We start from the raw sequence: 46,423 nt of genomic DNA, 5'->3' as shown, positions 1-46,423 counted from the left end.
AATGGCCGTAGCCTTTCCCGCCCGCTTCGACAAATACCTATAAACCTAGCCCCACACACAAACAACTTGACACGCTCATATTCAACCCAGCCGAGTTGGGAAGAAAGGTAATTTACCACCATGTCCAGGTACTGAGAACAGTTCAAACGCGATGCCGTGGCCCTCTATGAAAACAATGAGGACCTCTCTGAACTCAGCATCAGCAGAGCTCGGCATCAACCGTGCTGCGCTACATTCTTGGGCCCCCAAGTACGGCACCGGCAAACGTGCCCGCATAAAAGCAGTGCAGGATAAATCCCAGGCGGCGAATGGTTCTGAGACGAATAGTTGGGTGGGCGCTTTCGGACTCGATGCGCACTTCAAGCATTACCGCTGCACGCTCGCAATCAAGCGACCCAAGTGTGCGAAAGAAACAACAGGCCTTATTCACCATTCGGATCACGGCTTAGAGTACGTCAGCGTTGCCAACAGCGAGCGTCTCGCCCAGCACGGGATTGTCGCTTCCACTGGGACTGTCGGCGACTGATATGACAATGCTCTAGCTAAAAATGTTAGCGGCTCTTACAAGAACGAATTCATCCATACTCGCAGGTTGAATGATGTTGTCGAGGTAGAAATTGCGACATTCGAATGGGTGTCATGGTGGCACGAGACTAGGCTCCACCAAAGCCTGGGATGCCGAATCCCAGCCGAGGTGGAAAACGAATTGTGGAAGAAGAACCCGTAACAGGGAATAATAGAAATCAAGGCAAATGCCTAGGAACAAAACTCGGGGCACTTCATCTTCCCAACTCGACTGGGTTGAATATCAGGTGGACACCAAATGGAGGTCAGGTCGTTCCAGATTTTCCCCTCTATTCAAACGGAACAAAACCTGGGACGCTGCAGGCTTAAAGCAATTTGTGCGTAGCCAATGGAAGGCCTGAGACGAAACGGCGCGGCTTTCCGCTGAGTGGATCCGTGAATTCTAAGTCCGTCGCTGTTAAGTGCATGGGTACGGACATGTCTTCAGCTTCCTCAGGGAAAATCGTGGGGTAGACAGGATCGCCGAGGATCGGTATGCCTGCCTGCCACATGAGCAGCCGCAATTGATGGGTCTTCCCAGTCTGTGGTTTTAGGGTGTAGATGCCGAGGTCAGCTAGTGAACCGTGAACTTTTTCATAAGGGGCCTTATCAATGGGTTCTACCGATTCTAGTGTGGTGAAAGCATTTGGTTCACCATCTGCTATTCGTCCCTGGATTTCACCGGGCGTTTTAGTTAGGTGGGAGGACCATTGGAGGGGCGTCGGCAAGCGGCGGAATTCCGCGACCGCCTGATAGGTCTTGTGGACTTTCTTTTCTGCAAAGAGGGACTGGTAGGCGCCGCGGACTTCTTTGTGCTTGGTAAATAGAAGAAGGCCCGAGGTGAGGCGGTCGAGGCGGTGTGCCGGCACTAATTCGTTAATTCCGGTGGAACGGCGAAGGCGTACGGTGGCAGTTTCGACGATGTGCCGGGCGCGCGGCATGGTGGCCATAAATGGGGGCTTATCGGCTACCAGGATGTTGTCATCTTCATAGATGATGGGGATGTCATAGGGTACGGGAGTTTCTGGTGCGGGGATGCGGTAGAAGAAGACATCGACATCTTTGCCGAGCACGGTACCTGGCTTTAGGGGAGTTTGATCGCGCAGGACTACCTCGCCCGCGGTGAATCGGTCACGCAGTGCTTGTGCATCATCATTGGGGTGGCGGTGGCGCTGCGAGGAGATGACTTCGCTGAGAAAATCCCAGGTGCTGAGACCTTCCTCCGGCGTACGTACGCGCGTGGGGTTCAGCCCATTTTTAATGGGCAAAGGGCTGAATCCTTTTTTGTGGTGTATTAGTGTGTTTGACATGGATATTAATTCTCTCGCGGACCAGGTGCTGGCTTTTTTCAATGACGGAATTGGCGCGGTGATATGGGACGTATTCCGAACGCTCCTCGAAATTTTCTCTCCGTCCAATTCTGATCCTGCAACTGTCAACCATTAAGCCTAATCCGTACTATAATTAAGTTATAACCACTGAAAGGAAAGATCATGGCTAAGGAAGACATTGTAGTCGTCGCCGTCGACGGCTCTGACGCCTCAAAGAACGCCGTCCGTTGGGCGGCAAATACGGCGATGAAGAGGGAAATCCCGCTGCGCATCGCATCGAGCTACACCATACCGCAATTCCTGTATGCAGAAGGTATGGTTCCGCCGAAGGATCTCTACGATGACTTGCAGGACGACACCCTGGAAAAGATTGAGGAAGCTCGTGCAATCGCTCACGAGGTAGCCCCAGAGCTCAAGATTGGGCACACCATCGCAGAGGGCTCCCCCATCGATATGCTCTTGGAAATGTCTCAAGACGTCACCATGGTCGTGATGGGTTCGCGCGGCATGGGCGGCCTGTCCGGCATGGTCATGGGGTCTGTCTCCGCAGCAGTTGTTTCCCACGCCGCTTGCCCGGTAGTTGTGGTTCGTGAAGATAATAACGTCACCGACTCCACCAAATACGGCCCAGTTGTCGTTGGCGTGGACGGTTCCGAGGTTTCTCAGAAGGCAACCTCCTATGCTTTCCGCGAAGCCCAGGCTCGCGGCGCGGCCCTCGTTGCCGTGCACACCTGGATGGATATGCAAATCCAGGCATCCCTCGCCGGCCTCTCTGCAGCTCAGTCTGAGTGGTCAGAGATTGAAAAGGAACAGGCTGAGGTGCTTGAAGAAAACCTGAAGGAACCGCGCGAAGAGTTCCCAGATGTTGAGGTGAAGAAGCAGATCACCCGTGACCGGCCCGTCCGTGCGTTGACGGAGGCCGCCGAAGGTGCGCAGCTTCTCGTCGTTGGTTCCCACGGCCGTGGTGGATTCAAGGGCATGGTCCTTGGCTCTACCTCCCGCGCATTGCTGCAGTCTGCACCGTGCCCGATGATGGTGGTACGCCCAGACGACGAAGGCTAAATCATTCATAGCCTGACTTCCCAGCGCTCTTCTCCCGGCTTTTAGAGCTAGGAGTGGAGCGCTTCTGGTGTTTTAAAGCCACTTTGCTATACAAATGTGTCGCATTTGTTATCGCCACTTGAGTCACAGGGGTTTAAACTGGGAAGTATTCGATACGTTTATATTAGGAGGAAATCATGGGACTAGGTTTGGGTCTATTTACTTCAATCATTGTTGGTATCATTGCCGGTTGGCTGGCAGAGAAGATTATGAAGCGTGACCACGGGTTGTTTACCAACTTGGTGGTGGGTGTTATCGGCGGCCTCATCGGTGGCATCATTATCCAGCTACTGAATATTGAGGCTAGCGGTGGTTGGATCTTCTCTATCGTCGCGGCCACCGCTGGTGCTTGCATCTTGCTGTGGATTGTGGACAAAGTGAAACAATAGTCCGCATATAACTAGCGTACATACCGGTTTGTCTATAAAGTGTAGATGAACCGGTTTTGTCGTTGTAGAGAGGAATCCATGGCAGAGAAGAAGTCGCGCCGCAATCGCCCCAGCCCGCGGAGCCGATTGCTGGAATCTGCAACAAAGCTCTTTAAAACTGAGGGCATTCGCGTCATCGGTATTGACCGCATCTTGCGCGAAGCGGATGTGGCCAAGGCATCCCTATATTCCTTGTTTGGTTCCAAGGATGCCTTGGTTATTGCCTACGTAGAGTCCTTGGATGAACAATTCCGCCAGGACTGGGAGCAGCGGACGGCTGCCATGCAGGATCCGGACCAAAAGATCTTGGCCTTTTTTGACAAGGTCATTGAGGAAGAGCCGGAGGAAGGATTCCGCGGTTCGCACTTCTTGAATGCAGCGGGCGAGTACCCGCGGCCTGAAACGGATTCGGAGCGCGGCATCGTCGCGGCCTGCATGCAGCATCGCAATTGGGTGCACTCTACCTTGACGGCTCTGTTGACGGAGCGCAACGGTTATCCCTCAGCCTCCCAAGCAAGCCAGCTCTTGATTTTCCTCGATGGCGGTCTCGCCGGATCCCGCCTGACCAAAGAAGCAGGGCCACTCTATACCGCCCGCGAGCTAGCTACTCAGATGCTTTCGGCTCCTCCTGCTGATTATTCGATTTAAGGTGCTTGCGCGCCTCAATGCGCAGCCGGTTGACCCGCTTTTTCTCCTCCTTGGAAAGAGCGGGTTGTTTTTCTTTATTCCGCCAATTTTGAAGGCTCTCACGGCGCATCGCATTTACTTCATCTGTAAGCGGGTAGAACTCGCGCAGCATGATTTCGAAGATGATGGTCTGAATGAGGGTGATCCAATATGCACAGGCCCAATAAATAATGATGGCGACGGGAATGGGACCATTATGAGCCAGGTGCCAGAGGAAGAAGGGCACGATGATGAGCAAAATGCCCATGAAAATGAATATGCGGCGGTTTAGTTTTAGATCGAATTGCGTGGTGAGGAAGCTGCGGATTAGGGCGATGATGGAATTCGCCATGGTAAAGACGATGGCAGCAATGAGGACGGGATTAAGAAGATCGCCGTGATCGCGGGCGAAGTCAGTGATTGGGGCACCGTAGAATGTGGTTTCACGAAAGGCGGCGACGTCGTCAGCATTGAGCATGCCGACGGTCTTTGAGTCCTGATCGATTTTCGACATCCGAAGGATTACTTGGTACAAACCAATGAAAACCGGAATCATGATGAGCGGCGGGATGCAGCCAGCAGCAGGTTTGTAGTTATAGCTCTTCATGAGGTCCTGCTGATTCTTGATGAGCGCAGCCATTTCCTCTTTGGTGCTGGCCTGGTTCATTTCCTTAGAGATATCGTTATTCTCCGGGCGCATGAGGACACCGATGCGTGCGGAGCGCAGCGACATCCAGTTGAGGGGGATAACGATGCCTCTCACGGTGAGTACCAAAAGGAAAATGGAGACAAGCCATGCAGCGGATTCATCAACGAAGCCGCTGATCAGCCAATGCCAGAATTTCATGATTCCGGAAACCGGGTACATGAAGAACTCGAACATGGTTTTCCTTTCGGAGAGGAAGTATGGTTTAGGACATGACAAAAGTTCTGGGCGAACTCATGCTAACCATTGGTTTGGTTTTAGTTCTATTTGCATTCTATGAAGCCTATTGGACGAATGTGGAATCAGGGCGTTTACAAGATGAAGCTAATGCAAAATTAGAAGAGCAGTGGCGCAACCCCCGGGAGAAAGTGGACCCAGATTTGGGAGAGGCTTTCGCACAGATGTACATCCCAGCCTTTGGCTCGGATTATCATTTTGCCATCATTCAAGGCACGGATGATGATGATCTTCTACGCGGCCCTGGTCACTATGAGGACACACAAATGCCAGGTGAGACGGGGAATTTTGCGGTGGCTGGGCACCGCGTGGGCAAGGGTGCCCCATTTAATGATTTGGGTTCTTTGCACACCTGCGATGACGTCATCATCGAAACCCAAACGGAAAAGATTACTTACAAGGTGCTGCCCATCGATGGCGAGCATGCGGATTGCTTCGATGAAGTACCAGAAGAATATAGCCATGTTGCCGGCAGGCACATCACCACGCCAGGCGATGTCTCAGTGATCGACCCCGTCCCAGGAACTGAAGCGGACCCCACGCGGGGAATGCTGACTCTGACTACCTGTCACCCGCAATTTTCCAACGCCGAGCGCATGATCGTGCACGCGATGGAAGTTGGAAAGGAAGCTAAGTAATGTATCGCGCTTTGTGGAATCTATTGCCAGGACCGAAGGCAGTGAAGGCGCTGCTCGCCATCGCCATTGCGGTAGGAATCTTCTTCCTCCTCATGGAGGTTGTCTTCCCCTGGGTTTCGCCGATGATGCCCTATAACGACGTCGCGGTTTAAAGCCCTAAATTGGCAATGGCTTCCTGGGCAATCTGCTCGGACTTGAAGGTCTGTTGCTGATTGCTCCACACCAGCACCGCGTGGGTATCCTTTTGCACGGCATAGACGGCCTGCTCATTGACGATGCCCCGTCCGCCTTCCCAGCCTGCAAAGGAGGCGGGCTCGGTGGCATCGATTGGCGCGGCCCAATCCACCGCGGCGCGGGCGTCTTCTACAGTGGGCATCTCGCGCACGATGACGGTAGCTTGCGGGTGGTCTTGATAAGACCAGAAGACGCACGCGGGGGTGGGAAAGCGCGTGTCGATGCCCTGCTTGGTAAGACGCTCGCCATTGGTATTTTCCAACCAGCCGGGATCGATATAGGGGCAATCGCTCCACTCGTTGACCTCTGCGGTCTGTGCGACGTTGATGGCGGCGCTTTCCGGTGTCACCTCGTGTTCCGGTTCGGTCTGGTCTGCTTGTTCGGTCTGGCATCCCGCGATCCCTATTCCGGTCAGGGCGAGAAGGACAAGTAGGCTTTTGCGCATGAGCTCCACATTAGATCGGGATTCTGATGCACTGCGCACCGGCATTCATTTCTTGACTGCGGTCCTGTTAGTGGTGGGTATTTTTACTTCGGTGAAAATGCCGCTATCGCAGTCCCTTATTAACCTATTGCTATTGGTGGGGTTCGCGGCCGTCTACTTTGCGGGATCGATCTATGCGGAGCAGTGGCCGCGGCCCATGCGCTACTTGTGGATAAGCATTCTCACGGTGTTATGGGGTGCGGATCTTTTCGTGGCTCCCGCCGCCATTTATCTGGTATTCGTCATGTACTTTTTGTACCTGACGGTGCTGGATGTGACCGCAGGTATCCTGTGTGTCATCGGTGCGACCGTGCTCACTGTCGTGGTGCAGATACCGGGAGGTCTGACCTTTGGTGGAGTGATGGGACCGGCGGTCTCGGCACTAGTAACCGTGGCGATTACCTATGCGTTTCGCACCTTATCGCGCATGAACCGGGAGCTAGTAGAAACCCGGACGCAATTGGCGGCCACGGAACGAGACGCCGGCATGGTGGCCGAACGCCAGCGCATCGCCCATGAGATTCATGACACCTTGGCCCAGGGGTTGTCATCAATTCAGATGCTCCTGCACTCCGCCGACCGGGATCTGGATAAACACGACATTGCCGCCGCCCGGCGGCGCATTGAGCTCGCCCGGCGGGCCGCGGCGGATAACCTGCATGAGGCGCGGGCCATGATTGCGGCGCTGCAGCCTCCTACACTGACGGAGACCTCCCTTGAGGCGGCGCTGACGCGCATGGCGGAAAACTTCGCCGCTACTGCGGGGTTCCAGGTGGAGGTCGAAAGCGAGGGTGCGGAGCAACAGCTGCCGATGAAAATAGAGGCGGCGCTATTGCGGATTGCACAGGGGGCGGTGGGGAACATCGTCAAGCATGCCCACGCCAGCCGCGCCCGGATCACCGTCACCTATGAAACCGACGAGGTGCGCGTGGATGTGGTTGATAATGGGCAGGGTTTTGAGCCCGCGACGGTGGAAAGCGCGCCGGCGGGTCTGGGGCATATTGGCCTTTCTGCCATGCAGCGCCGTGCGCAGGAGCTGGGCGGCGAGGTGATCATAGAATCCGCGCCGGGGGAGGGAACGGCTGTGTCAGTTAGTGTGCCCTTTGATAAGGCGGTAGATTAAACTTTTGGTTGAGAAAAACATCGATAGGAGGGATGTCGTGATTCGGGTCCTTTTGGCAGATGACCACGAGATTGTGCGGCTGGGGCTGCGTTCGGTGCTTGAAGGTGCCGAAGATATCGACGTCGTGGGCGAGGTAGCGACGGCGGAGGCCGCTGTGTCTGCGGCACAAGCAGGCGGTATCGATGTCATCCTCATGGACCTGCGCTTCGGGGCGGGCCTGGAGGGAACGCGCGTTATGGGTGGCGTCGAAGCCACCGCGCAGATTCGTTCCTCCATGAGCACGCCGCCCAAGGTGTTGGTCATCACCAATTACGACACCGATGCGGATATCCTCGGCGCTATCGAAGCAGGCGCGGTGGGCTACCTCCTAAAAGACGCTCCACCGCAGGAGCTTTTGGATGCCGTCCATTCGACGGCGGAGGGGGACTCGGCGCTCTCGCCCATCGTGGCCGATCGCCTCATGACCCGAGTCCGCACGCCCCGCACCTCGCTGACCCCGCGCGAGCTAGAGGTTTTGCAACTGGTGGCGGCGGGGGCCTCGAACCGGCAAATTGGCCACGACCTCATGCTTTCTGAGGCCACGGTGAAGTCCCACCTGGTGCACATTTATGACAAATTGGGCGTGCGCTCGCGCACCTCTGCGGTGGCGGCCGCCAGGGAACAGGGCGTGCTTTAAGTCTCTAGTGGGCCGCGTTGTAGGCGTCGATGATGTTCTGGGGGATCTTGCCGCGGCGCGCTACGTCATGGCCCTGCTTTTGCGCCCATTCGCGGACCTTGCGCGGATCGACCTGTGGGGATTCCGCATCGGGGGCGGCATGTGCGGCTTCGACAAAGGGGGCGATTGCCTCGTGGAAGCGGCGGGCATTGTCACGGGATAGATCCATCAAGTAGCTGCGTCCATTGACGCTGAAGCGGACTACCTCTAATTCATCCTCACCAATGAGTTGATTATCAAGGTCATCATAAAATTGTGTGATTTCGCGGCGTGCCATAGTACCTCCATGGTTTATTGCATCGATATGTTTACCTAATACCGGTATTTGGATTCTGAATTAACTCTAATTCAATTCTACCAGTGTGGAAATTAGTAGACAATAAAGTTTCAGTTAATGGTGCCCGCGCATAAAAATATCGCCGCCACCAAAAAAGTGAACGGCGATGGGAGGCGGAGGAGAAATTATTCGCCCAGGCGCTGTTGAATCTCCGCGGTAACGGAATCGATCTCTCCGCTAATGGTCTTATGCGCGCGGCGGCGCTGCTGCTCCGTCATGAATTCGGCGTTATCGATCGCGGCATCAACCTCTTCGAGGCGCTCGCGCACGTCCCGCTTGAAGCCGGCGGGCAGATCTACGTCCTTGAGGGAATTACGGATGCCGGCGGTGCGGGCCTTGAGCGGGGCGCCATAGCCAGAAAAAGAGGCCATTTCCGCGGAACTCACGCCCGCCTTGTGAGCCTTGCGCTTTTCTTTTTCGGACTTAAGGCCCACAAATGCGCGATAAACGAGGGGAAGCAACAGCGGGGCGGCGGTGCGCAATGCGCCTGCATAGCGCTTGACCTTGCCAGAATTAAAGTGGCCCTCGCGCAACTTTTCCAGTTCTTTTTCCGCCATTTTTTGTTCGTGCTTCCGGCGCTTTTTGAGGCCCTTTTCTTCGGCCTTAACAAGGTGCTTTTCTTGCTTGGCAAGGAGCTTTTGTTGGCGGCGACGATCCTTCGACTGGGCCTTTACCTCAGCCTTGGCGCGCGCCTTTGCCGCCTTGGCCTGCGCACGCGCTTCTTGGCGAGCCTTTTTCAATTTCTTGAGGATACTCATTATTTTCCCTTACGTTTGATCGAGTCTGGATTCAACATTACCTTGCTGTTCTATTAAGCTCACCCGGTGTGGAGGATGTCGTTGTAGCTTCGGATCTCGTTGGGTGCCGCTATCGCTTGGTGCAGCGGCGCGCCCACCCGGAGATTCCACGCACCCGATCCTCGATCGCTAGGGCCGAACGCCACAGCGCCGCCGTAGACGCGGTCATGGAATTATTCCCGCGCAAAGCCCCTGGCCGTTTCCGGCGCATCGATCTAGAAGGCGATGATTGGGAACGCGCCATGGCCACGCTGGAGGCCATTGCCTCCGGCTATACCCACATCACCAATGCGGTCTTTGCCACCGAAAAGTGGAAAGTACACGTGGAATTGCTACTCCGAGAGGGCAGCTCCTATACCCCCATTATTGTGAGCAACCACCGCGTCGCGCGCAAGAACCCAAAGAAAACCACGCTTGCCGTGCCCACCCATCGCCTTGGGCTGAGCGAGCCTATGGAGGTTCCGTATAAGTCCCGCCACCATGCCGTCGATGGGTATCGTTTGGCGCTCGCCGCCCAGGCCTTGGAAGACATGGGCCTGAACTCTGGGCGCGGCGGTGCCATCGGGCAGGACCGCCAGCAGGCCTTTTTCACGGAGACGGCGAAGTTTGACGTGCAGCGCGCCTGGGATAAGCCGCTTCCCACGGCACCAGTGCGGGTCAAGGAGTGCGCGAGTTGTAGGTTCTGGCCCCTGTGTGAGCAAGAGCTGGTGGCGGCGGACGATATTTCCCTTTTCTTACCGGGCGATCGCGCCCGCCCCTTTCGCGAGCGCGGCATTACCACGGTGCAGGCGCTTATCGATGCCAAAGTGGGCGAGCCCTCCCGCCTCGCGGCCGCGTGGCGCTCCGGTCAGACGCTGTTGCGCCGCGGGGATACATCGGTGCCGCGCGCGGATGTCGAGGTGGATGTGGACATGGAAGCCTACATGGACCAGGGAGCTTACCTATGGGGCGCGTGGTTCGAGGGCGAGTACCACCCCTTCGTGACCTGGGAGCCGCTAGGCGGGCGCGCTGAGGCGGAGAACTTCGCCGAATTTTGGCAGTGGTTGATGCGGTTGCGCGATACAGCGCATGCAGAGGGCAAGACCTTTGCCGCTTATTGCTATTCCGCCCACGGCGAGAACCACTGGATGCGCCGTTCCGCGCAGCGCTTCCGGGAGGTAGATGAACGGGACGTAGAAGACTTTATTTCTTCCCCGGAGTGGGTGGATATGTTTGCCTACGTGAAGAGATCCTTCGCGGGGCCCTTTGGGCTGGGGCTCAAAGTGGTGGCCCCAGTGGCGGGATTCCGGTGGCCGGACGAGGACTTTGATGGCGAGGAATCCGTGAACGCGCGCCGGGAGGCCCTAGCAGGTGATATGAGCGTCCGGCAGCGCCTCTTGGACTATAACGCCGGCGATGTGCACGCCACCCGGATAGTGCGTGAGTGGATGAGCGACGGCGCGCCGGGAATCCCGGAGCTCTAGAGCGCGGCAATAAAGACGTATATGAACAGCAGGATGCCAAGGCCGATATAGATTTGGTTCCAGTCCGCGGTGGTTTTTGGCTCGGGACCTTCCGCTTTTTTCATCAATACCTGCTTTTGGGCCTTGACCGCGCGGGCGATGAATATGGGGTAGACCGCCAAAGAGCCGATGCATAACAGCGAGGCCACTACCTTGAGCACGGAGATATCCGTGGCGATCCAGATAAGCAGGCCGCCATTGACTAATGTGGCGCGCAATAGGCCCCACCGATCCAGCTCTTGCAGTCCTGCGCGGACCGCGCCGGGGCCGCCGCCCATGGTAGTGGGAAGAAGATAACTCATGACTCCGATGAGCAGCTGCGCCGCAAAGCCCACCACGAGGCCGAGCGTGGGAAGCCCTGGTTCTGCCACGAGGAAGTGCTGCGTGGTGTAGTACGTCAGGGAAAGCACCAGCCAGAGCGCGGCCATCAGCACCGAGACGGAGGCAAAGTTAACGCGGTCGCGCGGTGCGCGGGCGACGTCGATGACATTGCCGAGCCACTGCTGCAGGCTCAAGATCCAGCCGATGCAATAGATAATCAGCCCGAGCTGCGGGAAGTTCAGGAACGCGCCGATCGTCGTTGCCACCACGCCCAGGGTAAGCAGCAGAAACGAGGAGGACATGCGCTCATTGGTGCCCTGCGTGCGCCAGATGGTGGGAAAGAGGATGGTCAACGAACCTGCCGCGGCAAGGCCGATGAAACCGCCGATATTGGCGGCGATATGGGCCAAGAGCAACTGCGGATCGCCCGGGTGAATGGCCAGGATTGCGCCGAAGACTGCACCTACCGGCAAGCACAGCGCGGATAGTACATAGGCGCCGACAACTGGGCGGAAGCGCTTATCCTTAGCGGAGCGCCACTGGGTGAACAAGGCCACCGCGTGCCATAAAACGGTAAACGCGATAAGCGTGGCACCGATCTGGGTCAGTATCCAGTGGTGAGCCCAGAATTGCACGAGGATTTGGCCCGCGACGGCGATGATGATGCCGATATTGAGGATATAGATACGCGCGAGCTGTTTGGGGCGGGCGGAATCCGGCAGTTTTTGTTGCACGAATTTCTCCGTCAGGTGCTGCGACCACACCACGATGCTGTTGGTGACCAGGCCCAACGTGAAGAGGTGGATCAGTACCCAGCGATAATTGGGCACGAATATGTGCGCTGCGCCCACCACGATGAATACCATCATCCAGATGGACACGGGGCGTGAGGCTTTGCGGTGCCAGGTGCGGCTCGACCACTTATCTTGAGGCATAAAACCGAGTTTAGTCGGATTTAATCTTGGTCCAAGTCAACCCCGTGAGAGCGAGCGCGAAGGCGGCGAAGCAGGCGATGAATTGGTGCCAGGTGAGGGCATCGAAAAGCGTGCCTGCCAATGCGCCCACGATGGAAGAACCCAGGTAGTAGCAGAAAACGTACATTGAGGATGCCTCGGCGCGGTCATGGGTGGCCAGTTGCCCCACCCAGCCGGACGCGGTGGAGTGCACCGCGAAGAAACCGACGGTCAGGCACACCATGCCGATAAGCGTCATGGCTAGGTTGCCGGCGCAGAGGATAATGCCCACGGTAAAGAGCGCGGCGGAACCGACCATCGTTTTTCCGTGCCCAATGCGCGCGACCAGCGTGCCCGCCCGAGCCGAGGACCACGTGCCAGAGAGATAAAACAGGAAGGTAAAACCAGCCAGCGCCGGCGACAGGCCAAAATCCCCAGTCAGGCGGAAGGTGAGGAAGTTATACATGGACACGAACGTGCCCATGGATAAAAAGGCAACGATAAATAGTGTGGCAAGATCCTTATTTGCCCAGTGCCCAAAGACCGCGCTCAGCTCGGAGCGGAAGTGGATTGGCTTGGGGTGAAAATTCCGCTGGGCGGGCAGGAGGAGCCAGCAGGTAATGGCAAAGGCCAGGGAGACCACGGCGGAGCCGAGCATCGCCCAGCGCCATGAGGAAAACTCCACCAAGCCAGCGGGAATGATGCGGCCGGTGAGCCCGCCCACGGAATTGCCGGCGATATAAAGGCCCATCGCCTTAGGCAAGGCATTGTCCTCGAGCTCTTCTGATAGCCAGGCCATCGCCGTCGCAGGAGCGCCGGATAACATCGCGCCCTGCAGCCCGCGCAGGGCAATGAGCTGCCAGCCTTCTTGGGCTAGGGGCACCACGAGGCCCAAGATGGTGGCGGCGATGGCGGAAATGAGGAGGATACGCCCGCGCCCATAGCGCTCAGAAAGGATCGACGCCGGAACCACGCAGATGGCTAACGCGCCGGTGGCGGCCGACACGGTCATGGCCGCCTCAGTGTGTGAGATGCCCATATCCGTTACCAGCGTGGGCAAAATTGCTTGGGTGGTATAGAGACTAGAAAACACCGCCAAGCCCAAAAGGAGCATGGCGATGGTGGCGCGCCGGTTTCTGGTCATGCATACCAGCATTCTCCTCACAGGCGGCGGTGTAAATTGCGCCACACCCTTGATGGGGTTAGCGCAAACATAAAAATGCCGCCCTTCCAGTAAGGAAAGGCGGCAGAAAGTAACTAAGTTAAAAGTTACTTCTTAGCTGCAGCGAAACGCTCTGCAACGTCGTCCCAGTTGAAGACGTTCCATGCGGCCTTGACGTAGTCAGCCTTCACGTTCTTGTACTGCAGGTAGTAAGCGTGCTCCCACATATCGAGCATGAGCAGCGGGGTGAAGTCAACGGAAACGTTGCCCTGCTGGTCGGTGAGCTGCTCGATGATCAGGCGGTCAGCGATGTGGTCGTAACCCAGCACTGCCCAGCCGGAACCCTGGAGGGAGGTAGCGGCACCAGCGAAGTGTGCCTGGAACTTCTCGAAGGAACCGAAGTCGCGGTCGATGGCCTCTGCCAGCTCGCCGGTGGGCTGGCCGCCACCGTTCGGGGACAGGTTCTTCCAGAAGATGGAGTGGTTGGTGTGGCCACCCAGGTTGAATGCCAAGTTCTTGGACAGGGCGCGGATACGGTCTGGGTTAGCCTCGCCGTTGCGCTCTTCTTCCAGTGCCTCGAGGGCAGCGTTAGCACCCTTCACGTAGGTTGCGTGGTGCTTGTCGTGGTGGAGCTCCATAATCTCTGCGGAGATGTGTGGCTCCAGTGCATCGTATGCGTATGGGAGGTCAGGAAGTTCGTAAACAGCCATTTGTGTAATCCTTTCTTCGGGTACGTGTCCCGATGATAGGCACGATCGAAAGATTTCGCCATGATTAATTTGAAATCTGCAATTACAGCGAATATTTAGTGGCCCGGGAATCTATTTGCCCAGTACAACGTTATTAGGGAAATGGAGAAAGGAGCTTTAACTGATGTGGATGTTTAAACCAGAACCGAAGATGGTGGCTGCGGAAGATGCATTGCCGGGCCGCAGCGAGCCGGTCTTGGACCCCGCCCCGCACGCGGTGCTGAATACCCCAATTACCGGCCCGTGGAAGGACGGCCAGAAATCGATTTTGATTGCCCTGGGCTGTTTCTGGGGTGCGGAAAAGATGTTTTGGGAGACCGATGGCGTCGAGTCCACATCCGTGGGCTACGCCGGCGGCACCACCCCGAACCCCACGTATTACGAGGTCTGCCGCGGGCAAACCAACCATGCAGAAACCGTGGAAGTTACCTACGACCCAGAGAAGATCTCCTTGCGCGAGCTCGTGGTGAAGGCATTGGAAGCCCACGATCCGACGCAGGGCTTCCGCCAAGGAAATGACGTGGGCACGCAGTACCGTTCCGCGTTTTATCCCCGCACCGAAGAAGAGCGGGACGAGATCCAAAAAATCGTGGATAGCTACGCGGATAAGCTCAAAGAATTTGGCTTTGGGGAAACCACGACCGAAGTAAAGCGCTTAGCTGATACGGACTCTGGCGAGTACTACCTGGCCGAAGACGAGCACCAGCAGTACCTGCACAAGGTGCCGAACGGGTACTGCCCGCACCACAGCACCGGTGTGAAGTGCGATTAAGCGTCGAGGCGGATAAATCCGGCGATTTTTCCGGCTAATTTTGGAGTGAGGTTCAGGCGCGATTGGGAGCCTAGGACCTCGTTCCAGTACCAGAGCATCTCCTGAAAATAGTTATGCCCGTGGCCACCAGGGACGTTTAGGGAGTTGATCTGGTCTAGGCCAATCTGCCACCAAGTAATAAACGGCGCCCAGCGCAGGTGGCGGAGCGTATCCGCCCGGAGTGTTTCCGGTTGGGGTTCATGCATCCAGGTGGGGCGGCGGAACATTAGGTTTAGGCCCCACCACACGATGGCATCGGAGGCATGCTGGGCAATGAGCACGCGGGGCCGGCGCCAGCTCGAGGAAAAATCGTTGCCAAAGGCATCGCGGCGCGAGTGCTCCGGTTGGGCAACAAAGCGGACGTGTTGCCCGCCATCGATGACGGGAAGTCGCTCGAGCGAGCCGATATCGCGGCGCAGGCGCTGGGTAAAGCGCGTCATCCGCGGCGGGCCAGAAAAGACCGCGCCGCTGCAGGCGGCGAGAAGTTCTTCCTTGTTCTGGAAGTTTTCCATAATGGCGTAGGCGCCCAGGGATTCTCCCGCAAGGTAGAGACGCGGGCGGTCTTCTTCTGGGAGCTTGTCAATTTCTTCTTGCACCACGGAAATGAGCTCGGCGGCGGCGCGCTTGGGCGCGTTTTTATCCACGAGGTAGGCAAAAACCGAGGGCAGATAGGAATACTGCATGGTGACGGTGACGCAATCACCGGCAGTTAAAAACTCATAGGAGCTCGCGCCCCAGTTATTAATCCACCCGGATCCCGCGGGCATCTGAATGACGATGGTATCCCGGCGCAGCGCACCGGTGCGCTGCAATTCTGAGCGCACCTTCTTCGCCGCTTGGGCAAAGGAGCGCCCTGGGATATAGCCGGCATAAATGCGGATGGGTTCTTTGGCGGGAGCGCCGGTGATGCTGCGAATATCGCGGGCGCGCGGACCGTTAGAGACAAAACGCCGCCCTTGTTGCCCCAGCGCGGACCAAGGTTCAAGTGACCATGGGCTGCCGGAGCGCTCCGGCTCCCAGGGCATCGACGTGCCGGGAAAGATTTGCTTATTTAAGCGCTGTGCCTTGTGGGAGAGCGAACGGATCCAGCGACGGAATACCACGCGGTCCGATAGCCCCACCGCGGCCAAGGTTAGACCTGCGGTGACGACCGGCCAGGCCACGAGTGCTGGAACCCAGCGACCCAATTGACGCGATAACTTGGTCACGGTTAGTTGTGCGGCCTCGCCTACCAAGAGCAGGGCGCCGTATCCGGCGGTGCCGGCGGCTAGGCCGATGGCCGCGGTAGCCGGACCGCGAACCAGTTGCTTATTGACCAGACCTGCCTGCTTTTCCTGGTTGCGCAGCGAGAGCGCCGCGTTGAAGGCGGTGCCGGCGCCAATAGCTAAGTGCAAGATTTGGCGGTGCTGCGGGCCCAAACGGTCTTGCGGGCGTTTGCCCAGCCGGTTGAGCACAAAGCTCGTCGAGGCCGCCCCGAGGTGCCCGATGGCCTGCCCGATAGATACATTTGCCGCCGTTACCCACCACGGGCGGGGCAGCAAGGACGGGGATACCGCGGCCCACGTGGCCAGCTCTGCGCCTAAAATTCCGGCCGACATATGAGGCGGCAACGTTTGTCGGCTGGTCATGCGGACGACGGGCGTGAGATCCGCGACTACGCCAAGAGAAATTAGTGCAGCGCGGCTGAAGGCGCGTTTCATGGTTGCCCATTATCCCAGAACATGTTCCGTTGCGCAGTGTGAAACAATCCGCATGCAAAACCCCGCTAAGCGTTGCACAATGGGGTTATGGCAAAGCATGTAGGAAATAAAGTCGTTCTCATTGGCGCGGGTGACGTGGGAGTCGCTTACGCCTACGCACTGGTCAACCAGAGCATCGTCGACCACCTGGCCATCATCGACATCGATGAGCGGAAGCTGGAAGGCAATGTCATGGACCTCAACCACGGCGTAGTCTGGTCGCCACAGCGCACCCGCGTCACCAAGGGCACCTACGCGGATTGCGCGGACGCTGACATGGTCGTCATCTGTGCCGGCGCTGCCCAAAAGCCCGGTGAAACCCGCCTTGACCTGGTGGATAAGAACGTCAAGATCATGAACAGCATCGTCGCGGATGTCATTGCTAATGACTTCGACGGCATCTTCCTAGTCGCCTCCAACCCGGTCGATATCCTGACCTACGCGGTATGGAAGGCCTCCGGCTTTGACCACAAGCGGGTCATCGGCTCCGGTACGATTCTGGACTCCGCGCGCTTCCGCTACATGCTGGGTGAATTGGAAGGCGTGGCACCGAAGTCCGTACACGCTTACATCATTGGTGAGCACGGCGATTCTGAGCTACCGGCCGTCTCCACCGCGAATGTTGCCGGTGTGCCGCTTTCGCAGAAGCTGGAAAAGGATCCGGAATACGCCGAGCGCATTGAAAAGATCTTTGAAGAAACCCGCGACGCCGCCTACTCCATTATCGATGCAAAGGGCTCGACCTCCTACGGCATCGGCATGGGGCTTGCACGCATTACCGCCGCGATCATCCAGAACCAGGACGTGGCGCTTCCCGTCTCTGCTTACCTGCAGGGCGAGTACGGCGTGGAGGACCTCTACATCGGCACCGCGGCCATCGTGAACCGCACCGGCATCGTGCGCCCAGTAGAACTGCAGCTCAACGAGCACGAAAAGGAGCGTTTCGACGCTTCTGCCAAGACGCTCAATGACATCAAAGAAAAGTTCTTTGGCTAGTGCACATCGTCGCGCATAGGGGATATTCCGGAAAATACCCGGAGCTATCCCCCTTAGCTTTTGAAAAGGCCATGGAGCTTCCTATCCATGGCGTGGAGTGCGATGTGCGGTTAAGCCGCGATGGCAAGGTGGTAGTCCAGCACGATCCCACCTTGGAGCGAACGACGGGGCGCGCCGGGCGAGTTTCGGCGATGGACTGGCGGGAGCTGAGCGAGGTCGACATTGGCAAGGGACAGCGCATGATGCTTCTCGATGACCTCCTGGCCATGCTGGGGGACAAGCCCCACCACCTTTATATTGAAACCAAGCACCCCTCCGGGCAAGGTAGTGCCTTGGAAAAGCGGGTCATGGAACGGCTGCGCGCCGCCGGGCTCGATGAGGATCCGCGCATGCACGTTATTTCCTTTTCCCATAAGGCCATCCGGCGCATGAAAATTTTGGCACCGCATATTGACCGCATTTACCTGCGCCGAGACTGGGAACGCCATTTTAATCGCTCGGATTTCATGTGGTCGCGCCCGAGCGCCCTGGGGGTTTCCCTGCTGCGCGCCAAGATGCAGGCGGCGATTATCGGTGCGCAGGGTTTGCCCACGTATATGTGGACCGTTGATAAGCCGGAGGACATGAAGTGGGCTTGGTCCAATGGCGTGGACATGCTTGCCACCAATCAGCCGGAGGTGGCCCTGCGCGCTATTGAGCTGTAGAAAGCAGGTATCTTGGAGGCATGGCCAAGAAGAAAAAGAAACAAGAAGACCTGCCTGAGGGCATGTCCCGCCGTCAGGCGAAGCTTGCTGCCCGCGCCAAAGAGCGCGCCGCCCTAGAAAAGGACCCGCGCCCCTATAGCGGCCTTGCGGCGGAGGCTTCCCTCGTTGCCATGCAAGAGTTCGTGCCCTCCGCTTTTGCGAAGCTCGACGTGAAGGGCTGCGATAGGAACGTCTACGTCTCTACCGTCCTCCCGGGCGCCACCGCGGCGCTGATCCGCGATGAGGAATTCGGCGGCGATGCTTTTGTGGCACTGCAGGTGCAGTCCCATACTCATAACCCCGGCCGGGATCTGGCCTTCGCCCTGAACTGGGTAAAGAACAACGAGCCAGGCTCGACCCTGGAATCGACCGCGGCCGATGGCTCGCAGCCGGAGCTTAGTGAGCTTATCGATGCCGCAACCACCCTCGACATCGAAGTCCACCAGGACTTCAGCTGGTGGATCCCGGAAGGCTCGCAGGTCACCCCTGAGGTATCGCAGTCCATGCGCGCCGCCAATGACTCGGTCATCGAATCCCACCAGGTGGGCAATGACATTACCGGCACCGCCTTTTGGGCCAATGCCGGCGGCGGCAAAGCGCACGTGCGCTGGGTGCGCCCGAACGACGATGAGGCCGCGTTCCTCAACGCCTTGGCGCGAGTCGCCGCGCGCGGCGAGCTGAACCTGGGCGAGGACACCAAGTTTGCCGGAGTATTCCGCACCCACGGCCTCATCGCTCCCGTCTTTGACGTGCAGCCTGAGGTTGATTACTCCTCTTATGAGGACAAGCTCGCGGGCGTGGACAAGGCCTTGGAAGAAGAAATCTCCAATGATGCGCAATTGAACGCAGAAGAGCGCAAGCAGCTAGAAAACATCAAGTCCCGCCAGGTGACGTTGCGCTAAATGCACCACACCAAAGCGGCCCTTTACCTCGAAAAGACGAGGAGGAAAGGGCCGCTTTCTTCGCAATCTAGCTAGGACGGGTCAAGGTATGAACAAGAAAAACTCAGGGCCTCGGCGCATAGCCTGGGCTCTCGCAGCCGCCAGCGCAATAGTCTTCATGCTTGGCATAATTAGGATGTTCTCTATGGATCCTGTGGAATGGAGAATTCACCCTGAATTCTTCATCGCAACCACACTTGCTAGTTTCTCAATAACGTTTTTCCGATACGAAGATTGAGTTCAGTCCTATTTCATGGAGTCCCAGAGCTGTTGGGCGCCTTCATCGTCCCAGAGCACGACATTGCCCACGACGGTGTCCTGGAACCCGCCGATGGGGACGGTTTCCGTATCCACGCCGGAGCCCATCGCGAGCGCCACGCGGGCCAGGTGCCATACGTGGTCGCCATCGCCCACGATGAAAGAGGAGGCGGTGTGGTTAATCAGGGAAATAGACCGGAAGGGGTTAATTAGCGTGGCCGGGGACGTGATCTTATCTAGGAGCGCCGCGAAGAACTCGCGCTGGCGCTGCACGCGGTCGAGATCGCCCATCGCGGTGGCGCGGGTGCGCACATAACCCAGCGCATCGCTGCCCTCTAGCTTCTGGCAGCCTTCCTGCAGATCGATGCCCGCCAGCGGGTCATTAATGGGCTCTGGCACGCAGATATCGACGCCACCGACGGAATCGACCACATTGGCCAAACCACCCATACCGATTTCGGCATAGTGGTCAATGTGCAGGCCAGTATTACCCTCCACGGTTTGTGCTAAGAGCTTTGGCCCGCCGTAGGCAAAAGCGGCGTTGATCTTATCCATGCCGAAGCCGGGTACTTCCACGTAGCTATCGCGTGGAATGGAGACCAGTTGGGCTTGGCCGGAGCGCGGGATATGCAGGAGCATGATGGTATCGGTGCGTCCCTCGCCCACATCGCCACCGGTGCCGAGCGCTTGTTGCTCCTCTTCGGACAGGCCCTGGCGGGAATCGGATCCCACCAACAGCCAATTGGTGCCGGAGGTATTGGCCACCTGCTCATCCGGGAGGGCATCCACGCGGGTCAGGCGCGTATCGGCCCACAGTGCGAAGATGAGGCTGCACACCACGACGAAGAGGACAAAGATGCCGGCGCAGCCAAAGAATCGTTTGACTGGATTGGTCTTTTTCCGGCGACTGTGTGGCTTGGAATGGTGGCGGGGCGGTTGCTGCGCTTGCTGTGGCTGGTAGCGCTGTTGCAACTGCTGCGGCGATTGCGGCTGCGATCGTTGTGGTCGCCGTGGCGGCCGTTGCTGTGGCTGTTGTGACCGCTGCGGTGGTTGCTGCGCGGAACGCTGCTTGGCCCGGTACTGGCTGGGGTAGCGGGTAGGGGTTTCCTGGCGCGGGATGTGTTGCTGCGGTTCGGCACGATTCGTGCGCGGCCGGTGGCGAATGGGCCGACCGTAGCGGTCCTTGAGGGGACGGCCATCGGCCCCAAGGACGAACTCACTGGATGAGCTATCGCCAGCGCGGCGCACCTCCCGATGCGGATCTCGTCCTGATTCAGTCATGCGCTATACCTTACAAGGCGCCGGCCAATTCCCCCGCTTTCTCCGCGAGCAAGCCACACTTAAAGTACAGAAAGGCCGAAGGAATAACCGAGGAAAGCGATGGCATCGATAAGAAAGTGCGCGATGACAAGCGGCCACACGCGGCCGGTGCGGTGATAGTAGTAGCCGTAGATTATGCCCATGATGATATTGCCAAAGCCGGCCGATACCCCCTGGTACAGGTGATATGAACCGCGCAGGATGGAACTTGCCGCCAAGGCGGCCGGCAGCGACCAGCGCGCCTGGCGCAGCCTGGTCATCAGCCACATGACCACCACGGTCTCTTCTGCAAAGGCATTGGCGGCGGCCTTGATGAGGGATACCGGGATTTCTAACCACGCATTGTCGAAGTCACCGGGGATGACCTCTTTGCTCCAGCCAAACTGCACCGCGACGAAATATAAAACTAGGCCCGGGATGCCGATGAGCGCGGCGAGTCCCGCGCCGTGCAACCAATCAGAGGCGCGGTAGGCGGCCGGTTTAATGTGGTCTTGTGCCAGCAGGAAAAGTGCTAGCGCACCATAGGCAAAAAGGACCGCCGCCGAGCACAATTGCAGGCCCAAATCCACCCACGCCAGGCTGGATTGGCTGGAGTTGAGTGTGACGGATTGCTCATTGAGCGACTGCGGGGCGGCCAGTGAATTGATAAGCCGCAGTACCGCCCGGACCCCGGAAATACCAAAGGTCAGGGTCAGGACGATGAGTAGCTCGGCGCGGAGGTTCTTGGTCATGGGTGCAGGATGTGGGCGAGGCCTAAAAGTTGGGCATCGGAAAGCGTAATGCCTCCCACATGCACGCCGACGGGCGGGTGCGCGGGGATGGCCCAAGGAACGGAAATGGCGGGCAATTGGGCCATATTAAACAGCGAGGCCCAGGGGGACCAGCGCGTTTGAGCGTCGAAATTTTCCGCGTGCGGAAGGGACAGGAAATACCCCCGCGGCGGCGGATCCGCGGTGAGCATGGGCGTGATAACGGCATCGACCCGCCACTGCTGCGCCAAGAGCTCTGGGAGGTGGCGGACATGGCGCTGCGCCGCGCTTAGCTCGGCGGCGGATACGGTAGCACCTTGCTGGGCCACCCAAGCCGCGTAGCCCTCTGCCTGCGGCAGCCCCACAAACCGGGAGGTAAAAATCTCGCGGAAGTGCGCAAACGTGGCCGCTGCCTGCGGATACGGCGCAATGGGGACGACCTCGAACCCCGCCGCGTGCAGCCGATCCGCGGCCTCGCGCGCCGCCCGCAGGTGGTGGGCTTCCACCCGGGTCGCGGCAAAAAGCGGCTCCAGCAAGAGCCCAATGCGGGCGCGCGGGGTGATCATGCGGTAGCCGTGCAGGAACGCATTATCGGCCACGGTGCGGGTAATAAACCCCTCCGTGCCGAGGTTGCTGCCCGCAGGCTTAAACCCCACGACCCCGCAGGCCGCGGCGGGAACGCGAATAGAACCGCCGCCATCGCTGGCCTGGGCCGCGCGCACGAGGCCGCGGGCTACCTGGACGGCCGCGCCGCCGGAAGATCCGCCCGGGGTGCGGCCTGGATAAAGGGGATTATCGGGGTGGGGAAGATCCACAGGCTCCGTATCGACGCGCAAGCCCAACTCCGGGGTGGAGGACTTGCCAATGAACGTCGCGCCCTGCTTTTCCAATGTCGCGATGAACGGCTCGCTGCCTGCGGGATAGTACGTGCGCTTGGCATTGCCCAAAGTGGTGGGCATGCCCGCGACATCGTTGAGATCCTTTGCAGACAGGACCCACCCGCGCAGTCGGCCGGTGCGGGTGGGGGTGCGCTGCAGATCCAGGTAGGTAAAACCGTGTTCTGCAGGGCCCATGCCCTGCACCTCTGCGCGCAGTCGTTCTATGGAAAAGTCCATGGCGCACCAGTCTAGTGGGCTAAGGTGACGGGCATGACTACAACCATCGCTTTCTTAGGCCCCGCCGGTACGTTCACTGAGGCCGCCGTGCACAAATTCGCCGCCGAGTGGGAAGCGCGCGGGGAGACCGTGGAGACCCTGCCGGTGGACTCGCCATCGGCGGCGGTGGCGGCGGTGCGCGCCGGGCAGGCCGATTATGCCTGCGTCGCCATCGAAAATTCCGTGGATGGAGCGGTGACGACGACCTTTGATGCACTGGTAGAAGGCGATCCCGTACAGATTTACCGCGAGGTAGATATCCCCGTTACCTTCAGCATCATGACAAGGCCGGGAACGAAAGACATCACGCGCCTGAGCACGCATCCGGTGGCCTTCCAACAAATCCGCGGCTGGGTAGCGGAGAACGCACCGGGCGTGGAATTCGTGCCGGCTAGTTCGAATGCGGCGGCGGCGCAGGCCGTAGCGCGCGGGGAGGCCGACGCTGCGGCGGCGCCAGCGCGGGCGGCAGAAATCTTCGGCCTAGAAACCAGCGCGAGCGGCGTGGCCGACGTGCAGGGCGCGGCCACCCGCTTCGTGTTGGTGGGCCTGCCGGGGCGCCCGACCGCGCGCACCGGCCAGGACCGCACCAGCGTCATTTTCACCCTGCCCAACCAGCCGGGAACCCTGGTGGGGGCCCTGCAAGATTTTGCCTACCGTGGGGTGGATCTCTCCCGGATTGAGTCGCGGCCGACGCGCCAAACCTTTGGTAACTACCGCTTCTATGTGGACTTGATTGGGCACATCGATGACCAGCCGGTTGCTGAGGCCCTGCGCGCGGTGTGGTTGCGGGCGGAGGAACTGCGCTTTTTGGGCTCCTGGCCCACCGCGACGCCCGCTGGCCACCCGCCGCGGGACTTGGCAGAGGCGGATGCCTGGGTGGCGAGGGCGCGCAGAGGTCAATAATCTGGACGCATGACTGGAAGAATCATCCTGCTGCGCCATGGCCAAACCCATTCCAACGTCTCCCGGCTGCTTGATACCCGCCCGCCGGGCGCGGAGCTTACGGATCTGGGGCGCAACCAGGCCACGGAGGTGGGCCGGGAACTAGCGGGTTTTGTGGGCGAGCGCGAGGTCGAATTCAAGTGCTCGATTGCGCTGCGGGCGCAGCAGACCGCCACCTTGGCGGCGCGCGCCTTTGAACAGGAGCGGGGCCTGCCGCGCTTTTCCATTCCCATCGATGTCATCCCGAATGTGCAGGAGATTTTCGCCGGCGATTGGGAGCTCGATGCCAGCGAGGCCGCCCACCGCAGCCACGATACGGCCATGCGCGGCTGGTGCTATGGCGATAGCCAGGCCGCCATGGAAGGCGGCGAGCGGCTTCAGGACGTGCTTGCGCGTTTCCAGCCCGCGTTGGAAGAGATTGCGGCGCAGCTTGCCGATGACCGCGATGTCATCCTCGTCAGCCACGGCGCCGCCATCCGGGTGGTAACCAAGCACGCTACCGGCGCGGATGCGGACTTTGCCTATACCGGCTATATGCCCAATTGCCGCTTTACCGTGATGGAGCCGCGTGGCAAGAAATTCGGCGAATGGACGCTTACCCGCTGGGCCGATATCGATCTCTAACCCCAGCCCAGCTGGTGCAGTTCGTGTTCTTCCATGCCAAAGTAATGGCCTAGCTCGTGGAAGACCGTGACCTTGACCTGCTCGGCCAAGTCTTCTTCGGACGTACTCCAGCGCTGCAGAGTGTTGCGGTAGATGAAGATCGCATCGGGCAAATACCCGGTGTGGTCAAATGTGCGCTGGGGTAGGGCCACGCCCTCATAGAGCCCCAGCAAGGTGGGATCATCGGGGTTTTCCTCTTCCACCATGATCACTAGGTTGCGCATCTTGCGCACGAATTCATCGGGCACCTGATCGAGGGCGTCATTGACCATCTCCTCGAAGCGCTCTTCCGAAACGGAATACATTTACGGTGCCGGCTTATTATCGCGAATCGGGTTGCGCTCTGGGCGCTCCTCCGGCGGGTTGCCATCGATGGATAGCGCTTGGCGGCCACCGGTGGCGGTGCCAGTGATGGAGGAAAAGCCGCCATCATCGCGGGCGTGGACGAGCGAGCAGTTCACGGACTTGGTACCGCCATTCCAGGACTCTTCAGACACGGTTCCCCAGAACGGCTGCAACGTGGATTGGTAGAGCTGCTCCTCCCCACCCAGGTAGTCCTCGGCGGCGGCCGTGCAGGTATCCGAGAGGAATTTATCCATCTCCTTGCCATCCGGGTACGCGTCGGGGAATTTCTTGCCCAAGTCGATGACGGATACTGTCTCCAACTGGTGTGGCTGGCCGCAGTCCACGACGTGCGGTACCTGCTGATCATCGATGGCTAAGCACTCGCCCGGCTTAGCCAGATTGGCCTGCTCGGAGGCCTCGACATTGCCGGTGGTCAACTGCGGTACGCCGTGATCATCGGTGGTTTGTAGGCCACACAGCAGGGTGCGGTCACCGTTATTCCACGCGGATTCCGGCGGCAGGATGGAGGCAATATCGTATTTGCCGTGCGGATCCCACTTGCTGTGCAGGTAGCTCACCGTGGCGGATTCACAGAGCTCATCGCGCAGCTGGTGCTGGCGGGTAAGCGCGGGCCGCGAGGCATCCGGGCCGAATTCACTGGTGGGGTAGACGCTGAGATCCTCCACGGTGGAGACCTCGAAGCGGTGCTGCTCGGAGCATTCCACCTCCTTGAAGGAAGCGGCAGAACCATCCTCGTTGATATCCCACGTCACGCAGGATCCGGCGGAAGCGGAGGTAAAAGGCTCCGTTTTGGGATCGGAAGATCCCGAGCCATCCGCACCGCCTTCAGAGGACTGCTCGGACGCGGCCGTATTATCGGACCCGTTGGAGCCGTGGTTGCTGACAATGCCGTAGATGCCCATGAAAACGGCCGCCGCGATTGCTGAGATCAAGGCAATCTGGACGGCCACAGCGGAACGCCACGCAGGTGATTTCTTCATAAGGCCCATTATCTTACCCCTTAAGCAGGGTCTTTTCTAGATTGAGGTATCCCGGGAAACGCGGGTATTCAGGTGATACCTATCGGTGCGGTAGACCGAGGAACACCATTCCACGGGCTTATCCCCCGAACGCGAGCAGCGCACGATGTGCAGCAGGGGGGAACCCACGGGGACATCGAGAAGCGGCGCAATCTCCTCATTGGCGGCAATGGCGGATACGGTCTGGTCCGCGTCCGTGATGGGGACGCCAAACGTATTATCCAAAATCGAGTACACCGAGTTATAGGTGTCATTTTCCAGCAGGCTCGGCGCAAAGGTGGAGTTGTACCAGCCGTCATCGATGGAATAAGGCTCGCCATCGCCCAAGCGCAGCCGGCGCAAATGAATCTGTTCCTCTGTGGCAGGGGTGCCAAAGAAGCTGGTGGCCGCCTCCGGTGCGCTAGCGCGGCCGCTGTTGAGAATCTTGGAGGAGGCCACCACGTCCTGGGCGCTCATTTCATCGGAAAAGGAGGCCAGGTGCAGGCGCGATACCAAGGGGTTGGGGGCAACGAACGTGCCCTTTCCGCGCACGCGGCGCAATTTACCGGCGGTAACGAGATCCCCGATGGCTCGGCGCACCGTAATGCGGGAGACACCGTAGGTCTCCTCCAAGAGCCTCTCACCAGGGAGGATATCACCGGGTTTGAGGGTGGTATTACATAATTCCTCCAGAATATCGTGCAATTGGGCGTGCTTGGGGGTAGGGCCATCGCTAATCTCGCGGGCCGGCAATTCTAAGGAGGACATGATTCCATAATAATTCGCTGGTTATTACCACGGCAAGGCAAAGGCAGTGCGCTAGAATCAGTTCCGTGATTGATCTCAAGCTACTCCGTGAAAACCCAGACGTTGTCCGCGCCTCTCAGGTCACCCGTGGGGAAGACCCCTCGCTCGTGGATCAGCTCCTCGCAGCCGATGAGAAGCGTCGCTCTGCCATCCAGAAGGCAGACGAGGTGCGTTCCCAGCAGAAATCCCTGGGTAAGAAGATTGGTCAGGCCTCCCCAAATGAGCGCCCAGCGTTGCTGGAAGGCGCAGATGAGCTCAAGGCCGAGGTAAAAGAGGCAGAAGAGGCTCGGTCCGCGGCTGAGGCCACGGTGGAAGAGCTGCAGTACAAGATCGATAACGTCGTCGAAGGCGCGCCCGCCGGCGGCGAAGATGACTTTGTTCTCGTTGAAGAAGTAGGCGAGATCCCGCACTTCGATTTCGAGCCAAAGGACCACCTTGAGCTCGGCGAGTCCCTGGGGCTCATTGACGTCAAGCGCGGTGCGAAGGTCGGCGGTGCCCGCTTCTACTACCTCACCGGCGATGGCGCCTTCCTGCAGCTCGGCATGCTGATGTTGGCGGCGCAGAAGGCACGGGAAGCCGGCTTCCAGCTGATGATCCCGCCGGTTCTGGTGCGCCCAGAGATCATGGCCGGCACGGGCTTTTTGGGCCAGCACTCCGATGAGATCTACTACCTCCCGGCCGATGATCGCTACCTCGTGGGCACCTCTGAGGTAGCCTTGGCCGGCTACCACAAGGATGAGATTATCGATTTGTCCAATGGCCCCTTGCAGTACGCTGGCTGGTCCTCCTGCTTCCGCCGTGAGGCTGGTTCCCACGGCAAGGACACCCGCGGCATCCTGCGCGTGCACCAATTCGACAAGCTAGAAATGTTTGTCTACTGCAAGCCGGAAGATGCCGAGGACATGCACCAAAAGCTCCTCGCTATGGAAAAGGAAATGCTGGCTGCGATGGAATTGCCGTACCGCACCATCGATATCGCCGGCGGAGACTTGGGCTCTTCGGCTGCCCGCAAATTCGATAACGAGGCGTGGGTGCCAACCCAAGGTACCTACCGCGAGCTGACCTCTACCTCCAATTGCACGACCTTCCAGGCCCGCCGCCTATCTACCCGCTACCGCGATGAGAACGGAAAGACGCAGGTAGCCGCCACCTTGAACGGCACCCTGGCCACTACCCGTTGGATCGTGGCGATTTTGGAAAACCACCAACAAGCCGATGGCTCCGTCGTTGTTCCAGAGGCCCTGCGCCCATTCGTGGGCAAGGATGTTCTCACGCCGCAGTAGCCTGCGGAGCAAACCCAAAGGAGCACCATGAACGCTGCGACGAATTTCTTGTACCGCCAGATCACCCACATTGGGCGCGGCCTCACCTTGGCCCAAGGCCTGCAGATGCGTCTGTCGGGGGAAGAAAATATTCCCGATGATGGCGGTGCCGTCCTCGTGTGCAATCACACCGGGTATATGGATTTTCTCTTCGGTGCGTTCATTGCCTATCGCAAAAAGCGTTTGGTGCGCTTTCTGGCTAAGGCCAGCATCTTTAGTGCCCCGGGCGTGGGCGCCCTGCTGCGTGCCATGGGGCACGTGCCGGTAGATCGCATCGATGGCAAAGAGTCCTTGCGCAAGGCGGTGGAGCTTGCCGAAGCCGGCGAGCTCGTCGGCGTCTTTTCTGAAGGCACGATTTCCCGCAGCTTTGAAATCCGTAACATGAAAACCGGCGCATCCCGCATCGCTTTTGAAGCCGGCGTGCCGGTTGTCCCGCAGGTGATATTTGGTTCGCAGCGCCTGTGGACAAAGGGCCACAAGAAGAACTTGGGACGCACCAAGACTCCGGTCTTTATTGCCGCGCTCGAGCCGTATTACCCCACTGGGGACCCAGAAGCCGATACAGCTGAAATCCGCCGGCGCATGCAGGAGGCCCTAGAGGGACTTTGGGAGGATTACGAGGCGGAGTTCGGCCCCATGCCCGCCGGCGAATATTGGGTTCCTGCGCGCAAGGGCGGTTCCGCTCCGACGCTGGAAGAGGCCGAAGCTCGCGATGCGGAGGTGGAAACGGAGCGGCACCGAGTGCGTCGTTTGCGCGATGACTTGGTAGGGCTCAAAGAGCGCGTTTCTGTTTCCTCCGTTGAACTCGTACGCAACCACATGGCCTCTGCCAAAGGCAAGGAAGCCCAGGAAATACACGAAGGCGACGAGGCACAGGAAAAGAAGCACATCGCGGCCGATACCTTGGAGTGGGTCAAAACCAATCTCAATGCCGTGGTGGAAGAGGCGACCCGTGGCTTGGATGAAGGCAGGGATAAGGTCGCCGATGTCATGGCGCAATTGAAGACCGATGTGGCGCAGGCCCAGGCCTCAATTGCCGCAAGCAGCAAGGAGATCTGGGAAGGATCCGTGGTAGAGCAAGGATTGCTCGCCGCGGCGACCCAATCGCGCCTGATCGTTTCCCGCCTGCCGCACCGGCTCAAGGCCCAGTTTTCTGACATCCCGCGCGTAGTAGTGGCGCATCAAAGCGCGCTGAACTGGGAAGATGGTGTCCTGACCCCGCGGTTGAAGGCGGCGCTAGAAGGCATCTACCCCGCGGCGGAGGTACTCATCGTGGTGTCGTGCGATGCGGATCTCGATGTCCCGCAGGCGGTGTGGCATATCCAGCTTGATGAACAGGCCGAAAAGCCGCTGGTGGACAAGGAAGCGATGAAGGTTACCTCGGCCACGGCCGCCGCCGGCGTGGACTGCATCCTAGATGATTTGGACGCCAAGCCGAGCGAGACATTGGTCTTTGGTAATGAGCCAGGAGATGAAGAATTTTTGAATCACATCCCGGTCGTTGCCCTAGAGACCGCACCCATCGAGGTGGTCAAGGAGGCGCAGGCAGTGACCTATTCCGCCGAGCGCGCAGGTATGTCCGAGGTTCTGGAAGCGATGGCCCGGCTACAAAAAGATTAGCCACGTGCAAACGTTGACGTTGCCACCCCCGCGAGGGGGTGGTTTTCTTTTTGAATGACTAAGCAAAGGGCGGAAATTGACTGCTTACGGGGCCGGAAGTTACGTGTGAGAAACCTCTAGTGAATGTTTACCCGGTGACCTCTAGCATAGGAGATAGGAGATATTGGCTCTACTTTTTAGAGTGCAATAGTCGCCATCATGAATCATCCAAAACTTGCTTTTAGCTGTGCTTACGCCATCTCATTCATTGTTTGTCGGAGCAAGCACACATGAGCACCAAGGAAGGAGATGCGGTCTCTAATGACCCAGCAAAGCAATCAATCCTTTAACCCCGAATATTTTGAAAATGTGTGGAATGGCTACGCGGATGAGGACTACGATGTGGTCATCATCGGTGGTGGCTCCGTAGGTGCCGGCGCGGCACTGGATGCAGCGACCCGCGGTTTGAAGACCGCTGTGCTGGAGTCCCGCGACTTCGCCGCAGGTACCTCTTCCCGCTCTTCCAAGATGTTCCATGGTGGCCTGCGCTACCTTGCAATGTTTGACTTCCGCCTCGTGGCAGAGTCCCTGAAGGAACGCGAGCTCAACATGTCTACGTTGGCTCCCCACCTAGTCAAGCCGCTGAAGTTCATCTTCCCGCTCACCCACCACGTATGGGAACGCGTCATGATGTTCGGTGGCTTTACCCTTTATGACCTCATGGGTGGCGCAAAGAGCGTGCCGATGCAAAAGCACCTCACCCGCAAGGGCGCCCTCAAGGTCACCCCGGGCCTGAAGGAAGACGCCATCGTCGGCGGTGTGCGCTACTACGACACCCTGGTGGACGATGCCCGCCACACCATGACCGTGCTGCGCAGCGCCGCTGAGTACGGCGCCGATGTGCGCACCAATACCGAAGTTATCGGCTTTGACAAGGACCGCGGCGGCCGCGTCGTTGGCGCTAAGGTCCGTGATACCGCCACCGGCCGCGAGACCACCGTGCGCGGTAAGGTCTTCATCAATGCCACCGGCGTCTGGAACGACAAGATCCAGGAGCTGGCCGGTGTGGAAGGCAAGTTCACCGTTCACGCTTCCAAGGGCGTGCACATCGTCGTGCCAAAGGATGCCCTGGATGCAGAAGCAGCACTGTGCTTCGTGACCGAAAAGTCCGTCCTCTTCGTCATCCCATGGGGCGATTACTGGATCATCGGTACTACCGATACCGACTGGGAAAAGGGTCTATCCCTTCCGGATCCCGCCCCCACCAAGGCGGATATTGACTACATCCTGGATGAGGTCAACCAGCGCGTGCGCCGCCAGATCACCCGTGATGACATCGTCGGTGTCTACTCCGGCCTGCGCCCGCTGCTATCCGGTAAGTCCGATTCCACCACCAACCTGTCCCGCAACCACGCCGTGGCTCGCGTGGCCCCGGGTATGGTTTCCGTTGCCGGTGGTAAGTACACCACCTACCGCGTCATCGGTAAGGATGCAGTTGACCTGGCCGTGGAAGAACTCGGCGGCAAGGTGCCGGAATCCATCACCGAGCACACCCCGATCCTGGGTGCTGCCGGCTACCACGCACTGGCCAACCAGATTCCTACCTTGGCCCACCGCTACAACCTGAGCGAGGACTTCATCGAGCACTTGCTCGGCCGCTACGGTTCGCTTTTGGGTGAGGTTCTGGCTCCTGCGCAGGATGACGTGTCCTTGCTCGAGCCCGTTCCTGGCGCAGAGACCTACCTCTGGGCTGAGGTGCGCTACGCCGTCACCCACGAGGGTGCGCTGCACTTGGACGATATCTTGACCCGTCGCCTCCGCGTTGCCATCGAGTTTGGTGACCGTGGTGTCAACGCAGCTCCCGCTGTTGCGGACTTCGTTGCTCCGCTGCTGGATTGGAGCGAGGAAGATAAGCAGCTCGAGGTGGATACCTTCACCAAGCACACCGAGGCAGAGCTGGCCGCTGAGGCAGCTGTAACCGACCGCGAAGCTAACGATATTCTGGTCCGCGCTGGCTCCGCTCGTCCGACCGAGACTCAAGGATAAGGGGAGGCGCTAATGGCTGGATCTGACGCATTTTTGTGGGAGTTTATCGGCACCACGTTGCTGATGCTTCTTGGTAACGGCGTGTGTGCGCTGGTAAACCTCCGCACTTCGGGTGCCCGTGGCTCCGACTGGATTGTCATCGCCTTGGGGTGGGGCATGGGTGTCTTCGTCGGCGCCAGCGTCGCCGACCCCTCCGGCGGTCACTTGAACCCTGCGGTAACGCTCATGCTCGCACTCAATGGTTCGCTCGAATGGAACTTGGTTCCGTTCTACGCACTGGGCCAAATCCTGGGCGCTATGTTCGGTGCCTTCCTGGCCTGGGCCGCATTCAAGCAGCTCTTCGATGCGAATAACTACGATGAAGAAGGCAATGTCACCGGGGCCAATTCTGAAACCGCCGGTATCTTCTTCACGGCCCCTGCTCACCCGCACAATGGCTGGAATACGGTGACCGAGTTCATCGCTACTACCGTATTGTTGATGTTCATCGCCTTCGGCCCTGCCGGCGGCGAGCTGGGACCGCTGAGCTACTTCGGTGTGGCGTTCGTTGTTGTCGCCGTCGGCCTGTCCCTGGGTACGCCTACGGGATATGCCATCAACCCAGTCCGTGACTTGGGTCCACGCTTGATGTACGCCTTCGTCCTGCCCATTAAGGACAAGGGCAGCGCTAACTGGGGCTATGCTTGGGTGCCGATTGTTGGCCCGCTGCTTTCGGCCGTCGCCGTTGGTCTACTGTCCATTGCGCTTTAATCCAACCCCTATACAGGAGAAATTAGACACATGAGTGATAAGAAATACGTCGCAGCTATTGACCAGGGAACCACGTCAACCCGCTGCATCATCTTCAACCACGATGGCGATCAGGTATCCGTGGGCCAGCTCGAGCACGAGCAGATCTTCCCAGAAAAGGGTTGGGTAGAACACGACCCGCAGGAGATCTGGAGCAACACCCGCCGCGCCGTGGGGGAGGCTTTGGCCAATGGCGATATAACAGTAGAAGATATCGACTCCGTCGGTATCACCAACCAGCGCGAAACCACCGTTGTGTGGGATAAGAACACTGGCGAGCCCGTCTACAACGCCATCGTCTGGCAGGACACCCGCACCTCCGCTATCTGTAAGGAATTGGCTGGTGAAGAGGGCCCGGATAAGTGGCGCCGTCGCACTGGCCTGCTGATCAACTCCTATCCTGCCGGCCCGAAGGTTAAGTGGATCCTCGACAATGTCGACGGCGTCCGCGAGCGCGCCGAAAAGGGCGACCTGCTCTTCGGCACCATTGACTCTTGGTTGCTGTGGAACCTGACCGGCGGTGCCGAGGGGGACGGCGACAAGGAAGCGCTGCACGCAACGGACGTGACCAACGCTTCGCGTACGCTCCTCATGGACATCGAAAAGCTGGAGTGGGACGAAGAGCTGTGTAAGGAAATGGGCATTCCGATGTCCATGCTGCCGGAGATCCGCCCGTCCCTGGGTGATTTCCGCACCGTCCGCGAGCGCGGTTCCCTCGCCGGCGTTCCCATTCGCGCCATCTTGGGTGACCAGCAGTCCGCTATGTTCGGCCAAGGCTGCTTCCGCGCGGGTTCGGCCAAGAACACCTACGGCACTGGCCTCTTCCTGCTGCTGAACACCGGTACCACCCCGAAGTTCTCTGAAAACGGCCTGTTGACCACCGTCTGTTTCCAGCGCGAGGGCGAGCGCCCCGTATACGCACTGGAAGGCTCCGTATCCATGGGGGGCTCCTTGGTGCAGTGGCTGCGCGATAACCTGCAGCTCATTCCTAATTCCTCTGCCATCGAGAACTTGGCACGGGAGACCAAGGACAACGGCGGCGTTTATATTGTCCCGGCATTCTCCGGTCTCTTCGCCCCGCACTGGCGTTCTGATGCCCGCGGCGTCATCGTGGGCCTGACCCGCTTTGCCAACCGTGGGCACTTGGCTCGCGCCGTCCTCGAGGCAACCGCTTACCAGACCCGCGACGTGGCAGATGCCATGGTGGCGGACTCCGGCGTGGAAATCACCGAGCTGCGCGTGGATGGTGGCATGACCACCAACGAGCTGCTCATGCAGTTCCAGGCTGACATCTTGGGTGTGGAGGTACACCGCCCGAAGAACATTGAGACCACCGCAACCGGCGCCGCTGTCGCTGCTGGCTTGGACAATGGCTTCTGGGAAGACCTCAGCATCCTGGATACCCAGCGCGGTGACCTCACCGTATTCAAGCCCAAGATGGAGCAAGAAGAGGCGGATTACCTCTACGGTGAATGGAAGCGCGCTATCAAGCGTTCCTTGAACTGGGAAGACTCCGATGAGGATGAATTCGACTTCTAAGTCCTGAAGTAAACTCGCGGGTATGGATACTTTCCCTACCCGGGCCCCTCGGCTCATCGCGAGTGATATTGACGGCACCCTGTTGGACCGCAATCATCGCGTCCCGCGTCGCAACCGCGACGCAGTGGCGCGGGCGGTGCAGCAGGGTGCTTATTTTGCTTTGTCCACCGGCAGGCCTTTTCGCTGGATAGAGCCGGTCCTGGAGCAGCTTACGGTGCGCCCGGTATGCGTGACCTCAAATGGGGCGGTGCTCTATGATTCCGCGGAAGACCGCGTGCTATCCGCGCGGGAGCTTTATCCAGACGCGCTAGAAGAGGTGGTGACGGTAGCGCAGCGCGTCCTCGGCACGGTTGGCTTTGGCGCAGAGCGGGCGGGCGGTTCGCTTGCCGATGCCCCCGATCAGCTCTTCGTGGTCGACCCTCACTACTCCGAAAATGCCCTCTTTGAGGGCTTTGGTGTGGTCAGCGTGGGCGAGCTGGTGGCGCAGCCGGTGGTCAAGCTGCTTATCCGGAATACGGATTATTCCGCACCGGAACTCTACGACTTGATTGCTCCCCATATTGATCCGGAGCTGGCGCATATTACCTATTCCATGCAGGAGGGTGTATTAGAGGTCGCGGCCCCCAACGTCACCAAGCGCCGCGGCGTGGAGTGGTTGGCCAACCAGCATGGGATAGCGCAGGAAGAGACCATTGCTTTTGGGGATATGCCCAACGATATTGAGATGCTCACCTGGGCCGACTGCGGGGTGGCAATGGAAAACGCCCTCCCGGCGGTGAAGGCGGCCGCTGATGCGGTCACCGTGGCCAACCACCAGGCGGGCGTGGCAAAGGTATTGGAGCGCTGGTTCTAACTCCCGCTCCACGGGGAGGTTAGTCGGTGTAGATGTCTACCTTTTCGGTATCCATGTTGTAGACAATCTCGCCGCCCTGGAACTGGACGCGGATTTCCTTGCCGTCTTTCATCTCGTTTGTGGTGGGCAGGCCGAGCTTGGAAGCGTTATCGCCTTCCGCCCACTTCTTGGCAATCTCTCCGGTCAGGGCCTTTGCCTCGGAGTCCTCGGAGGAGAGGACCACACCGTTTTTGAAGAGCTGGTACATAATCTTGCCGGAATCGGTGGTGTCCGGTCCGCCAACGGCGAGACCCAAGACGGGACCAAAGGCGTTCAGGACGGAGGTCCAGGATTCCTTGAGGCCTTCGTTATTAGAAAGCTGTACAACCTTGTTGACGATATTCGGAATATCGCCGGCGGTCAGGTCACCGGCAATCTTCTTATCAGCATCTGGCTGTGCCACGCGGTCATTGGCAACCAAGACGCCGAATACGGCGGCGGCGATGCCTGCCAAGGCCTGGATGGTCGATACCGGAATGTCCACCCCGCCGATGGAGGAGGTGGCCTCGCCCGGGGTGGAATGACCGCCGTTACTCGATGGCGACTTCTTATCCCAGTTCATTGCAGCAGAGTTACTGCCAGCCTTAACCGCGTTGTACTTCTGCTTGGTGTTATCGCGGATCTGCTGCCACTTCTGCGTGGTGTAGCGACCCGGGCACTGGGTGTAGTGGAAATCATTGTGTCCACTGAATGCGGGTACGGTAGCCTGCGCGCCGGCTGGAAAGCGGGAGCCGCCAAAGCCACCAGAGGTCAGGGTAGCGGTGCCCGTGGGATCGATGCCGGAGATAGCTGCCTTCCACCCGGCAATTTCTGCCACCGAATTCAGCATCTTTTCTGACGGTTCCTCATTTTCGTAGTTACCAATCATGGAAATACCCCAGTTGTGGGAGTTGAAGCCACCCACGTGTGCGCCCTGGACGGCCTTGTCGAGCCCGCCGTAGCGACCTTCGTAAATGGTGCCGAACTTATCCACGAGCACGTTGTATCCAATATCGCACCAGCCCAGGTTCTGAGCGTGGTATTCATAGGCAGCGCGAACCTGCGCGGCGGCCTGTGCCGGGGTGTAGTTATTGGAGCCCGCGGTGTGGTGCAGCGTCATCGCCTTGATGCCGTCATCGTAGGTGGGCTGCTGGCAGCGCTTGGATTCATCGGCGCCCCATCCGGAGCGAGAAACTACCTTTGGCATCCCATCGGTGGCGGCAGTAGGTTCGATGGCTTGGCCTTCTTGGGCATTGCCGTCCATAAAGACGGCATCTAGGTCCGACACGGTGGTGCGGTCGGTGTTGTTTTCATCAGCTACTGGGGCGATATCGCCGACGTTATAGGGCTGCGCGGCGGCGCGGTTGGCATCCGCAGCACCGGTTGCTTTATCGGGCAACTCAGCATCGTCATCCAGGTTGGAACCGGTTACGAGGTCCACATTAGCCATGGATACCTGCACATCGTTGGTATCTCCCACGTAAATAAGCTCGGTACCGTTCTTGCCATCGCCGTAGTTCATGGCATCCATATCGAACCATTCGCTCCAGGAGCCGTCCTCCTGCTTGGAGCGGACGAAGGAGTGCACGTCGCGCTTGCCCTCCCAGGTCACGGCGAACATGTTGAATGCCTCGTCGCGGTGGAAGTGCTTGACGGCACGCGGGCCCTCGCCATCGCCTTGCGCTGCCACGGCGGGATCATCAACGACGACGGAGTCGGCGTTGCTAAAGCTTTCAGAGGCATTTTTAACCTCGATGGGTCCGCCAGAACCGGAGTCCTGGGTTTTAAGGACCTGCTGGCCGCCGAATGCGGCCGCCATGACGAGGGCAATGGAGGAAACCGTCGCGATGACGGGTGTGGTCCACGTTGACCTCGTGGGAACTAGTCGACGTCGTTGCTTCACTCTATTCTCCCTGGGTTGAGTTAAGTGCCGGTGTAGCTGTAAAAACGGTTGCCAAAAGTTAACAGTTGATAGTGATGCTACGAGTGTGACAACTGTGAATCTTGTTGCGACACGCCGATGACCCGTGTTCCCCTCTGGAGTGCAATAAAGTGGAAGCCATGACTTCTTATGACCTCATCGTTGTTGGTTCCGGATTCTTTGGCCTGACCGTTGCGGAAAGGGCCGCTAGCCAGCTGGGAAAGAAGGTGCTCATCGTTGAGCGCCGCGAGCACCTGGGTGGCAATGCCTACTCCGAGGCGGAGCCCACTACCGGAATTGAAGTGCACAAATACGGCGCGCACCTCTTCCACACCTCTAATAAGCGCGTGTGGGAGTACTGCAACCAGTTCACTGATTTCACCGACTACCAGCACCGCGTCTTTGCCATGCACGATGGCACCGCCTACCAATTCCCCATGGGGCTGGGGCTAATCAACCAATTCTTCGGCCGTTACTACTCGCCCGATGAGGCCCGCGAATTGATCAAGGACCAAGCTGGCGAATTCTCTGCGGATGAGGCCAAGAACCTGGAGGAAAAGGCCATCGCGCTCATTGGCCGCCCGCTCTATGAGGCGTTCATCCGGGACTACACCGCCAAGCAGTGGCAGACCGACCCCAAGGAACTGCCAGCCAGCAATATCACCCGCCTGCCGGTGCGTTACACCTTCAATAACCGCTACTTCAACGACACCTATGAAGGCCTGCCCGTCGATGGCTATGCGGCGTGGCTAGAAAACATGGCGGATCATGAAAACATCGAGGTCCGCCTGGATACCGATTGGTTCGATGTTCGCGAGGACCTGCGCGCCGAGTCCCCAGATGCCCCCGTTATCTACACCGGCCCGCTGGACCGCTACTTTGACTTCGCCGAAGGCGAGCTCGGCTGGCGCACCTTGGACTTCGACCTCGAGGTCCTCGATACCGGTGACTTCCAGGGCACCCCGGTGATGAACTACAACGATGCTGATGTGGACTTCACCCGCATCCACGAGTTCCGCCACTTCCACCCAGAGCGCAAGGATCGTTACCCCTCCGATAAGACGGTCATCATGAAGGAGTACTCGCGCTTTGCCGATAAGGGCGATGAGCCGTATTACCCCATCAACACTCCGGAGGACCGCTCCAAGCTGGAGGCGTACCGCAAATTGGCCGCCCAAGAAGCAAAGGAGAACAAGGTGTTATTCGGCGGCCGCCTGGGCACCTATCAGTACTTGGATATGCACATGGCCATCGGTGCCGCTCTGTCCCTATTCGATAACAAGCTCGTGCCCTTCTGGAACGAGGGCAAGGCCATCGAGCAAGAACGCGGGCACTAAGAGCTGCTAATTTGCCCTGGGCACGCTATGCTTAATCACCTCACAGGTTAGGAGGTGACGGCATGGCTCAACGCAAGAAATACACCAAGCCCGGGCATGCGGACCGCAGCATGTGGAAGATGTCCCCGGAGCGGCTCCAGGAACATCTGAAACTGCGCAGCCGCGCAACGCGCATTCCCGATAAGAAAAAGCAGCAAGCAAAGAAGGCCTGCCGGAACACCCGGCGGGCCTTTCCGCTACTTAACCCCGCGATTATGAGTGCTCGCATTGCTCAATAGGTGCAGCGCTGGAAAGTATTTTTATGGTGTTTATTCAGCCCGAAGCCCAAAAATTCCTCGACTTAAACAAGGATGCTCCACAGCTAGATACGCGTAGCCCGGAAGAAAACCGTGCCGCCCAGCTGAAAACGGCATCGGCGTGGGGCAAGAAAACCCGGATGGCGTCCGTGTATGAGACCTCGGTGCGCGGTGTCACGGTGCGGGTTTATATACCGGAGGGGCTGGAGCTTTCCGATGCCCAGCCAGCCGAACCTGCCTTCATCTTCTTCCACGGAGGCGGCTGGGTGCTTGGGGATTTAGAAACCACAGATACAACCGTGCGGGACATTGCCGCAGAATCGGGAATCATCTGTATCAGCGTGCACTATCGCCGTGCACCGGAGTACCCCTTCCCGGCACCACTAGATGATTGCCGTGCGGTAGTAGATGGAGTGCTACAAGGAGAATTGGGGATTGGCATCGATCCAACGCGTGTTGCCGTGGGCGGAGACAGCGCGGGCGGCAATATTGCAGCGGTGATCGCGCAAGAACTGCGCGATCAGCTGGCTCATCAAGTGTTGATCTATCCCGTCATGGATTTATCCACCTTTGACACGCAATCCCATTCGGATTTTAGCGACGGCTACTACCTCACCCGGCGGCGCCTTAACTACTTTTATGATTCTTACGTCGGCACCGCAGACCGCACGGATATCCGTATGTCCCCCGGCAGGAATGGCGATCTGGCGGGGCTGCCCCCAGCGACGGTAATTACCGGTGAACTCGATCCGTTGGTCTCTGAGGTAAGTGACTACGCTGAGCGAATGCTCAATGCGGGCAATGTAGTGAGTTCTATCGAATTTAAGGGGCAGGTCCATCCGTTCGTCCAGATGGGCGGGATTATTTCGGATGCGTTGATTGCGCGCACCATTATTGGCAGCGAATTAAAGCGCTCGCTGCGGGGCCAGAGCTAAAGGTCGCGATCTGCCCGAGCTAAAGGGAAGCGCGGCGTGAACACTCAACACCCAACACGAACACTCAACACAACACTCAACATGTGCAGTGTTGTGTTGAGTGTTATGTGTAGTGTTATGTGTAATGCTCGGCTGAAGGTGAGAGGCAAACGGGGAAACGATGGACCTAGAAGAAATTGAGCGGATTGTTCACAATCTGCGCGCCATAGGCAAAGACACCGGCACGGTCGAAGTAAAGGCAGCTGGCGGAGGCCTTCCTAAGAAGATAACGCGGTCGGTGTCTGCTTTTGCCAACGGAAAAGGCGGAACGATCATCTTTGGCCTCGATGAGGACTCGGGGTTTCTTCCCGTCGAAGGTTTCCAAGCCGAGCCCATAGCCAAAGCCTTTGTGGAGGCCTGCGCGGAGAAATTGACCCCTGCCGTCCGTGCCGATGTGGAAATTGGTGCTGTCGATGGCGCGCCGGTAGTAGTTGCGGAAATTCCAGAGCTTGCTCCCTTTGATAAACCATGCTGGGTTACTGCGCAATCTAAATACAACGGCAGCTACATTCGCGAGCACGATGAAGACCGGCTATTGAAGCCCTATGAAATTGATCGTCTCGAAGAAAATAAGATGCAGCCCTCGTGGGATCTAGAGGTCGTGGAGGCGGCTACTATTGCAGACCTGGATCGGGACATCGTCCAGCAAATCCTAGATCGCGAACGCAGCCTGCGGCCTGGGATCTTTGGCAAGTTCTCTGATGAAAGGACATTGAAAGCCCTGCATCTCACCGGTGTGGGAGATGATGGGGAAGTTCATCCAACCTTGGCTGGCTTATTAGCAGCCGGCATTTATCCGCAAGAATTTTTCCCGCGGCTCAATGTAACTTTTACCGCTTATGCGGGAACGGATAAGACGTCGACCAAAGGCCAAAGATTTATTGATAACGCGAGTTTTGTAGGCCCGATTCCGGAATTGGTGCCAGCGGTGGTTTTCGCGGTTGAGAAAAATATGCGGGTAGGCAGCGTCGTCGACGGGGCGTTCCGAGAAGACTTGCCGGATTATCCTCCAGTAGCGGTTAGGGAAGCAGTTGCTAATGCGCTCATGCACAGGGACTATTCTCCCCAGGCTAGAGGGACACAGGTGCAGGTTGATATGTACGCTGACCGGCTAGAAATCATTAATCCGGGTGGCCTTTTTGGGATGGTGAACGTCAATAACCTTGGGGACCCAGGCATGACAAGTGCGAGGAATCAACACCTGTCTCAGCTATTGGAGGTAACGGCTATCTCCGGTGGGTCTGGGTACGTGGCGGAAAATCGTGGAACTGGCTACATTGAGATTCTTGATCAGCTGCAAAAGACACTTCTTCCTCCGCCGAAGCCGACGGATTCGTTGACCACGTTCACGTTAACTTTTGAACGGCGTGAAATGACTTTGCCAGAGCGGAGTGCGTCTATACACGGCGGTTCTAGTGAACGGATTCTGGAGTATTTGGCTCAGCATCAGTCCGCGAATAGCCGTGAGCTTGCGGCGGCCGCCGGGATTTCTGTTGGTGGGGTGCGCAGAATCCTGAACCAATTGGTAGATAGTGGAAGGATCGAGCGTACGGAGCCTTTGCGCAGCCCTAAACAGAGGTATCGCTTGGTTAAATAGACAGGCGCCTGAACACCCAACACTCAACACTCAACACGAACACTCAACACAACACTGCACATGTTGAGTGTTGTGTTGAGTGTTATGTGTAGTGTTCGCCTGCACCCGCGGCGCTAAAACCCTGCCACCACCAGCTTTGCCAGCTTGCGGCCTCCGGGTGCGGCGGCGGGGTGATGGTGCCGTGTGGTGTGTGTATAGAGCTGACCGGGCTAATGCCATGCAGTGAATTGATAAACCACAGGGGACATTCCGCAGCGAGTGCCGGGGTCAATGGGCGCTGCGCGGTGGAAATCCTCAAGTCTTTGCAGCGGTCCAAGACCTGGCGCAGGGTCACGCTGGGCAGGCGCACTCCGGTAGGGAGCAGGAGCGTGTCGCCGGCCCAGGCGATGAGCGCGCCGGTGGTGGCTTCTGCGATGGTGCCGTGGGCATCGATAATCGCGGTGTCATCGGTGCCGCTTACCTGATACTGCTCGCGGTAGGCGGCCAGGGCGAGCAGGTCCGGGCCTTTAATGAGAGGCTGTACGCGGGGATCGGGGGCCTGTGTATAAGTAAGACGCGTGTGGGCGCGCGGGGTCGGTGCGGGGCGAATATCGAGGTATAAGTTGCCTTCGATAAGAGCAATGCGGGGAAAGAGCTCGCCATCGGCAAGCAGCTCCAGCATGGCGGAGACGAAACCGGCGGGCAGGAGCCCCGCGGCGGATTCGAAACGCTCTAGATGCAGGTGGAGACCGTGCGTGCGGCCTGCTGAATGCCGCCAGGAATCGGCCACGGTGCATGCGGCGGCCGGTCGGGAGCAGGGGAGAAAGGTGCCGTCGTGCCAGATGTAGGAGCTCATATCCACGCTCCTAGGACCGATTGGGCTTTGAGGTTTCTTTCGGCCAGCTCGGCTGCCGGGTCGGAATCGAGGACGATGGCCCCGCCGGCGCCGACGGTGACCTCGGAACCCGAGCGCACTGCGGTGCGGATCACCACGCTGAAATCCGCCTCGCCGGAATAGCCGAGGTAGCCCACGATACCGGAATAGACGCCGCGGGGGCCGCGCTCGAGGGCATCGATGATCTCGCAGGTGCGCAGCTTCGGCGCGCCGGTCATGGAGCCGGGCGGGAAAGCAGCGCGGATGGCATCGAGCGCGGTGGCGCCGGGGCGCAACTGGCCGGTGATTGTGGAGACCAGCTGGTGCACGGTGGCGTAGCTTTCCACGTTCATCAGCCCCGGAACGCGCACGGTGCCGGGCTCGCACACGCGGGATAAATCGTTGCGCAAAAGGTCTACGATCATGAGGTTTTCGGCGCGGGTCTTGGGGTCATCGCGAAGCAGCGCGGGGTCTTGGTGGGCCGGAATGGTGCCCTTGATGGGCTTAGCCTCGACGCGGTTATCGCGCACGCTGAGGAAGCGCTCGGGCGAAGCGCTGCAGATTTCCACGCCGTTAAAGACCAGATGCGCCGCGTACGGTGCCGGGTTGTGCCGGCGCAGCGCCGCATAAATATCGCCGGTCGCCTGCGCGGAATAGGTATCGGTCAGGCACACCTCGTAGCTTTCCCCGGCGTGCAAGAGCTCTTGGGCGCGCTGGATTCGGGCCAGGTAGTCGGTGGTGCGCCAAGTGCCCGCGCTTGCCGATGCCCCCTCGCTTCCCACCTGCCCACCTTCCAGGGCTTCCTCCAGCCGGTCGAGCAGGCCCTGCGCGCCGTCGCCGTCGCCATCGAGGCAGCACAGGTGCGCTACTTGCCGGTGGTGATCGTAGACGAGGAAGGACTGCGGCCGGATGAAGTAGGCATCGGGATAAGGCGAGCGGTGGCGCAGTTGGATGGGCAGGGTAAGCTGCGCGCATTCGTAGCCGAGGTAGCCGACCACCCCGCCGGTAAATGGCAGATCCGGCGCGTCAAAGACCTGCGTGGATAGCTCACGCTCGAGGGTGGTGAGGATATCGGGGGCATCGCCAAGCCGGTAGCGAAAGGATCGGCTGAGGGGACCGGTGGCATCACCAAGAATGCTATAGCGCCCGCGCGCATCGGCGGAGTCAAGGAAGAAGGCGTCGTTGCCGTCTGCCTGCAGCGCCGCGAAGACGCTGGGGCAGTCAATCGCGCCGGGGATCTCGCGGTGGAGGAGGCGAAAACCGCCGAGGAAATTGCGCAGCAGGGTCGCGCCGTGCTGTGTCAGCACCGATTCGGGGTGGAATTGCACGCCCCAATGAGGCAGGCCATCGACCTTGAGGGCCTGGACGGTGCCGTCCTCGCTGCGGGCATGCACGGTGATGCCGGGGGCAGGTTCAATGTGCAGCGAGTGATAGCGCACCACCTGAAAGTCCTGCGGGATGGTGGCAAAAATTCCCTCGCCGGAATGGCTAATGGTGGAGACAAAACCGTGGCGTGGTTCGGGCGCGCGGCTTATGCGAGCGCCGGCGAGCATCGCCAAGCCTTGGTGGCCAAGGCAGACGCCGAGCAGGGGAATCCGCGCTGCGGCGGCCGCCTCGATAACGCGGCGGGACATGCCAAAGTCGCTTTCTTCCTCCGGGGTTCCTGGACCAGGGGAGATAACCACGTGGCTGAACTCGCCGGCGCGCACGCGACCTGGGATGCCGGTGGCCTCGCCCGCGGGAACGACAAGGGGCCCGGTTCCGGAGACCTCTGCGATGAGGTGCGCGAGGTTAAACGTGTACGAGTCGTAATTATCAATGAGCAGGATCATCAAAGGCAGAGTCTATAGCCCAGTGCGCCCCACGCGTAACTTGCTCCACGCGCGACTTAACTACTAGGTTGCGACCAACCAATTGACGTATGTCACACCGCGTTGTAAAGTTAACTTTAAGTTAACAACAAGCAAACGGGGAAAGAATCCAGGAAAGGGGATAACAATGAACCAGTTTGAAACCCTCCGTCACGACCTGCACACCAAGTACGGTCACGGATATACCCGTGCTGAAATCGATGCGAAGTTGGACGAGGTCATCGCCAAGCACACCGCTAGCGCCGGGCTCGTGGAATTCATCCCCGTGCTGGTAGAGCGCGAGGTGCGCGAGTTCTTCGGTGCCCACCGCATCCATGTTCGCTTCGCCGCGGGCAATAACCACGCCCTGGCCAAGGCCGCCGCGGACCTCACCAAAAAGCACGCGGGGGAGGCGCTCTACGTCGATACCGCCGCCGCACACCCGGAAAATGACGGCAATGACCACTTAGCCCACGTCATGAGCGAGCGCGGCATGGGCCAAGCGCCCAAAAAATACCTTGAAGAGGTGCGGACCGTGGCCATGCCGGACTACATCGTTTACCTGGGCCGCGAGGTCGAGCGCGATGAAGCCGGCAAGGACATCAAGATCTGGGACATCGCTCCGGCTGAGACCGTGGAGCAGGCCCGTGAGCTTGCCGATGACCTAGAAGCCCGCGTGTACTACATGCTGAACAAGCTGGGCATCGAGCCGGTAACTGAATCCGTGCGCGTCTAGCCTAAGGCAGGGCGAAAGCAAAAAGGGCTGAGGGAAACCTCAGCCCTTTCATCATGCGTGCAGTGTACTTCCATTCCGGTGGGAGGCCTGATAGGGCGGGCGACGCGAGCGGAAGCCTGCGGCGTCGAAGACATGGGTTAAGTAGCAGGAGGGGATCCGGACACTTTTAAGAATATTGGGGTTGCCCGCAAATAGCGGTTGCGTCCCTTCGTGTGGTGTCGTTTTTATAGAAGAGTTGGCCTATTCAGGCGTCATTGGTTTCCGTGGTGTTGCTGGTAAGCGGCTGAATGCTGGTAGCTCCCCAGGTAGATGGAGGGGACTGAAGTGACCCCCTGTGGTTAAGGACAGGGCTAGTGCCATTGCCCATATTCTCTTTGAGAATGGTGTAAAGAAAATCAATTGACTTAAGTCCGCGCATTTTAGAGGGGCAACCCTTACCGTAGGTAGCATTGCTACCTACGTAGGTTATCGATCTATCTTGGGTTGAAATATTTGTTGGAGGTTTCGTGAAGCAATGGACTCGTAAAATTGCATCTTCGGTATTGCCTTTGTCGATTCTGGCGATTCTTTCAAAGAGAGAGTCATACGGTTATGAGATCAGAAAAATGCTCGTAAGTTTCAATCTTGGAGATTTCAAAAGCGGTACGGTGTATCCGCTTTTAACTCGGTTGGAGGAAGAAGGGCTCATTGCTTCGAGATGGGCGGAATTACATGATGATCCTCCTCGGAAAATGATTCAGATTACAGACACCGGTCGAGATGCTCTCAAGGAGGGCGTCCAGAACGTGGAGTACTTACTAAGCGGTATCCGCAATGTGATGGAAGGGAAATAGCATGAGCACTCTCAATGACGAATACCTGAAAAGCCTGGCTCGGGAACTTAGGTTAAGGTCAGTCTCCGAATCGGATATTAATCAAGAAATTCTAAGAGTCATGGAAAGTGACGGTGCTGGGGTTAACTTGAGGAACGAGTTTGGAGCCCCTGATGAATATGCGGAAGCGCTCTACCCAAATCGTCCTAAAAAGCAGTTCTACCTTTTTACGGCTATTGGAATTGCCCTTGCAGTTATAGGCTTCGTTACCTTGCATGTCTTGTTTAAAGGCGATGAGGCTTCCAGCGCAGTATCGTTAGTTAAATTTATTCCACTTATTTGCATGCCGATTGGTATAGCTTTTGACGTGAAAAGATTTTCTAAAGTCTAAATCCGCCGTCGGATCCATCCTTTAGAGAAGTCGGACCCTTTCTGCAATTCCCGCCTGCGGCACGGCGGGTGTATTATACCAGAGAGTGTCTGATGGTTTGTGTGTGGGAACCTAACCTGCATAAGGAGGGGCCTGACCCCCGGCGTGTACACTTTCCGGGGGTCAGGCCCGAATTGAGAATGCTACTATCGCAATCAATCGCGGATGATGATATTGCTTCAACTGCTTTGACATCGTCCGCCGAAAAGTCTAGGCAGTTTCGTTGTCAACTAAAGGACGTTAGGTCATGTCAGAACTTGTACGACTAGAGCGTCTCTGTAAGGCCTACCCCAATCAACAAAAGCCCGCAGTCGACAACGTTTCGCTAAGCATCGACAAGGGTAGTGTCTACGGTTTAATTGGGCGCAACGGTTCAGGGAAAAGTAGTTTAGCTCGAATCCTTACCGGCGTACTACGCCCTACTTCCGGCCATATCTGGATAAATGAAGGCAGAGATGCGTCCGCGACCTCTGACTGGCAGAGGTCAAATGTCGCATATTTGTCGCAATCTCCCCTAGCCCTAAACACTATGACTGTAAAGGAATCAATGGATTTCTTTGGTCGGCTGTACGGGACGAAGTCATCGAACAAACAGCAGAAATGTCTCCTAGAAAAGCTAGGCATTCTTCGATTTCACAATCAAGAGGTGAGATCGCTATCTGGTGGACAAAGTAAACTTGTCCAACTTGCGATCGCTATCTCCTCAAACCGCCCATTCGTCATTCTGGATGAGCCCACGAATGAGCTGGATGCGCTAAATCGCCGGCTAGTATGGGACGAAATTGAGGCCCTCTCTCATAAGGGAGTTACCGTATTAGTAATCACTCATGCAGTCTCCGAAGGTCAAGTCCGGTGGAGTGGTGTATCTGTCCTTCCTGAATCTGTGAATCGGGGGACAGTGTCAGGGTCGGTGTTG

Annotated in this window: 46 protein-coding genes and 1 pseudogene; 29 read left to right on the top strand and 18 right to left on the bottom strand. The window is 58.5% G+C overall.

From position 1 onward, the window contains the following. Positions 1-541: 541 nt before the first annotated feature. Positions 542-727, top strand: a pseudogene (locus tag ABRP88_RS09300) (IS3 family transposase); the annotation flags it as partial. Positions 728-890: 163 nt separating this feature from the next. On the opposite strand, the gene ABRP88_RS09295 reads toward ABRP88_RS09300, so the two are convergent. Further along, positions 891-1,937 carry a pseudouridine synthase gene (locus ABRP88_RS09295; RefSeq protein ID WP_502879893.1) on the bottom strand — a complete coding sequence of 349 codons (1,047 nt, stop codon included), beginning with the start codon at positions 1,935-1,937 and terminating at the stop codon, positions 891-893. Positions 1,938-2,057: 120 nt separating this feature from the next. Between ABRP88_RS09295 and ABRP88_RS09290 the strand changes: the two genes are divergently transcribed. The 3 genes from ABRP88_RS09290 to ABRP88_RS09280 all read left to right on the top strand — a co-directional run bounded on the left by ABRP88_RS09290 (position 2,058) and on the right by ABRP88_RS09280 (position 4,072). After that, complete coding sequence (locus ABRP88_RS09290) at positions 2,058-2,957, top strand: universal stress protein (protein ID WP_284771248.1); 900 nt, start codon at positions 2,058-2,060, stop codon at positions 2,955-2,957. A gap of 176 nt (positions 2,958-3,133) precedes the next feature. Then, on the top strand, positions 3,134-3,385 hold the full coding sequence (locus tag ABRP88_RS09285; protein WP_005279667.1) for a GlsB/YeaQ/YmgE family stress response membrane protein: 252 nt from the start codon (positions 3,134-3,136) through the stop codon (positions 3,383-3,385). A 78-nt stretch (positions 3,386-3,463) separates the two neighbouring features. Continuing rightward, positions 3,464-4,072 carry a TetR/AcrR family transcriptional regulator gene (locus ABRP88_RS09280; RefSeq protein WP_284771247.1) on the top strand — a complete coding sequence of 203 codons (609 nt, stop codon included), beginning with the start codon at positions 3,464-3,466 and terminating at the stop codon, positions 4,070-4,072. Here the strand turns inward: ABRP88_RS09280 and yidC are convergent. Next, positions 4,029-4,973, bottom strand: coding sequence for a membrane protein insertase YidC (gene yidC / locus ABRP88_RS09275; protein ID WP_284771246.1), 945 nt, complete (start codon positions 4,971-4,973; stop codon positions 4,029-4,031). The genes ABRP88_RS09280 and yidC overlap by 44 nt on opposite strands. Before the next feature lie 35 nt (positions 4,974-5,008). Between yidC and ABRP88_RS09270 the strand changes: the two genes are divergently transcribed. After that, entirely contained in the window at positions 5,009-5,671 is a 663-nt protein-coding gene (locus tag ABRP88_RS09270) for a class E sortase (RefSeq protein WP_284771245.1), read from the top strand. Continuing rightward, complete coding sequence (locus ABRP88_RS09265; RefSeq protein ID WP_349837030.1) at positions 5,671-5,823, top strand: hypothetical protein; 153 nt, start codon at positions 5,671-5,673, stop codon at positions 5,821-5,823. The genes ABRP88_RS09270 and ABRP88_RS09265 overlap by 1 nt, the downstream gene beginning before the upstream one ends. Here ABRP88_RS09265 and ABRP88_RS09260 read toward each other — a convergent pair. Further along, entirely contained in the window at positions 5,820-6,350 is a 531-nt protein-coding gene (locus tag ABRP88_RS09260) for a DUF2020 domain-containing protein (RefSeq protein ID WP_284771243.1), read from the bottom strand. The genes ABRP88_RS09265 and ABRP88_RS09260 overlap by 4 nt on opposite strands. Here ABRP88_RS09260 and ABRP88_RS09255 point away from each other — a divergent pair. Together ABRP88_RS09255 and ABRP88_RS09250 are read left to right on the top strand one after the other, a co-directional pair. Continuing rightward, on the top strand, positions 6,349-7,512 hold the full coding sequence (locus tag ABRP88_RS09255) for a sensor histidine kinase (protein ID WP_349837029.1): 1,164 nt from the start codon (positions 6,349-6,351) through the stop codon (positions 7,510-7,512). The two genes, ABRP88_RS09260 and ABRP88_RS09255, sit on opposite strands and share 2 nt — an antisense overlap. Positions 7,513-7,549: 37 nt before the next feature. Beyond that, entirely contained in the window at positions 7,550-8,188 is a 639-nt protein-coding gene (locus tag ABRP88_RS09250) for a response regulator (RefSeq protein WP_023018163.1), read from the top strand. 4 nt (positions 8,189-8,192) lie between these two features. Here ABRP88_RS09250 and ABRP88_RS09245 read toward each other — a convergent pair whose 3' ends face one another. Together ABRP88_RS09245 and ABRP88_RS09240 are read right to left on the bottom strand one after the other, a co-directional pair. Further along, entirely contained in the window at positions 8,193-8,504 is a 312-nt protein-coding gene (locus ABRP88_RS09245) for a histone-like nucleoid-structuring protein Lsr2 (protein WP_005279679.1), read from the bottom strand. Positions 8,505-8,689: 185 nt separating this feature from the next. Continuing rightward, a complete protein-coding gene (locus ABRP88_RS09240) occupies positions 8,690-9,322 on the bottom strand; it encodes a DUF6474 family protein (RefSeq protein WP_349837028.1) in 633 nt (210 codons plus the stop codon). 68 nt (positions 9,323-9,390) lie between these two features. Between ABRP88_RS09240 and ABRP88_RS09235 the strand changes: the two genes are divergently transcribed. Further along, on the top strand, positions 9,391-10,824 hold the full coding sequence (locus tag ABRP88_RS09235) for a TM0106 family RecB-like putative nuclease (RefSeq protein WP_349837027.1): 1,434 nt from the start codon (positions 9,391-9,393) through the stop codon (positions 10,822-10,824). Here ABRP88_RS09235 and ABRP88_RS09230 read toward each other — a convergent pair. From ABRP88_RS09230 to ABRP88_RS09220, 3 genes are all read right to left on the bottom strand, one after another. Then, the gene (locus ABRP88_RS09230) at positions 10,821-12,119 is read right to left on the bottom strand and encodes a copper oxidase (RefSeq protein ID WP_349837026.1); all 1,299 of its coding nucleotides are present in this window, start codon (positions 12,117-12,119) and stop codon (positions 10,821-10,823) included. The two genes, ABRP88_RS09235 and ABRP88_RS09230, sit on opposite strands and share 4 nt — an antisense overlap. A 10-nt stretch (positions 12,120-12,129) precedes the next feature. Continuing rightward, positions 12,130-13,281, bottom strand: coding sequence for an MFS transporter (locus tag ABRP88_RS09225; protein ID WP_349837025.1), 1,152 nt, complete (start codon positions 13,279-13,281; stop codon positions 12,130-12,132). A gap of 125 nt (positions 13,282-13,406) precedes the next feature. Beyond that, positions 13,407-14,009, bottom strand: coding sequence for a superoxide dismutase (locus ABRP88_RS09220; protein WP_284771236.1), 603 nt, complete (start codon positions 14,007-14,009; stop codon positions 13,407-13,409). A 163-nt stretch (positions 14,010-14,172) separates the two neighbouring features. Here ABRP88_RS09220 and msrA point away from each other — a divergent pair, with 163 nt between their 5' ends. Continuing rightward, entirely contained in the window at positions 14,173-14,820 is a 648-nt protein-coding gene (gene msrA / locus ABRP88_RS09215) for a peptide-methionine (S)-S-oxide reductase MsrA (RefSeq protein ID WP_284785859.1), read from the top strand. On the opposite strand, the gene ABRP88_RS09210 is transcribed toward msrA, so the two are convergent. Then, the gene (locus tag ABRP88_RS09210; RefSeq protein WP_349837024.1) at positions 14,817-16,559 is read right to left on the bottom strand and encodes an alpha/beta-hydrolase family protein; all 1,743 of its coding nucleotides are present in this window, start codon (positions 16,557-16,559) and stop codon (positions 14,817-14,819) included. The genes msrA and ABRP88_RS09210 overlap by 4 nt on opposite strands. A gap of 87 nt (positions 16,560-16,646) precedes the next feature. Between ABRP88_RS09210 and ABRP88_RS09205 the strand changes: the two genes are divergently transcribed. Genes ABRP88_RS09205 through ABRP88_RS09195 form a run of 3 tightly spaced genes read left to right on the top strand, consistent with a single transcriptional unit; the run spans position 16,647 to position 19,239 of the window. Further along, on the top strand, positions 16,647-17,594 hold the full coding sequence (locus tag ABRP88_RS09205; RefSeq protein WP_005285324.1) for an L-lactate dehydrogenase: 948 nt from the start codon (positions 16,647-16,649) through the stop codon (positions 17,592-17,594). Then, on the top strand, positions 17,594-18,298 hold the full coding sequence (locus ABRP88_RS09200; protein WP_023024364.1) for a glycerophosphodiester phosphodiesterase family protein: 705 nt from the start codon (positions 17,594-17,596) through the stop codon (positions 18,296-18,298). The genes ABRP88_RS09205 and ABRP88_RS09200 overlap by 1 nt, the downstream gene beginning before the upstream one ends. A 20-nt stretch (positions 18,299-18,318) precedes the next feature. Continuing rightward, positions 18,319-19,239: a DUF5926 family protein gene (locus ABRP88_RS09195; protein ID WP_349837023.1), complete on the top strand. Its 921-nt coding sequence runs from the start codon at positions 18,319-18,321 to the stop codon at positions 19,237-19,239. Between the two features lie 285 nt (positions 19,240-19,524). Here ABRP88_RS09195 and ABRP88_RS09190 read toward each other — a convergent pair whose 3' ends face one another. Genes ABRP88_RS09190 through ABRP88_RS09180 form a run of 3 tightly spaced genes read right to left on the bottom strand, consistent with a single transcriptional unit; the run spans position 19,525 to position 22,720 of the window. Next, positions 19,525-20,817, bottom strand: coding sequence for an LCP family protein (locus ABRP88_RS09190; RefSeq protein ID WP_349837022.1), 1,293 nt, complete (start codon positions 20,815-20,817; stop codon positions 19,525-19,527). Positions 20,818-20,876: 59 nt separating this feature from the next. After that, positions 20,877-21,587 (bottom strand): CPBP family intramembrane glutamic endopeptidase, encoded by a 711-nt coding sequence (locus ABRP88_RS09185; protein WP_349837021.1) that lies wholly within the window; start codon positions 21,585-21,587, stop codon positions 20,877-20,879. Then, the gene (locus ABRP88_RS09180; protein ID WP_349837020.1) at positions 21,584-22,720 is read right to left on the bottom strand and encodes an amidase; all 1,137 of its coding nucleotides are present in this window, start codon (positions 22,718-22,720) and stop codon (positions 21,584-21,586) included. Before ABRP88_RS09180 ends, ABRP88_RS09185 begins: the two co-directional genes overlap by 4 nt. Before the next feature lie 33 nt (positions 22,721-22,753). Between ABRP88_RS09180 and pheA the strand changes: the two genes are divergently transcribed. Together pheA and ABRP88_RS09170 are read left to right on the top strand one after the other, a co-directional pair. Further along, entirely contained in the window at positions 22,754-23,662 is a 909-nt protein-coding gene (gene pheA, locus ABRP88_RS09175) for a prephenate dehydratase (protein ID WP_349837019.1), read from the top strand. A gap of 9 nt (positions 23,663-23,671) precedes the next feature. Beyond that, positions 23,672-24,325 carry a histidine phosphatase family protein gene (locus ABRP88_RS09170; protein ID WP_349837018.1) on the top strand — a complete coding sequence of 218 codons (654 nt, stop codon included), beginning with the start codon at positions 23,672-23,674 and terminating at the stop codon, positions 24,323-24,325. On the opposite strand, the gene ABRP88_RS09165 is transcribed toward ABRP88_RS09170, so the two are convergent. Genes ABRP88_RS09165 through ABRP88_RS09155 form a run of 3 tightly spaced genes read right to left on the bottom strand, consistent with a single transcriptional unit; the run spans position 24,322 to position 26,496 of the window. Further along, on the bottom strand, positions 24,322-24,669 hold the full coding sequence (locus ABRP88_RS09165) for a metallopeptidase family protein (RefSeq protein ID WP_284771171.1): 348 nt from the start codon (positions 24,667-24,669) through the stop codon (positions 24,322-24,324). The two genes, ABRP88_RS09170 and ABRP88_RS09165, sit on opposite strands and share 4 nt — an antisense overlap. Further along, positions 24,670-25,719, bottom strand: a complete 1,050-nt coding sequence (locus ABRP88_RS09160) for a septum formation family protein (RefSeq protein WP_349837017.1) — start codon at positions 25,717-25,719, stop codon at positions 24,670-24,672. A gap of 27 nt (positions 25,720-25,746) precedes the next feature. Then, positions 25,747-26,496 carry a GntR family transcriptional regulator gene (locus ABRP88_RS09155; RefSeq protein WP_349837016.1) on the bottom strand — a complete coding sequence of 250 codons (750 nt, stop codon included), beginning with the start codon at positions 26,494-26,496 and terminating at the stop codon, positions 25,747-25,749. Between the two features lie 65 nt (positions 26,497-26,561). Between ABRP88_RS09155 and serS the strand changes: the two genes are divergently transcribed. From serS to ABRP88_RS09125, 6 genes are all read left to right on the top strand, one after another. Beyond that, complete coding sequence (serS, locus tag ABRP88_RS09150) at positions 26,562-27,818, top strand: serine--tRNA ligase (protein ID WP_349837015.1); 1,257 nt, start codon at positions 26,562-26,564, stop codon at positions 27,816-27,818. A 27-nt stretch (positions 27,819-27,845) separates the two neighbouring features. Beyond that, positions 27,846-29,477, top strand: coding sequence for a lysophospholipid acyltransferase family protein (locus tag ABRP88_RS09145; RefSeq protein ID WP_349837014.1), 1,632 nt, complete (start codon positions 27,846-27,848; stop codon positions 29,475-29,477). Positions 29,478-29,777: 300 nt separating this feature from the next. Beyond that, entirely contained in the window at positions 29,778-31,502 is a 1,725-nt protein-coding gene (locus ABRP88_RS09140; RefSeq protein WP_349837013.1) for a glycerol-3-phosphate dehydrogenase/oxidase, read from the top strand. A 12-nt stretch (positions 31,503-31,514) separates the two neighbouring features. Beyond that, entirely contained in the window at positions 31,515-32,252 is a 738-nt protein-coding gene (locus ABRP88_RS09135) for an MIP/aquaporin family protein (protein ID WP_349837012.1), read from the top strand. Between the two features lie 30 nt (positions 32,253-32,282). Continuing rightward, positions 32,283-33,830: a glycerol kinase GlpK gene (gene glpK / locus ABRP88_RS09130; protein ID WP_349837011.1), complete on the top strand. Its 1,548-nt coding sequence runs from the start codon at positions 32,283-32,285 to the stop codon at positions 33,828-33,830. 22 nt (positions 33,831-33,852) lie between these two features. After that, a complete protein-coding gene (locus ABRP88_RS09125; RefSeq protein ID WP_349837010.1) occupies positions 33,853-34,683 on the top strand; it encodes an HAD family hydrolase in 831 nt (276 codons plus the stop codon). A 19-nt stretch (positions 34,684-34,702) separates the two neighbouring features. On the opposite strand, the gene ABRP88_RS09120 is transcribed toward ABRP88_RS09125, so the two are convergent. Then, a complete protein-coding gene (locus ABRP88_RS09120; protein ID WP_349837009.1) occupies positions 34,703-36,604 on the bottom strand; it encodes an N-acetylmuramoyl-L-alanine amidase in 1,902 nt (633 codons plus the stop codon). A 158-nt stretch (positions 36,605-36,762) separates the two neighbouring features. Here ABRP88_RS09120 and glf point away from each other — a divergent pair, with 158 nt between their 5' ends. The 4 genes from glf to ABRP88_RS09100 all read left to right on the top strand — a co-directional run bounded on the left by glf (position 36,763) and on the right by ABRP88_RS09100 (position 40,826). Further along, positions 36,763-37,959, top strand: a complete 1,197-nt coding sequence (gene glf, locus ABRP88_RS09115) for a UDP-galactopyranose mutase (protein WP_349837008.1) — start codon at positions 36,763-36,765, stop codon at positions 37,957-37,959. A 62-nt stretch (positions 37,960-38,021) separates the two neighbouring features. Continuing rightward, positions 38,022-38,237, top strand: coding sequence for a hypothetical protein (locus tag ABRP88_RS09110; RefSeq protein WP_349837007.1), 216 nt, complete (start codon positions 38,022-38,024; stop codon positions 38,235-38,237). Positions 38,238-38,260: 23 nt separating this feature from the next. After that, entirely contained in the window at positions 38,261-39,190 is a 930-nt protein-coding gene (locus ABRP88_RS09105; RefSeq protein ID WP_349837006.1) for an alpha/beta hydrolase, read from the top strand. Positions 39,191-39,350: 160 nt separating this feature from the next. After that, on the top strand, positions 39,351-40,826 hold the full coding sequence (locus ABRP88_RS09100; RefSeq protein ID WP_349837005.1) for an ATP-binding protein: 1,476 nt from the start codon (positions 39,351-39,353) through the stop codon (positions 40,824-40,826). An 82-nt stretch (positions 40,827-40,908) separates the two neighbouring features. Here ABRP88_RS09100 and ABRP88_RS09095 read toward each other — a convergent pair whose 3' ends face one another. Next, a complete protein-coding gene (locus ABRP88_RS09095; RefSeq protein WP_349837004.1) occupies positions 40,909-41,661 on the bottom strand; it encodes an aminotransferase class IV in 753 nt (250 codons plus the stop codon). Beyond that, positions 41,658-43,511, bottom strand: coding sequence for a chorismate-binding protein (locus ABRP88_RS09090; RefSeq protein WP_349837003.1), 1,854 nt, complete (start codon positions 43,509-43,511; stop codon positions 41,658-41,660). The genes ABRP88_RS09095 and ABRP88_RS09090 overlap by 4 nt, the downstream gene beginning before the upstream one ends. 166 nt (positions 43,512-43,677) lie before the next feature. Between ABRP88_RS09090 and ABRP88_RS09085 the strand changes: the two genes are divergently transcribed. The 4 genes from ABRP88_RS09085 to ABRP88_RS09070 all read left to right on the top strand — a co-directional run. Continuing rightward, positions 43,678-44,265, top strand: a complete 588-nt coding sequence (locus ABRP88_RS09085; RefSeq protein WP_349837002.1) for a three-helix bundle dimerization domain-containing protein — start codon at positions 43,678-43,680, stop codon at positions 44,263-44,265. A gap of 506 nt (positions 44,266-44,771) precedes the next feature. Further along, the gene (locus ABRP88_RS09080) at positions 44,772-45,098 is read left to right on the top strand and encodes a PadR family transcriptional regulator (RefSeq protein WP_349837001.1); all 327 of its coding nucleotides are present in this window, start codon (positions 44,772-44,774) and stop codon (positions 45,096-45,098) included. Between the two features lies 1 nt (position 45,099). Continuing rightward, the gene (locus ABRP88_RS09075; protein WP_349837000.1) at positions 45,100-45,468 is read left to right on the top strand and encodes a DUF1129 domain-containing protein; all 369 of its coding nucleotides are present in this window, start codon (positions 45,100-45,102) and stop codon (positions 45,466-45,468) included. Positions 45,469-45,754: 286 nt separating this feature from the next. Continuing rightward, a partial coding sequence (locus tag ABRP88_RS09070; RefSeq protein WP_349836999.1) for an ABC transporter ATP-binding protein occupies positions 45,755-46,423 on the top strand: 669 nt, incomplete at its 3' end.

Source organism: Corynebacterium sp. KPL2734, from assembly GCF_040225595.1.
In the GTDB taxonomy this organism is placed as follows: Bacteria; Actinomycetota; Actinomycetes; order Mycobacteriales; family Mycobacteriaceae; genus Corynebacterium; species Corynebacterium rhinophilum.
This window is presented reverse-complemented; position numbering and strand designations above follow the sequence as displayed.

Coding starts and splice junctions, on each gene's coding strand:
- ABRP88_RS09290 (WP_284771248.1), top strand. CDS start 2,058: ATGGCTAAGGAAGACATTGTAGTCGTCGCCGTCGACGGCTCTGACGCC.
- ABRP88_RS09285 (WP_005279667.1), top strand. CDS start 3,134: ATGGGACTAGGTTTGGGTCTATTTACTTCAATCATTGTTGGTATCATT.
- ABRP88_RS09280 (WP_284771247.1), top strand. CDS start 3,464: ATGGCAGAGAAGAAGTCGCGCCGCAATCGCCCCAGCCCGCGGAGCCGA.
- yidC (WP_284771246.1), bottom strand. CDS start 4,973: ATGTTCGAGTTCTTCATGTACCCGGTTTCCGGAATCATGAAATTCTGG.
- ABRP88_RS09270 (WP_284771245.1), top strand. CDS start 5,009: ATGACAAAAGTTCTGGGCGAACTCATGCTAACCATTGGTTTGGTTTTA.
- ABRP88_RS09265 (WP_349837030.1), top strand. CDS start 5,671: ATGTATCGCGCTTTGTGGAATCTATTGCCAGGACCGAAGGCAGTGAAG.
- ABRP88_RS09255 (WP_349837029.1), top strand. CDS start 6,349: ATGAGCTCCACATTAGATCGGGATTCTGATGCACTGCGCACCGGCATT.
- ABRP88_RS09260 (WP_284771243.1), bottom strand. CDS start 6,350: ATGCGCAAAAGCCTACTTGTCCTTCTCGCCCTGACCGGAATAGGGATC.
- ABRP88_RS09245 (WP_005279679.1), bottom strand. CDS start 8,504: ATGGCACGCCGCGAAATCACACAATTTTATGATGACCTTGATAATCAA.
- ABRP88_RS09240 (WP_349837028.1), bottom strand. CDS start 9,322: ATGAGTATCCTCAAGAAATTGAAAAAGGCTCGCCAAGAAGCGCGTGCG.
- ABRP88_RS09230 (WP_349837026.1), bottom strand. CDS start 12,119: ATGCCTCAAGATAAGTGGTCGAGCCGCACCTGGCACCGCAAAGCCTCA.
- ABRP88_RS09225 (WP_349837025.1), bottom strand. CDS start 13,281: ATGACCAGAAACCGGCGCGCCACCATCGCCATGCTCCTTTTGGGCTTG.
- ABRP88_RS09220 (WP_284771236.1), bottom strand. CDS start 14,009: ATGGCTGTTTACGAACTTCCTGACCTCCCATACGCATACGATGCACTG.
- msrA (WP_284785859.1), top strand. CDS start 14,173: ATGTGGATGTTTAAACCAGAACCGAAGATGGTGGCTGCGGAAGATGCA.
- ABRP88_RS09210 (WP_349837024.1), bottom strand. CDS start 16,559: ATGAAACGCGCCTTCAGCCGCGCTGCACTAATTTCTCTTGGCGTAGTC.
- ABRP88_RS09205 (WP_005285324.1), top strand. CDS start 16,647: ATGGCAAAGCATGTAGGAAATAAAGTCGTTCTCATTGGCGCGGGTGAC.
- ABRP88_RS09195 (WP_349837023.1), top strand. CDS start 18,319: ATGGCCAAGAAGAAAAAGAAACAAGAAGACCTGCCTGAGGGCATGTCC.
- ABRP88_RS09190 (WP_349837022.1), bottom strand. CDS start 20,817: ATGACTGAATCAGGACGAGATCCGCATCGGGAGGTGCGCCGCGCTGGC.
- ABRP88_RS09185 (WP_349837021.1), bottom strand. CDS start 21,587: ATGACCAAGAACCTCCGCGCCGAGCTACTCATCGTCCTGACCCTGACC.
- ABRP88_RS09180 (WP_349837020.1), bottom strand. CDS start 22,720: ATGGACTTTTCCATAGAACGACTGCGCGCAGAGGTGCAGGGCATGGGC.
- pheA (WP_349837019.1), top strand. CDS start 22,754: ATGACTACAACCATCGCTTTCTTAGGCCCCGCCGGTACGTTCACTGAG.
- ABRP88_RS09170 (WP_349837018.1), top strand. CDS start 23,672: ATGACTGGAAGAATCATCCTGCTGCGCCATGGCCAAACCCATTCCAAC.
- ABRP88_RS09165 (WP_284771171.1), bottom strand. CDS start 24,669: ATGTATTCCGTTTCGGAAGAGCGCTTCGAGGAGATGGTCAATGACGCC.
- ABRP88_RS09160 (WP_349837017.1), bottom strand. CDS start 25,719: ATGGGCCTTATGAAGAAATCACCTGCGTGGCGTTCCGCTGTGGCCGTC.
- ABRP88_RS09155 (WP_349837016.1), bottom strand. CDS start 26,496: ATGTCCTCCTTAGAATTGCCGGCCCGCGAGATTAGCGATGGCCCTACC.
- ABRP88_RS09145 (WP_349837014.1), top strand. CDS start 27,846: ATGAACGCTGCGACGAATTTCTTGTACCGCCAGATCACCCACATTGGG.
- ABRP88_RS09140 (WP_349837013.1), top strand. CDS start 29,778: ATGACCCAGCAAAGCAATCAATCCTTTAACCCCGAATATTTTGAAAAT.
- ABRP88_RS09135 (WP_349837012.1), top strand. CDS start 31,515: ATGGCTGGATCTGACGCATTTTTGTGGGAGTTTATCGGCACCACGTTG.
- glpK (WP_349837011.1), top strand. CDS start 32,283: ATGAGTGATAAGAAATACGTCGCAGCTATTGACCAGGGAACCACGTCA.
- ABRP88_RS09125 (WP_349837010.1), top strand. CDS start 33,853: ATGGATACTTTCCCTACCCGGGCCCCTCGGCTCATCGCGAGTGATATT.
- glf (WP_349837008.1), top strand. CDS start 36,763: ATGACTTCTTATGACCTCATCGTTGTTGGTTCCGGATTCTTTGGCCTG.
- ABRP88_RS09110 (WP_349837007.1), top strand. CDS start 38,022: ATGGCTCAACGCAAGAAATACACCAAGCCCGGGCATGCGGACCGCAGC.
- ABRP88_RS09105 (WP_349837006.1), top strand. CDS start 38,261: ATGGTGTTTATTCAGCCCGAAGCCCAAAAATTCCTCGACTTAAACAAG.
- ABRP88_RS09100 (WP_349837005.1), top strand. CDS start 39,351: ATGGACCTAGAAGAAATTGAGCGGATTGTTCACAATCTGCGCGCCATA.
- ABRP88_RS09095 (WP_349837004.1), bottom strand. CDS start 41,661: ATGAGCTCCTACATCTGGCACGACGGCACCTTTCTCCCCTGCTCCCGA.
- ABRP88_RS09090 (WP_349837003.1), bottom strand. CDS start 43,511: ATGATCCTGCTCATTGATAATTACGACTCGTACACGTTTAACCTCGCG.
- ABRP88_RS09085 (WP_349837002.1), top strand. CDS start 43,678: ATGAACCAGTTTGAAACCCTCCGTCACGACCTGCACACCAAGTACGGT.
- ABRP88_RS09075 (WP_349837000.1), top strand. CDS start 45,100: ATGAGCACTCTCAATGACGAATACCTGAAAAGCCTGGCTCGGGAACTT.